The organism is Ruminobacter sp. RM87 (assembly GCF_000701925.1).
In the GTDB taxonomy this organism is placed as follows: Bacteria; Pseudomonadota; Gammaproteobacteria; order Enterobacterales; family Succinivibrionaceae; genus Ruminobacter; species Ruminobacter amylophilus.
Genome location: NZ_JNKD01000017.1, coordinates 1 through 53,292, shown reverse-complemented (window position 1 = coordinate 53,292; position 53,292 = coordinate 1). Strand labels below are relative to the sequence as shown.

At 41.4% G+C, this 53,292-nt stretch carries 34 protein-coding genes; 25 read left to right on the top strand and 9 right to left on the bottom strand.

Annotation, left to right across the window (positions count from 1 at the left end):
• Positions 1-331 precede the first annotated feature (331 nt).
• Both gluQRS and dksA read right to left on the bottom strand, forming a co-directional pair.
• Positions 332-1,198 carry a tRNA glutamyl-Q(34) synthetase GluQRS gene (gene gluQRS, locus T489_RS0105505; protein ID WP_031579052.1) on the bottom strand — a complete coding sequence of 289 codons (867 nt, stop codon included), beginning with the start codon at positions 1,196-1,198 and terminating at the stop codon, positions 332-334.
• A 3-nt stretch (positions 1,199-1,201) separates the two neighbouring features.
• Complete coding sequence (gene dksA, locus T489_RS0105500) at positions 1,202-1,564, bottom strand: RNA polymerase-binding protein DksA (protein WP_342741904.1); 363 nt, start codon at positions 1,562-1,564, stop codon at positions 1,202-1,204.
• 933 nt (positions 1,565-2,497) lie between these two features.
• Here dksA and mrcB point away from each other — a divergent pair.
• The 4 genes from mrcB to T489_RS0105470 all read left to right on the top strand — a co-directional run bounded on the left by mrcB (position 2,498) and on the right by T489_RS0105470 (position 9,524).
• On the top strand, positions 2,498-4,801 hold the full coding sequence (gene mrcB, locus T489_RS0105490; RefSeq protein WP_051621815.1) for a penicillin-binding protein 1B: 2,304 nt from the start codon (positions 2,498-2,500) through the stop codon (positions 4,799-4,801).
• A gap of 315 nt (positions 4,802-5,116) precedes the next feature.
• On the top strand, positions 5,117-8,464 hold the full coding sequence (locus T489_RS0105480) for a flagellar hook-length control protein FliK (RefSeq protein ID WP_031579047.1): 3,348 nt from the start codon (positions 5,117-5,119) through the stop codon (positions 8,462-8,464).
• 64 nt (positions 8,465-8,528) lie between these two features.
• Positions 8,529-8,759 carry a hypothetical protein gene (locus T489_RS0105475; RefSeq protein ID WP_031579046.1) on the top strand — a complete coding sequence of 77 codons (231 nt, stop codon included), beginning with the start codon at positions 8,529-8,531 and terminating at the stop codon, positions 8,757-8,759.
• Positions 8,760-8,882: 123 nt separating this feature from the next.
• Positions 8,883-9,524 carry a GyrI-like domain-containing protein gene (locus T489_RS0105470; protein WP_031579044.1) on the top strand — a complete coding sequence of 214 codons (642 nt, stop codon included), beginning with the start codon at positions 8,883-8,885 and terminating at the stop codon, positions 9,522-9,524.
• A 60-nt stretch (positions 9,525-9,584) separates the two neighbouring features.
• Here the strand turns inward: T489_RS0105470 and T489_RS0105465 are convergent, their stop codons facing one another.
• Entirely contained in the window at positions 9,585-10,274 is a 690-nt protein-coding gene (locus tag T489_RS0105465) for a hypothetical protein (protein WP_031579043.1), read from the bottom strand.
• 523 nt (positions 10,275-10,797) lie between these two features.
• Between T489_RS0105465 and T489_RS0105455 the strand changes: the two genes are divergently transcribed.
• From T489_RS0105455 to T489_RS0105445, 3 genes are all read left to right on the top strand, one after another.
• Complete coding sequence (locus T489_RS0105455; protein WP_051621814.1) at positions 10,798-11,628, top strand: MlaA family lipoprotein; 831 nt, start codon at positions 10,798-10,800, stop codon at positions 11,626-11,628.
• A 6-nt stretch (positions 11,629-11,634) separates the two neighbouring features.
• Entirely contained in the window at positions 11,635-12,759 is a 1,125-nt protein-coding gene (tyrA, locus tag T489_RS0105450; RefSeq protein ID WP_031579041.1) for a bifunctional chorismate mutase/prephenate dehydrogenase, read from the top strand.
• Between the two features lie 420 nt (positions 12,760-13,179).
• Complete coding sequence (locus T489_RS0105445) at positions 13,180-14,556, top strand: hypothetical protein (protein ID WP_157608066.1); 1,377 nt, start codon at positions 13,180-13,182, stop codon at positions 14,554-14,556.
• A gap of 209 nt (positions 14,557-14,765) precedes the next feature.
• Here T489_RS0105445 and T489_RS0105440 read toward each other — a convergent pair whose 3' ends face one another.
• Genes T489_RS0105440 through T489_RS0105430 form a run of 3 tightly spaced genes read right to left on the bottom strand, consistent with a single transcriptional unit; the run spans position 14,766 to position 16,691 of the window.
• A complete protein-coding gene (locus T489_RS0105440) occupies positions 14,766-15,098 on the bottom strand; it encodes a hypothetical protein (RefSeq protein ID WP_031579037.1) in 333 nt (110 codons plus the stop codon).
• Positions 15,099-15,144: 46 nt separating this feature from the next.
• Complete coding sequence (locus tag T489_RS0105435) at positions 15,145-15,792, bottom strand: flavin reductase (protein ID WP_031579035.1); 648 nt, start codon at positions 15,790-15,792, stop codon at positions 15,145-15,147.
• 20 nt (positions 15,793-15,812) lie between these two features.
• Positions 15,813-16,691: a hypothetical protein gene (locus T489_RS0105430; RefSeq protein WP_031579033.1), complete on the bottom strand. Its 879-nt coding sequence runs from the start codon at positions 16,689-16,691 to the stop codon at positions 15,813-15,815.
• A 296-nt stretch (positions 16,692-16,987) separates the two neighbouring features.
• Between T489_RS0105430 and bioD the strand changes: the two genes are divergently transcribed.
• The 4 genes from bioD to T489_RS0105410 all read left to right on the top strand — a co-directional run bounded on the left by bioD (position 16,988) and on the right by T489_RS0105410 (position 21,975).
• The gene (gene bioD / locus T489_RS0105425) at positions 16,988-17,677 is read left to right on the top strand and encodes a dethiobiotin synthase (RefSeq protein ID WP_031579032.1); all 690 of its coding nucleotides are present in this window, start codon (positions 16,988-16,990) and stop codon (positions 17,675-17,677) included.
• Positions 17,678-17,775: 98 nt separating this feature from the next.
• The gene (htpX, locus tag T489_RS0105420; protein ID WP_031579031.1) at positions 17,776-18,672 is read left to right on the top strand and encodes a protease HtpX; all 897 of its coding nucleotides are present in this window, start codon (positions 17,776-17,778) and stop codon (positions 18,670-18,672) included.
• Positions 18,673-18,834: 162 nt separating this feature from the next.
• Positions 18,835-19,902, top strand: a complete 1,068-nt coding sequence (locus T489_RS0105415) for an FAD-binding protein (protein ID WP_031579030.1) — start codon at positions 18,835-18,837, stop codon at positions 19,900-19,902.
• 240 nt (positions 19,903-20,142) lie between these two features.
• Positions 20,143-21,975 carry a vWA domain-containing protein gene (locus T489_RS0105410; RefSeq protein WP_031579028.1) on the top strand — a complete coding sequence of 611 codons (1,833 nt, stop codon included), beginning with the start codon at positions 20,143-20,145 and terminating at the stop codon, positions 21,973-21,975.
• A gap of 575 nt (positions 21,976-22,550) precedes the next feature.
• Here the strand turns inward: T489_RS0105410 and gap are convergent.
• Entirely contained in the window at positions 22,551-23,564 is a 1,014-nt protein-coding gene (gap, locus tag T489_RS0105405) for a type I glyceraldehyde-3-phosphate dehydrogenase (RefSeq protein WP_031579027.1), read from the bottom strand.
• A 1,365-nt stretch (positions 23,565-24,929) separates the two neighbouring features.
• Between gap and malQ the strand changes: the two genes are divergently transcribed.
• The 3 genes from malQ to glgX all read left to right on the top strand — a co-directional run bounded on the left by malQ (position 24,930) and on the right by glgX (position 31,995).
• Positions 24,930-27,128 (top strand): 4-alpha-glucanotransferase, encoded by a 2,199-nt coding sequence (gene malQ / locus T489_RS0105400; protein ID WP_031579026.1) that lies wholly within the window; start codon positions 24,930-24,932, stop codon positions 27,126-27,128.
• Between the two features lie 377 nt (positions 27,129-27,505).
• Positions 27,506-29,692 (top strand): 1,4-alpha-glucan branching protein GlgB, encoded by a 2,187-nt coding sequence (gene glgB / locus T489_RS0105395; protein ID WP_031579025.1) that lies wholly within the window; start codon positions 27,506-27,508, stop codon positions 29,690-29,692.
• 8 nt (positions 29,693-29,700) lie between these two features.
• Complete coding sequence (gene glgX, locus T489_RS0105390; protein ID WP_084155417.1) at positions 29,701-31,995, top strand: glycogen debranching protein GlgX; 2,295 nt, start codon at positions 29,701-29,703, stop codon at positions 31,993-31,995.
• 110 nt (positions 31,996-32,105) lie between these two features.
• Here the strand turns inward: glgX and sppA are convergent, their stop codons facing one another.
• Positions 32,106-33,965, bottom strand: a complete 1,860-nt coding sequence (gene sppA, locus T489_RS0105385) for a signal peptide peptidase SppA (protein WP_031579023.1) — start codon at positions 33,963-33,965, stop codon at positions 32,106-32,108.
• Between the two features lie 248 nt (positions 33,966-34,213).
• Positions 34,214-34,483, bottom strand: a complete 270-nt coding sequence (locus T489_RS0105380) for a hypothetical protein (protein WP_051621813.1) — start codon at positions 34,481-34,483, stop codon at positions 34,214-34,216.
• A 502-nt stretch (positions 34,484-34,985) separates the two neighbouring features.
• Here T489_RS0105380 and guaB point away from each other — a divergent pair.
• From guaB to T489_RS0105325, 11 genes are all read left to right on the top strand, one after another.
• Positions 34,986-36,446 (top strand): IMP dehydrogenase, encoded by a 1,461-nt coding sequence (gene guaB, locus T489_RS0105375; RefSeq protein ID WP_031579021.1) that lies wholly within the window; start codon positions 34,986-34,988, stop codon positions 36,444-36,446.
• Between the two features lie 66 nt (positions 36,447-36,512).
• Positions 36,513-38,090, top strand: a complete 1,578-nt coding sequence (guaA, locus tag T489_RS0105370) for a glutamine-hydrolyzing GMP synthase (protein ID WP_031579020.1) — start codon at positions 36,513-36,515, stop codon at positions 38,088-38,090.
• Between the two features lie 454 nt (positions 38,091-38,544).
• Positions 38,545-40,650 (top strand): hypothetical protein, encoded by a 2,106-nt coding sequence (locus tag T489_RS0105365; RefSeq protein WP_031579019.1) that lies wholly within the window; start codon positions 38,545-38,547, stop codon positions 40,648-40,650.
• A gap of 46 nt (positions 40,651-40,696) precedes the next feature.
• Positions 40,697-43,702: a virulence factor SrfB gene (locus T489_RS0105360; RefSeq protein WP_031579018.1), complete on the top strand. Its 3,006-nt coding sequence runs from the start codon at positions 40,697-40,699 to the stop codon at positions 43,700-43,702.
• Positions 43,695-46,316 carry a virulence factor SrfC family protein gene (locus T489_RS0105355; RefSeq protein ID WP_031579017.1) on the top strand — a complete coding sequence of 874 codons (2,622 nt, stop codon included), beginning with the start codon at positions 43,695-43,697 and terminating at the stop codon, positions 46,314-46,316. Before T489_RS0105360 ends, T489_RS0105355 begins: the two co-directional genes overlap by 8 nt.
• Positions 46,306-47,088 carry a hypothetical protein gene (locus T489_RS0105350; RefSeq protein WP_031579015.1) on the top strand — a complete coding sequence of 261 codons (783 nt, stop codon included), beginning with the start codon at positions 46,306-46,308 and terminating at the stop codon, positions 47,086-47,088. The genes T489_RS0105355 and T489_RS0105350 overlap by 11 nt, the downstream gene beginning before the upstream one ends.
• Positions 47,022-48,647: an anti-phage ZorAB system protein ZorA gene (zorA, locus tag T489_RS0105345; RefSeq protein WP_157608063.1), complete on the top strand. Its 1,626-nt coding sequence runs from the start codon at positions 47,022-47,024 to the stop codon at positions 48,645-48,647. Before T489_RS0105350 ends, zorA begins: the two co-directional genes overlap by 67 nt.
• Before the next feature lie 7 nt (positions 48,648-48,654).
• Positions 48,655-50,304, top strand: a complete 1,650-nt coding sequence (locus T489_RS0105340; protein WP_031579013.1) for a hypothetical protein — start codon at positions 48,655-48,657, stop codon at positions 50,302-50,304.
• A complete protein-coding gene (locus tag T489_RS0105335; protein WP_031579012.1) occupies positions 50,297-51,709 on the top strand; it encodes a hypothetical protein in 1,413 nt (470 codons plus the stop codon). The genes T489_RS0105340 and T489_RS0105335 overlap by 8 nt, the downstream gene beginning before the upstream one ends.
• On the top strand, positions 51,710-52,252 hold the full coding sequence (locus T489_RS0105330) for a hypothetical protein (protein ID WP_031579011.1): 543 nt from the start codon (positions 51,710-51,712) through the stop codon (positions 52,250-52,252).
• 46 nt (positions 52,253-52,298) lie between these two features.
• Positions 52,299-52,994: a hypothetical protein gene (locus T489_RS0105325; protein ID WP_031579010.1), complete on the top strand. Its 696-nt coding sequence runs from the start codon at positions 52,299-52,301 to the stop codon at positions 52,992-52,994.
• Positions 52,995-53,292: the final 298 nt, after the last annotated feature.

Here is a 53,292-nt window from a genome sequence, read left to right as displayed (position 1 = left end):
ACCGGTTAGGTTACCGCCAATAATCTTACCAACGGTAACGGTTTTGCCCTTGACTCTGACAGACATGTGACGTACAGGATCCCATGCGTTCTCATAAGAACAGACATAAGTATATTTACCATTTCTATTGAAAAGCAGAGGAGGAAGTTCGGGAGTATCAACAACCATAATTGTACCTATATAGTTACACGTTAGTATGTAACTATAATAACATAAAAAATAAAGGAAGTCTCTTATTTTTTGGACTTCCTAATAAATTATTTTTGATAATGTAACTAGATATTCAAAGAATGGGTGTAATGGAACTGATTACTGACGGTTAGAGGACTGTTCAGACTATTCGGCTGTCCGGAGAGATTTTTTCAAGAGAGAAGGTGCTTACGGCATATTTTAAAATGTCGGCCGGTTTTTCATGCACAAATTCATCAGGAATGTCCTGTCCTAAGAATTTTACGGCCTTTACCAGAAGCTCTGACGCATGTGCCATGTCAATCGGAGCGGCATGATTCTGTTTGGAGTATTTGTGTTCAGGATCTTCCATGGCCAGAGGAAGATGCGCGTATGCAGGCACATTTCCCTTCAGCTCCTTTATGAAGGATATCTGGGCGAAGGTGTCATAGAGCAGATCCGAGCCTCTGACCACTTCCGTTATGCCGGTATCAAGATCATCAAGTATGCAGACAAGATTGTAGGCATAGAGACCGTCACGGCGGCGGAGAACAATGTCGGGAATGTCTGATGTCGGATTTTTTACCGTTCCCCGGATTTCATCACGGTATTCGGAAACATAGGTGGTGTTTTTGAGACGCACGCTGTGGTTCACGGCATCGGGAAGGTTCAGATTTCTGCAGTGACCGTTGTAGACTCCTCCCATTCTGCGGATGTCGGCTCTGGTGCAGTTGCAGTAATAGGTCTGATGATTTTCCGTGAGCCTGTCGAGACATTCCCTGTAAAAATCAAGTCTTTCGGTCTGATACAGTACTGGACCGTCATGTTCAAAGCCCAGGAGTTCAAGATCCCTTAGGATGCTGTCACTGTGTTCCTGTCTGCATCTGGTGGTGTCGATGTCTTCAATACGAAGATGCCAGAAGCCGTTAAGGCTTCTGGCACGAAGATAACTACCGGTGGCGGCAACCAGTGAACCAAAGTGCAGCCTGCCACTCGGTGAAGGAGCAAAACGCCCGTGATAAGGGGACATATATTATTTTGCGCCCTGCTTTTCCTTGATTTCAGCGATGTGCTTGCAGTTGATGCAGAGATCGGCGGTAGGGCGTGCTTCAAGACGCTTAATGCCGATTTCTTCGCCACAGTCGTCGCAGTAACCGTAATCGTCAGAGTCAAGCTTACGGATAGTCTTTTCAATCTTCTTGATAAGCTTTCTTTCTCTGTCTCTGATTCTTAATTCAAGAGAGAATTCTTCTTCCTGAGCAGCACGGTCGATATCGTCAGGGAAGTTGGTGGTTTCATCGTTCATGTGATCAACGGTGTTTGAAACCTCATTCATCAACTGATCGCGCCAGCTTTCCAGAATCTTGCGGAAATGAGCTTTTTGCTTATCGTTCATATATTCTTCGCCGGGCTGCACTTCATAAGGCTTTAAGCCGGCAATGGCCAGAGGACTCAGCTCAATTAAATCATTCTTGTTGTCGCTCATAGTCTTTCTCCTAAAATGTATATACCTTTGCACCAGGCACAAGGCAAATGTATCAGTGCTGAATTGTCCGTCTTTTTAATTAACCGTATGGAAAACAGCACGGATATAAATGTACCCAAGTCATACCAACATAAATTCTTTAGAATATACATTACTCGTCGGATATATTCAAAGATTTATGTCAATTTATTTTCCATAAATATGATACAGGCGTTTTTTCAGTCACTTAAAGCAACATAAACGTAATTTTCAAATCCCGTATTATAGGAAAAGCAGGGAACCATTACTTTATTTTTTTTCATTTTGATGCATATCTGAATGTTTTTTTATAAAAAAATAGATCTTTGTCAAATGTTGCATAAACAGATGTTTATTACTTGAACGCAGGTTATGTTTTAGAAAAATTTTTATCTGCCGGATATTGTCATTCTGCATCGTCTTTCGACAGTGATTCATCATTTATGACGGTTCGAGGACGACCGGAGGCGAGCCTGTTAATTTTGTAAACAAATTTTACATAAATGATATAATGTGACCTGATTTTTTGTCCCCGGCGGAGTTCGGTTCCGCCGGGGAGACCTGTAAGGATTTTTCGGGTAATGATTAAGGATTGATTTTTACCCGGTTCAGCACTGCAGTCACTGTGTCCGGACTGCAGATATTCGGAAGGTTCCCGGACGCGTGCGGCGGGATAGCCTTCTGCTGAAGCAAAGCATTTACATGGAAGTATGATTTTACGAAACAGAACTTCTGAAATCTGACAACGGATGGAACGGTCGGGTTTCAGCAGCAATTTCGGAACGGTGCGGATGGCACTTTCCCGAAACAGTGGTGTAAGGAAACATGAGTAAATCATTTATCGGTAAACTGATAGCTCTGGGTTTTAAGCTCGGACTTGTACTTGCTGTAATTTTCGCAATTCTCTGTGCATACTATTATGTCGTGATTTCAAGCAGCAGTCTGGATGCGGAACAGAAATGGAAAACTCCCGCAGTGGTATACAGCAGACCGCTGGAGCTCACTGTGGAGCAGAAGATTACCTTCGATCAGCTTGAACACGAACTTACCCTTTTGAAATACCGCAAGGTGAGCAATCCTGCAAATCCGGGGGAATACGGAACCAGCAGAAACAAGGATCATATGGTCATTATCAGAAGACCGTTCAATTTCTCCTACGGACCGGAAGAATCCCGTCCCATTCACATAGTTTTCAAAAACAGCAGAATCAGTTCCATTTCCGATGCGGCAACAGGTGAGAACATTGATATCATTCAGCTGGATCCGGTGCTTCTGGAACGTCTTTCCTCAAGCGGAGAGGAAGATCGTCTGCTGATAAGCATCGATGACGTGCCGCAGAAACTCATTGATACTCTTATATACGTGGAAGACCGGGATTTCTACAGTCACCACGGCATCAGCATCAAGGGGATTCTCAGAGCGATATTCGTGAACATCAGGGCCGGTCGCAAGGTTCAGGGCGGCAGTACCATCTCACAGCAGCTGGTTAAGAATTACTTTTTAAGCAGCAACAAGACTCTTGACCGAAAGGTAAGAGAGCTTTTCATGTCCATTATCGTTGATGCCAGATATGAAAAATCCCAGATTCTGGAAATGTATCTGAATGAAATCTATCTCGGGCATTCCAATAAGGACATCTACGGCTTCGGTCTGGCCTCATACTTCTATTTCGGGATTCCCGTAAGCGAACTGGACTGGCATCAGGTAGCTCTGCTTGTAGGCATGGTTAAAGGTCCTTCCCAGTATGATCCGCGCAGACATCCTGAAGCCGCACTCAAAAGAAGAAATCTGGTGCTCAGCCTGATGAAGCAGGCTGGAAAGCTTACTGACAAACAGTATGAGTACTACGTCGCCAAACCGCTGGGAATTGTTGACAAGGACAAGAATTTTTCCATCATCAAGGTACCCGGATACATCAGTATTCTTAAGGATGAGCTGAAGAAAAAGCTCGGTGATGACTATCTCGACAGCAACGGACTGGTGATTTTTACCAGTCTTGATCCACAGGTGCAGCTTGCCGCCAACACCGCTGTTAAGGAAGAACTTGGCAGACTCAATGCCAAGAGAACCAAAAAGCTTGAAAGTGCGGTAGTGGTTTCCAACTGGAGAACCGGTGACATTCTTGCCGTGGTAGGCAGCAGTGATCCGCAGTTCCAGGGGATGAACCGTGTAACCAAGGCCCGCCGTCAGGTCGGTTCCCTGGTCAAGCCCGCCGCCTATCTGACGGCGTTCAGTAACGGCTGGCATCTCGGCAGTATGGTTCATGATGCTCCGGTAACCGTAAAAATGCGCAACGGTCAGAACTGGAGCCCGAAGAACTTCAGCGGTACCTACAGCGGGTGGATTCCTCTTTATCAGGGCTTCGCCAAGTCGCTTAACGTGCCAATGGTAAGAGTGGGTATGAATGTCGGAGTGCAGAAGGTTGTCGATACCATTCACAGGCTGGGAATCGAACAGGAAATAGATGCCGTTCCGAGTACTCTGCTGGGCAGTTTCGCCCTGACTCCGATAGAGGTGAACCAGATGTACGCCACCATTGCGACCGAAGGTGCCTACAGACAGCTGTCGGCGATCAGAGTGGTTCGTCGTGGCAGTGACATCATATACGACCGCGAGAGTCAGGCCGACAAGGTTCAGGTGCTGGATCCCCGCGACGCTTATCTGACCATCTACGGTATGACCAATGTAACCTCATTCGGTACCGCCAGATCCCTGAAAAAGTACAATGCGGTTATAGCAGGGAAGACAGGTACCTCAAATGACGGCATCGATTCATGGTTCAGCGGTTTTGATAATGATGAGCTGGTAACCGTATGGGTAGGTAATGATGACAACACCAAAACCAATCTTACGGGAGCCACAGGTGCTCTTCCGGTTTATGACAGATTCTTAAGCATCAGAGGAGTTCATTCTCTGGTAACTGCCATTCCTGAAGGCATTGCAGACGCGTACTTCAGTCTGGAGGGAGCCGACAGCTACATAATGGATCCTGAAACCTGCACCGACGTTTCCAGATTCGTACTGCTTCCTGTAAGAGAGGATATGATAAACGAAGAGGAAGTAAGATACTGCAACACTGAAAAGGAAAGCGATGACAGAATGGGGGATTTCATCAGGTCTCTCTTCTAGGAATGATTGATGAGAGTGTGCGGTCAGTCTTAAATTACCTCACAATAAACATTTAAAAAGATGTTTGTTTTCAGAGTGATGTTAAAATCTGAGCAGCCGATTGTGTGTCCGGGACGGTAAAACGGTGCGGCCTCCGACACGGTCCGCAGACAAATGCGGAAATACGGTACAGTATTTTTCGGCAGTCTGTTTTTTCCACAGCGGACTGCCTGCCATGTAAAGATAATAAAATAAGCCATAAAACCAGAATATGAATCCGTGACCTGCTGGTCATGAGTGTGTTATGGAAATAATATAAATTCGTAACGGCCGGTTATGTTGAGAGAAGATTTAAAAAAGAACAGTACAGAAATTACGGAGGACAGGGCGGAAACAGCTACCGGTTCCGGTGATTCCGGGCAGGGAAGTCTCAGCGAAAAAGAGGTATACGACGTTCTGTCTGAAAACAGCAGAAAGGTGATTAACGTAAGCGCCTCTTATGCTTTTTTAAGTTCGCTTACCAAGGATTATCCACTGCTTCCTGCAGAACTTGCTGCATCTCAGGAAAGCGTTCAGCGTTATGTTGCCGCTCTGGCTGCAGATCCTGTTTCGGCTCTTGCTGCCGCGGCGGGAACGGATGATTTTACCTATATTACCCTGATAAAGGATCTGATAGGCACTGATTCTGAACTGGTGGAGCTCCTTTCAAATACCCTGACCAGCCGTTTTCATGTGGTTAAAAGCTACGCGGCAACTGATGAGTTTTTCAGCCTGTGCACCACACTGCCAAGAGTTTTTAGGGAAAACAATGCTCCCGGCATGGCTCTGATGCATTATCTCTGTGAACTCGTAGCCAATATTCTTACTGCTGACAACATAACCCCGGCTCTGGTCAAGAGACTGGAAAAACTTCATATCTCCGTTCCTCATGATTCTCTCACCGTGAAGGGAAAGGTGATATTCAGCAGACTGTTCATAGCGGTTATTGAATTCATCATGGCACATCAGCCCAATGTTCTCTATCTTATTTCACATAACAGAGCCGCTCTTTATCAGGCTGCAAGAGAACAGGAACTCCGTAATTTCATTCGTGATGCCGTGGATGAAATACCTGAAGATACCGGAAAGCTAGGTCTTTTTGCGTCAGAGGAAAAATATCAGGATGAGGAAAGCGAGGCCATAGCCAGAAGAGTGGATAATCTTATCCGCAGGGCCGCCTCCATCGCTCAGTCGGCCAATCTGATAAACGGTGAAGGTAACGGGGAAATAGTTGATGCCGATCTTCCCGGAAAGGATGACACTTTTGATGCCGACAGACTGACGGAAGATGAAATAAGAAAATTCTTCCGCGAGAATTCACATACAGGCATGTCCGGTCTGTACGATGAAGAACTCCTGTCAAGATACGATTTTTCAAGAAGCATGGCGGATGATGTTTCCAGAAAGGTTCTGTTTCCCGGAAGCGGTGAAGCTTCACAGGCCGGGGATGGCACCGATGCGCAGCGTCCGCAGATGAATATCGATCTCATCGGAGAATTCAATTCATTCAGGGCTCAGTGCGAAAAGCTGAGCGGTAACGAGAAAGACAGATCACAGGATACACCTCAGAATGCAAGTCTCAGCCGCAGGGTTAACGAGCTGATTCAGAAGGTGGCAAATGACGTTGAATACATAAATTCCGAAAATACGGCTTCTCAGACGACTGCAGGTTCAGAACCAGGTGACTCATTAGAAAATCCTGAACGTCACCTGACCGACAACCCGGTATCCGACGGCGAGTCAGGACTTGATTTAACCGGTACCGGCATAACTACGGACGAAATGAGAATTTTTTCTGACGAGAATTCATTAAGTGAAGCCATCGCCAGGGAGAATACCGAAAATGAAAATTCTGAAGATAAGGAATCCGCAGCCTGTGATGAACCGGTTCAGAAGGCCGAAGAGGCGGGGAATGATTCTGCAGGAGTAACAGAAACGTCTGAAGAGTCTGTCGTTAAGGAAAACACTGACGGTATTACATCTCCGGTTTCTGCTGTTTTTCAGGATGAAAACGATGAAGCGGATGAATATCTTGATGAGCTTAACAGGGAACAGCAGGTTCTTATAAGAATGGCTGAGTCCGTCCGTCAGGATAATATAACAGTTTATCCTGATCCGGAGACAGGTGCGGGTGAACAGGAAAAGCCTGCTGAAGAACCTGAGTCAGGTTTCAGTATTCCTGAAGAAACCGATGCTTCTGATGCATCGGACAGCCATGTGAGTGAAGCCGGTAATGATCGTGATGAAGCAACGGTAACCGCAGAGGAGCAGTCTCATGACTGGGCTGATTTCATCCGGAACGATAACAGCGGTAATGAAATGTCTTCCGGAGAGGAATTTAAGGTTGCTGAAACCGTTGCGGAAGACAGGTACGGTGCAGCTGAAACTGACGGCCTGATGACTGCGGCCGGACAGGAAAGAATCGAGCCGGAAAGAAACGACGGCAGAAGGAACGACGTAAGCGGCAGCTGGGGAACCGGCGGGACTGGCGGTTATTCCTGGGTAAAGAATAACAGGGAACCTGTTGAAGCTGAGAAGGTTACCGACAGAATTGAGATCGTGGATGCCGGTGCTGATGATTTCATGCCTGAATATGAACATGTTACCTCAAATCAGATTGAGGAAGCAGTGCATGAGGAAACTGTCTCAGCCGATGTGACGACGGATTATGTTTCCGATAATAAAGATTCAGAGACATCAGACAGTGTTTCATTCTCAGATGCCGGAGCGACGGCGTCATCATCTTTCGAGCAGAATGATGGATATACCCTGAGTGAATCAGATGAATATTCTGAGCATGATGCGAAAGAGAGTGAAAAACCTGCAGGGAAGTCATTCTTTGCCAGAATCAGAAATCTTTTTGCTTCAGGCCGGAAGGTTAAAAACAGATCCCGCAGAAAAGAGACTCCGGATTTTAATGAAATCAATCATCGCAGCGTGCCTATGGCCAGACTGGTAAGTTCCCTCAATGCGGTTCTTGACAACAAAATGGTTTCTCCGGAAATTCACAACATGACCAGGGCAATGAGTCAGACCATTACCGAGCCACTGCGTGACGTCAATGACGTGATGGAATGGCTGGGATTTGTAGGCAATCCTCTGACCACGGAAGGCCGCAGAGGCCGGATTATTCAGCAGTGGGCGGCAATGATTCTTTCCATAAGATTCAGAATGCTGGGCAGGGACGTGTCTCAGTTTAAATCAACGGAACCTTATGCAGATCTTGATTTCAGCGGCGACTGCGACTGGATTGAGGAAAATCTGTTCCTGACTCTGCAGCAGATAGAAAGGATGCAGCTTCTCAGCGGTTTCAGCAATGAACTCGGACTTCCCGCATTCATACCTCTGCCGCCACTGTACAGGTCAGGCAGGGAAGGCGGCATGAATGTTTCTCATTTCAGCGGAGAATCAGGAGTAACCTGGAAAATCAACTTCTTTTTCGAGCTGGAAAAACTCGGCGCCGTTCAGATTCTCATCGAACTGTATGACAGGGATGTAAGAGTCAATCTTGTTTCAGAAAAGTTTGAAACTCTGCAGCTGATAAACAGTACCAGTCAGCAGCTGAAGGATGGTATTGAAAAACACGGACTGAATGTTAGTTCCGTAAACAGCCGAATGGGAACGGTGTATCCGCCGTCAGTCTAGGTCCGTGTATCATGGAAGATATGCACGGTTTTTTCAGGATATTTGTAATACACAGGAGTGGTTTATGGCAGATGATTATGAAAATGGTTCAGGTAATACTGAAAACAGTTTAGCCGATGATATCGTGTCCATGTCATCAGAACTCGGTTACATTATGCACCCGAATACTGATCTGCCCATAAACAGAGCCGAGGAAAAGCAGAAGCGCAGCAGGGAGCATGCCGTATACAGCATTATTGCCGAAACCATTGCCTATGCCATAAAGCTTTCCGAAGAAGGTAACAGAAAATCCTGACGGCAGGTGTTTTTTCCGATATTTACAGCTCCCGCATTTTCTGAACTTTAATGTTCATGTCATTACCGGACAGACGGTGCCGGGTTCGGGTTTACCTGTTTTTTCATTGTTAAAGGTGTAGTTATGGTTTTTGATTTCAGAAAGGAATATAAAGAGTTCTACAATCCCGGTAAAAAACCTCAGATTGTTAATGTGCCTGAGGCAAATTACATTGCTGTCAGAGGAAAAGGCGATCCGAATGAGAAAGACGGAGCATATCAGCAGGCGATAGGTGTTCTGTATGCCGTAGCCTATACTCTGAGAATGAGCTGCAAAACAGACTATAGAATCAACGGTTTTTTTGAATATACGGTTCCGCCACTTGAAGGCTTCTGGTATCAGGATAATAAAGCCGCTGTCGATCTTACCGACAAATCATCGTTCAACTGGATTTCCGTTATCAGACTTCCTGATTTTGTTTCAGAAAAGGATTTTGAATGGGCTGTTCGGACAGCTTCAGAAAGGAAAAAGACTGACTGTTCCGCAGCTGAATTTATAACGATAAGCGAAGGACTGTGCGTGCAGATGATGCATCTCGGACCTTTTGACGATGAACCTGCCACCATTGCCCTGATGGATGAATATCTGGCTCAGAACGGATATGTGAATGATATGACGGATACGAGACTGCATCATGAGATTTATCTGTCGGATCCGAGAAAAACAGCTCCGGAAAAATGGAAAACAGTCATCAGACATCCTGTCAGAAAGATACAGACAGTCTGAAAACTGTGATGCCGTAACTTTCAGATCTGCCGCAGGATACTTCAGACTGTAGGTGAAAAATTATTTTTTGGATTCGGACTGTCCGACTTTTTTCCCGTATTTGTCGCGATAGATCGTCTTTCCGTTTTTATCAGTTGTTGATGTTCCGATCTTGTTGCCGTACCTGTCTCTTATTACGGTCTGACCGGTGGAGTTTTTGGAGGAGGAACCTATCTTTTTCCCGTATCTGTCCCTGATAATGGTCTGTCCGCTGGAGTTTACGGTTGAAGTTGCGACTTTCTTTCCGTATTTGTCTCTGTATGTTGTTTTTCCTGATTTGTCGGTGGTTGAAGTACCGATCTTCTGTCCATAGCGGTTTCTGATGACTGTTTTGCCTGTTTTTCCATCGGTACTGGAACTTGCAACACGGCTTCCGTAGCGATCCCTGTAAACAGTGGAGGATCGTGAATCGGATGAATTCCGGTCATCTTCCGTCAGGTAATGATTGAATGCCAGCTTATCGGAGTCTTTGTCCGGCTGAGTAAAGGTTAAGGTTCCGTCTTCGTTCGGTACCGCCGTTGAGATTTCCCGACCGAGATTATCCTTGTAGACCGTGGATCCGTCATTGTTTGTCTGGTATGAACCAATGGCGTTTCCGAAACGATCAGTAATGATCCTGCTTCCTTCATCGGCTATGCCTACTGAGGAAGAGGCCAGAAAAAAGGCGCACCCTACGGCAACGTCCTTTAGTATGTACAACACCCTCTTCATAAACTTAATCCTTAAAAATATGAAGACAAAACATCATATGCACCGGTGTAATCTGAATTATTTTCCTTTTTTTTCGGAAATACACTGAGACACTGTTTCTTTCCTTAATCCCGGAATTCAGCGGTCTGATATCCTTTCTGACCGTGAAGTGTCTGTAATGCAAAATCTTAAATAATCGTGAACTGACACAAAAGAGATGCATGTGCTGTTGCGTCATGTCACAAAAATCATATTCATAATTTTAAAATATTATAGCTAAAAGGTAAAGAGGGATTGGTTGTTTTTTAGACAAATTATAAGACTGATGAGTGGGAGTTTACGGTGTTCGGAAAAAGACGGTTCACTTATCCGGTCCCGGCCGTAATTCTGACTGACAGACCGTTTGTGACAAAGTACGGATATGAGGTGCCAACTGTAGCTGCGGTATCATATTTTTTAACGGCAGCCGGACGTTCATGCGACTAAACAGCAAAAAAATAAAGTATAATAGCAGATGTGTTGTTAATAAAGCAGAGGCCTTATTATGAGGTTTTTAAAGAATTCATTTATAGCTTTAGCGGGAGTGGCCGCATGTTTTATTTCAGGCAGTGCCCAGGCTGCAAGATCATCCGTCGGCATTATGACTCCGCGCAATATAGTAAAGATTGATAAAGACTATACATACGGTTACACGTATCTTCCGGGGGATGCCCTCGATGTATATGAGACTCCCAACCGTAAAATCGGCTGGACAGTGAATTATGATTTTCTGGATAAGAATCTCTTAAGACCGGTCTCCGTCGCATATGTGGATTATGTTCCCGAGGTGGTGCGAGTCTGTCTCTCAAACGCATATCAGAATTTAAGAGAGGTTAACAATACAGTAAACAATCTGCTCGTTGCCAGACCGCTCGACAGCGGTACAAGCGCGGTACGTTTCGGTATAAACTCCACTATCGGCCTGTTCGGCTGTATTGACGTGGCGAAATACATGGGACTTGAAAGAAAACGTATGACCATGGATACCGTTCTCGGTAAATGGGGAGTGGACTCCGGTGCCTATGTTGTAATACCGGGGCTCGGAATAGGAACATACAGAAGCTATGTGGGCAGTGCCATAGATACCCTGTACTTCCCGTTTACCTATTTCCCATGGTGGGTTGACGGCGTGCTCTGGGGCTTCAATGCCGTGGACGAACGTGCGACAACTCTGAATCAGGATGAGGTTTTAAGAAACTCACTGGATCCGTACAGTCAGGCAAGAGATTTTTATTTAATGTATCATGAAGGACTTGTTTCAGGTACCGACTCAACTTCTACCATAGAAGAAAACGATGATCAACTTGAACAGTACATGGATGAAATAGACGAATAATTGGATATGAATTTAACTTTAGATCAGGTAAGAACTCAGATTGATGAGAATGACAGCGAATTATTAAAGGTTTTACGCAGACGTCTTGAACTGGTGAAGCAGGTCGGGCTTATTAAAAGCAAAGAGGGAACTCCGGTATACGTTCCTGAAAGAGAACGCAGTCTTATTGACAAGCGCCGTGCTCAGGCTTCCGAACTCGGGTTGAATCCGGATCTTGCTGAAGACGTTTTAAGACGCGTGATGAGAGAATCCTACGGTGCCGAAAACGATGTGGGGTTCAAGTGTCTTAATGAATCCGTTAAAAAAATTGTCATTATCGGCGGTCGCGGAGGTATAGGCAGTATTTTTACCCGTCTGTTCCGCAGTTCAGGTTATACCGTTGAAGTAATGGGACACAGAGACTGGGACAGGGCAGGTGAAATTTTTGCCGGAGCAGGCTTGGTAGTTGTGTGTGTGCCTATTGATCGTACTGAAGAGGTTATCGGTAAACTTCAGGGACTTCTGAGTCCTGAATGTGTTCTGGCTGATTTTACTTCAATCAAGACAAATCCGGTGAAATCAATGATGGCCGTGCACCAGGGGCCTGTCATGGGACTTCATCCTATGTTCGGTCCTGATATTTCCAATATGGCCAAGCAGGTGATTATTTCAGTGGAAGGCCGTTATCCTGAAAAGTGCGGATGGGTACTTGATCAGATGACTCTGTGGGGAGCCCGCATCAAGAAGTTCTCTGCAGCGGAACATGATGATGCCATGAGTTATATTCAGGCTTTAAGACATTTCACCACATTCAGCTATGGTGTGTTCCTTGCCAAGGAAAATCCGGATCTTGACGTTCTTATGGAACTCAGTTCTCCAATTTACAGAATGGAACTTATGATGGTGGGCAGACTGTTTGCCCAGGATCCTGTGCTTTATGCCGACATCATTCTGTCAAACAAGAGAAATCTGGATATCATAGAAAGATACAGCAGTGAGATTTCACGAGCCATTGAACTTCTTAAGAAGGGGGATCGTGAAGCTTTTATTGAAGAGTTCAGAATGACCAAGGATTTCTTCGGTCCACTGGCAGATTACTTCATGTCGGAAAGCAAGAGTCTTATTGCAAAAATGCATGACGCTAAGGTTTAATCCATGCATTAGCACATGAAAAGTACGGAACCGCATTGGAAACTGATTCAATGCGGTTTTATTTTTTGTAAAGGATTTTTACCGGGAATTCGGATTTAATGATTACGGGGAAAGACCTGTAGAATTATCGTCGGATGTGAAATTTTATAAAAGTCCCATAATATCTGATTATTATCGTTATTAAGCTACAAATATTATATATAAGTTTGTAATTGTGTTAACAATATGGTTATGATTTGTTTATGAAATATTTTTAAAAGAAGCAGTTTTATGCTAATATCTGATAGCTGTTGGGGGGGGATCCGGCTGTACGGAATACCGGAGCGCTGAAGTGGTCAGGACGACTTGAAATCTTCAGACGCAAAACTGATACAGAAATCTGTATCCCTGAAAAATAACAATAAAAACAAGGGTAAATCAATGAAAGTTGTTTCTAAAATTGCAATCGTTGCAGCTGCGGCCGTAGGTACTGCCGCTGTAGGTTCCTATGTGGGAGCCAGAATTATCGGTCACAGTGTCTTTGAAAAGAAGATTGAACAGCTGACCGCAAAAAATTCAAATGTTACTCACGAGAATCTTGAGAAAACCTTCAGTACCCGTAAAGATAAGATTACGGTAAAGAAGAATAATCCAGACGTACCTATTCCAGAATATGAGATTGTCATGGAGACCAGGTTTGATTTATCAGGTTTCCATTCAGATTTTACCGTAAATTATGAACCCGGTTCTTTCAATGTGCTTGATACCGCGTTTAAGATTACCAAAACTCCGGAGAACAAGGGAACCGTTGATTTTGCCTATTCCTCCGAGACCGGCATCGTGACCTTTGAAAATTCACCGTTCCAGCTGACAAGTGATGACAATGAGCTTGTCTGCGATATCGGTAAGGTAAATTCTTCAATGCAGTTCTCCAATGCCCAGATTTCACGCGAAAAGGCCAAGCTTATGGATTATCTGCTTGATAAAGAAGAGCCTATCGTACAGAAATCAAATGTTGATTCCGTTAACTGTACCAGCGGCGGCAAGCAGTTCTTCAGGATTGGCGGATTTGAATTTGAAAATTCGCAGACTGTATTCTCAATTCCTACCGAGCTGAATTTCAGATTTAATAAGGTGGATGTTAATCTGGATGATTACATTGTTATAAATGCAGACAATGCGGAAATCGGTTTTTCACTGAAGAATTCCGGCAAGGGAGAGGATGACAATTCTTTTGCTTTAGGCTATAAAGTTAATAATATGGACTTTGAAATGGCCGAGCCTGCCTCAGGAAATTTAAGTGAGGAAACTGAAACAGACGGATCAGGCGAAAAAGCAGATTCCGCTGCTGCCGATGATACTGCTTTAAAGGATGAAGCCGGTCAGAAGAAACCTGTTCGTGACAAGATACAGGTTAAGAGTACTGATGTTGTTTTGACTTTTTCTGATTTGAAGAAGCAGAATCTGGATAAGCTTTTCGGTGAAGGCGGAAATCAGCTGGATTCAGCCCTGAAGGATCAGTTCATCAATGCAAATATTAAGTACAATATCTTAACAGAGATGGGCGATTCCGTTCTTAATGCGGATCTGAAGACTTCTAATCTTGATATGGTAATGTATAAGCACGATATCGTAATCAATTATTCAGTAAGCCAGAAATTACTCAAGAGTGTTAAGAATGATGAGCTGTCTCCTTATTTTGATAAGTGGGTTGAAGACGGTTATATGACGTTAAAGGACGGTATATATTCAACCACTCTTACCTCAAAAGACAGTTTTGATGTATTTGCCAACGGCAAGAAGGTTGAATTTTATTAACCATACCTGAAATCAGATTTATTTGTCTGATTTCTGATTAGGCTCAGAATGCCATGATGCTGATGTATCATGGCATTTTTTATGGAGAACGGTTAAGTACATCAGGACATAATAAGAAATCGATGTACGTGTGAAATCACAGCCTGTCCGTAAAAGGATACAGTTGCAGATTCCTGCGGAAGATATCAAACTTACAGGATTTAAATGTTCTAGAGGTGAAGAAATTCGATTAAGGAGGTCACACTGATGTTTTCGAAAAAACTGTTTCTGACTGCTTCCATAACGATTGACAGAATCATGCCTGCTGTGTTGCATATTATTGACGCGATACCGAGTGTGCCGGCCCTGTCTCTGGCGAAGCCGATAACTGACATGAACAGTGCGGCACCGGCCAGAATAACGGCATAACAGGTAAAAATGCCGGATATCATTGAAGCGATTCCCTCGGATAAACCGAATACAGTCCATCCACTTGTTTCTTTCGGTTCAGGCAGGGGAGTTTCTGTCAGGAAAGTGATTGAGTAATAAAAAAATAACTCCATAAGGTATGGAGTTATTTAATGAAAAGATTATCCGGAATGAATGTTATCAGTCCTTAACAAAGCATTCCTTGCTCATGCCGCACTGAGGACATACCCAGTCGTCAGGAAGTTCTTCGAAAGGAGTGTCTCCGTCATAGTGGTATCCGCATACACCGCAGGTATAGCTGTCTCCGGAAGCGGACATGCTTTGTCCTGAGAGACCTGAGGCGAAGGCTTTCTGTGTGGCTTCGACCAAATCCGTCTGGTAGTACCTGTAGGTCATAGGTTCTTCATTTCCGGTACCTTCGCAGGTATCCACCACCTCACAGCTCCATAGAATGTGGGTTGAAAGTTCAAGTTCGTGGAACACTTTTACCTTAAAGGAGCCGAGAGAGTGTTTTACCACCGGAATACCGTCAATCAGGTCATGTTCAACATTTTCCCATTTGTCTGCCGCAGCGGCACTCTGGTAACCGAAATTGGCAATGAGAGCAGGAGCTGCATGCTTTGGCAGAATGGATACGGTAAATTCTCTGGCATTGCGGATGCATCTGGTGGTGTATGATTTCTTGTTGGTACAGACTTCAACGCCGAGAGGAGTTACGGTAACCTGCATTAGTGCATCGACTATGCAGCCGCATTTCCTTCCGTTTTCGTCAATTACCCCGATAACGTATACCCCGTGGCTGATGTTTTTAAGAATATTGGCGTTCATTGATTTCCTCGTGTGTATGTTTAGTTATGTTTAATCCTAAAATAACAGCATGATTTATTGGGATTTACGTTGTAATAGAATACCACCAGTCCCATTTCAACCAGCATTATAAAAATAAGAGTGAGATATGATTCGTAAATGTCATCGAACTCAAAGGCAACACTTGCCAGAACAGGGAGCAGCAGAAGCATGACAACGGAAAATATGGTTCTCTGAAGAATGCGTCTTGCTATGTTTGGTGAAAATTTTCTGATTTTTTCTTTTGGAATGCAGATACGTTCTTTTTCCACTATCTTGGTCTTTTCCGGATGAGATGCATCAGGTGTTTCCGGCATCTCTGCCTTAATACCTGCAGAAACAGTCTTAGGATTCCTGGTTGATCTGGCCTGATTTTCCTGTTCTATATATTTGTTGAGATCCACCTTCGTTCCGATGGCAGGTATGCCTCTGATGATGAAGATAATACTGTTGTTGAATTTCGGTATGTGTGTACTAACCCTGATATCAGTCAGGGCTGTACAGCCTGCTTTTACGGCGGTATCAATCATCATGTCAAGAGCGTGTTCCTTGTTGGTGCTTTCTCCCACCAGTACGTAACTTTTTGAAAGTTCCGTGATTTTTAATTTCTGAATATCAGAAGATTTGCTGAGATAAAATCCGTTACGCTCGGTTGGAATCTGATTTCTGACAATACTGTCAACGTGTGCGTATTTTTTGAATAATCCCCGTTCACTGTTTGTATCGTCTTCACAGGGAGTGAAATCAACATCGTCGGATACCGAAAGCTTAAGACGCGGGTCGTAATCTTCCACTGTGAAGTAATATCGCTTGTCATCGTAACTGATGATCATTCCTTCCTTTTTTTTATCATTTGGAATTTTTACTATTATGCCAAGCATATAACGACCGCCTATTCAAAGTACCTTTGAGTATTTCCGGATGAATCTGTAAAACGGAAACCTCACTTTATCTATAATAAGAGATAATGAGACAAAACATAAAATAAAAGCAGAATTATTGTGTTTTGTTGTGATCTGTATGAGTAATAACCGAATTTTATTACCTGTTAATGTTGTATAAAAAAGATACAGTTATATTTTTACGCAATATTGAAAGCTGATTATGCTTTAAAAAAAGCAGATTCAGAATTATTATAGGCAGAATTTTAAAAAACAACCTTCAGGAAAATTAAAATATGGTCAAACAGCTTTTTATTACCGGTACCGATACTGATGCGGGAAAAACATTCTGTGCCTGCGTGCTTGCTAAAAAATTCAGGGAAGCAGGATTGCAGGTAAGACCTTATAAACCGATAGTGGCAGGTTTTGAAAATGGTCATAACGCTGATCTTGACAGTCATATCAGAGCATGTGGTTTGCCTCTCAAACCTCATGATATTACAACCTTTGCTTATCAGGAGGCTATAGCTCCGCATATCGCTGCAGAACATGAAAACAAACCTATAGATTTCAAGCAGCTCGACCTTGATCTGCACAAGGCTGTCAATTCCGGCGCTGATGTGGTGATTACGGAAGGAGCCGGTGGCTGGTTCCTTCCTGTGAGTAGCACTGCTGTTCTTCCTCAGTGGGATGCTCTTAAAAAAATGGAAATCATCATTGTGGTGGGGATGAAGCTGGGCTGCCTGAATCATGCTCTGATGACTGCAACTCTTCTTGATAATGAAGGTTTCAGGGTTGTTGGTTTCATAGCCAATACCACCGGACCGGAAAAGATGCCGTTTTATCAGGAAAATCTTGAAACACTTAAACAGATTATGCCTTGTCCGTTTATAGGCGAGGTGTTCTACAATGAGGAGCATGATTTCAGCAAAGCGTCTGAGACCATCGACCTCTCTGTTATAAATGCAGACTATGTCTGCTATTGATATCAGAAATGAAGATTGTGTAATCAAACATCTGGATAAATTTTGTATAATTTGAAAGTGATGTTTGATTCTGTTGATTTATAGTTATCGGAGGAAAAATGGGAGTCAGATTGTTTTTTTATTTTCTGACGGTCATTGCGATACTGATTGTCGGGGCTATAACCATCAGCATTATATGCAGTGCACTCGGTTATCCTTTAAACACTCAGGATCTGATGGTATGCATCGGATCAATGGCTGTCTACGGTATAGGCGGTTCTCTTGTAAGTCTTTTTGCTTCAAAAAGTTCGGTAATGCGCAGTATGAGAGTGCAACTTATTACCCAGCCTGAGAATGAAGGCGAAAAGTGGCTTGTGGATACCATTCGCAAGATTGCTGACAAGAAAGGATTGAAAATGCCGGACGTCGGTATTTATGATGCTCCTGAAATGAATGCTTTTGCCACCGGATGGAACAGGGATTCAGCTCTTGTTGCCGTTTCCACAGGACTTTTGAAAGCCATGAATCCGAAACAGGTTGAGGCAGTACTGGGTCATGAGCTGTCTCATGTTGACAATGGTGATATGGTAACACTTACTCTTGTTCAGGGTGTGGTAAACACTTTTGTACTTACTTTTTCAAGTATTGCAGCCTCAATTATTACAGCCGTAATGAATCAGGGAAAAAGTCAGAGCAGAGGTTCCGTAAGTTCAGGTATGGCCAATAATACACTGTTCTATGTTATGCAGACTCTCTTCGGATTCCTGGGTACTGCAGTGGTTATGTGGTTCTCCAGATACAGAGAATACAGAGCTGATGCCGGTTCTGCAGACGTCCTGGGGAAGGACAGCATGATTTCAGCACTGGAGGCACTTAAAGGTGATTCCAGTCCGGTTGTTAAAAAGAGCCGTGTAGTTAAAGCCCTCTGCATTAATTCACGTGATTTCGGTGAGCTGTTTATGACTCATCCTCCGTTGGATAAGAGAATCAAGGCACTGCAGGAAAGACCTAATTAGACTGCAGTTCTGTTCTGATATGGAAAGGGTGCTCCGTAAATTCGGAGCACCTTTTTTGTTGCCCTCTGTAAAGATCGTTACGTTTTAGGTACAGACTGTGACGTATCAGTATTATGACGTTTCTGTCTGGTTTATCATACGCGTGTTTAACGGAGGAAAATAATGGACAGTATGGTTTATGATGTTGCTATAGTAGGGCTGGGGCCTGCGGGATCTACTCTGGCCAGAATGCTTAACAAGGATGTAAAAGTCATTGCTTTTGATAAAAAGAATGACAGAGATGACAGCTTTAAAAAACCATGCGGAGGACTGCTGGCTCCTGATGCTCAGAAGAATTTTGCCATGTTCGGAATGACTCTTCCAAAGGATATACTTGTCGATCCTCAGATTTTCTCCGTAAAAACCATAGACCTTAAAACAGGTATTCTGAGGCATTACCAGAGGCCATACGTCAATATGGATCGTCATCGTTTTGATTTGTGGCTGAAATCCCTGATTCCTGAAAATGTTGAAGTTCATGATTCAGTTACCTGTTCCTCTGTTGTAAAAGCAGGTAATGTTTATGAAATTACCGTCACCGAAAACAAAGTGAAAAACATTTACAGAGCGAAATACATAGTGGGTGCTGACGGTGCAAACTCTCTGGTAAGAAGGAGCCTGTTTCCTAATCATAAAATAGATACCTATACTTCTGTACAGCAGTGGTTTCACGACAGACACAGCCGACCCTTTTATGCGTGTATCTTTGATGAAGAACTTACTGACTGCTATGCATGGGGATTATCCAAGAATGAGTACTTTATTTTCGGAGGTGCCTATCCGGTCAGGAATTCACGCGAGCGTTTTGAAAAAATGAAGGAAAAGCTTCGTGATTACGGATTCATTCTGGATAATCCGGTTAAAACTGAAGCATGCATGGTTTTGTCTCCGTCTTCTCCCCGGCAGCTGTGTCCTGGAGACGGACACTGCATGATGATAGGTGAGGCGGCGGGATTCATAAGTCCGTCTTCTCTTGAAGGATTGAGCTATGCTTTTGAAAGTGCATACAAGTTAAGCAGGCTGTTTAACGAAAGAAAGGAATTCACGGCGAGAGATTACCGTAAGTCGGTAAGGACACTGCGGTTCAGATTAACTCTTAAAATGATTAAACAGCATTTTATTATGGGAGCGTTTTTAAGAAAGATGGTAATGAAGTCCGGTATCAGTTCATTTGAAGTAATAGATGATTAAAAGGAATAATAAATTTTTCACTATACATGATCTTTTTTAATCAAAAAATTTTAAATTGTCTAATTACTGTACAAACAGTGTAAAAACTATAATTAAGATATTGTATATCTAAAAAATAGATGTATTATATCTTTCGTGACCTGACATGTTCAGGTTACAAAATACCTGGAATATAATCCGGTGACATGTAATTTAGAAAGAAGTGTTTGATAGGCAGTAATTTAGTAGAAAGGTAACATCATGAAGGTGAATAAAGGTGCACTCCCTCTGATTATGGGAAATTATGCAAGTAACTTCGGAATCAATCTATATATGTACGGTTCTTCCGCATACACTGACGGAAAGAACATTACCATTCCAAGACTTAACCTTGACGATGCCGATGAGATGGATATGGCATTCGGTTATGTTGCACATGAATGCGGTCACGTAAGATACAGTGATTTTAATGTTATTCATTCAGCATATGACAGGTCTACCGCTCTGGCTCTTCTGTTTAATGCACTTGAGGATTCCAGAATTGAGGCTCTGCAGATGAAAAACTGGCCGGGACTTCAGAAAACTTTCAATCATATCATTTCCAAACTGGACAGTACTCTCTGCAGTTATCTTAAAAGATGCAGAAATAAGGTGAGTCTGATTACCACATTCTTTGACTGTTCAAACAGATTTCACTGTCTGCATCAGCCTTCCGGAAACAGTCTCAAAGCCGCCAGAATGAAGCTGAAAAAAATACTTCCGGAAGCTCTTATTACCGCACTGGAGGAAAAGGCCTGGTCATCCGTTAACTGCAGAAATTCCGAGGAAGTATTCAGTTTAAGCAGGGACATCATGAGTGTTCTTATCAAGAGTTTTGAGCTTCTCAATAAGGAATATGAACGTAAATCCGAGGAAAAGAAATTTGCCGGCAGTGATGACCTTGCTGATGATATGGATGCTGATAAATTCCTTAGGGGAGACCGTCAGGAGGATTCACTTGATCTGATGATTTCAGGACTCAGAAGAATTTCCGTAAACGAGCTTGTTGCAGGCAGTGTACCCAACGATGAGGATATCAGTGCGGCCGGTATGAACGAATACGAGAAGATTATCAGCAGCATCAATGGTGAAAACGGCAGACAGTTGTCAGGCAAAACAAGGCTGAAGGCACAGAAGGACATGGTGAAGATAATCTCCAAAATGAAGGAGCCCGTTACCATAAATGAATATTCGAGAGCTGACAGCAGACAGCCGTCTCTGGCATCAGTAATCGAGGATTGTTCTGCGGGTTCAAAATCTGCCGTGGATATAGGTTCACTGGTTTCACGCAATTCAGAGCCTGCAAAAACTCTTTCGCTGTATAAGAAGGTGCTTTCCGACAATTCTCTGCGTTCAAACATATCTCAGCTTGTGAAAGGGTATGAGGACTGGCATTTCGGTGCAACATCAAGCGGTAAGACGCTTGATATAAGACGTTATCAGTACACTTCAGGAGGAAAACTAAGTGACAATGTCTTTAAAAAGAAGATGCCTAAAAAAGCCTTAAACACCAGCGTACATCTGCTGGTGGATATTTCAGGCTCTATGAACCGTCCCTGTCAGGAGGGGAGTTCAACAACCCGTTCTCAGGTTGCAAATCATCTGGCTCTGTCTATGGCAATGTCTCTTGAAAGCGTGCGTAATGTTGATAACAGGGTGATTTATTTCCCGGGTAACTATTGTGAATATGAAGAAGTTTATCACAGCGGACAGCCTCTGGTGGAAAGGGCAACATACTTCGATCTCGCACCGAGAGGATGTACTCCGCTGGCTCAGGCTCTGATGTATTCCATGAGCCAGATGCCTAGTGTGGATAAATATCATCGTAACATCATAATAGTTATTACGGACGGTGAGCCTGATAACTTCAGTTTCGCAAGACAGATGCTGGAGAAGGCTAAGGAACAGAGTATAGAGGTATATGCTCTGAGAGTGTCCCCTCAGCGTGAAAAGTTAAGAGATCTGTTTGAAGAAAGCGTGGACATTCAGGAAGCGTCTGAGCTCCCGACGGCTCTGACAACTCTTCTGGCTGACAAGGTATTTAACTATAACTGATAGTATCAGCTATCCTTAAAAGTCTTCACCTGTATATCTGACCCAAGTATTCCATTGTTGTAATGTTGAAACAATCATGAGTCAGCGAGAATGCAGGTGAACGCTTTTTTGTTTTAATGAATAATAAACTCAGACTTAGCATAAAGCATATACAATATACGGCATTTATGATTTTCAGGTAAATCAACATTCTTCAGACTGGATGATAAACGGTTAAAACCATAATGGAGCGGTCACTATCTGTTGTGCGCAGCCTGATATTTCAATACAGTGAACCTCTCATCAAATCAATAGTTATATAAAAGACTTATTTAAATACACGTAGTGCTGGTCAGCCATGACCATAACCTTTTCTAATATATGCATGACAGTACAGAGCTCAATTGCGGAGCTTAAGGTGTTCGGCATGATTCATTACGAGGTTACAGAATGTGGTGAAAGCAGGCAGGGCTGGTACCATTTATCCTGTTTCATTTTGAACAGCAGGGGAGGAATAAGAATAATCGGGACAAAAAAAGGGAGTTTAAAAAACTCCCTTTTCATAATGAATTTTAGTTACTAACTAAAAGTTCAAATTAACCGTTAACCTTCTTCATGTGAGCGATTAATTCGAGAACCTTGTTAGAGTAACCGATTTCGTTATCGTACCAAGATACAACCTTAACGAAAGTATCAGTTAAAGCGATACCAGCCTTAGCGTCGAAAATAGAGGTACGGGTGTCGCCTAAGAAGTCTGAAGATACAACAGCTTCATCAGTGAAACCTAAAACGCCCTTTAATTCGCCTTCAGAAGCAGCCTTCATAGCAGCAACGATTTCGTCGTACTTAGCTGGCTTAGCGAGGTTAACAGTTAAGTCAACTACAGAAACGTCAAGGGTAGGAACACGCATTGACATACCGGTTAACTTACCGTTGAGTTCAGGGATAACCTTACCTACAGCCTTAGCAGCACCGGTAGATGAAGGGATGATGTTACCAGCAGCAGCACGACCACCTCTCCAGTCCTTTAATGATGGACCGTCAACAGTCTTCTGAGTAGCAGTGGTAGAGTGAACGGTGGTCATTAAACCATCCTTGATGCCCCACTTGTCGTTTAAAACCTTAGCGATAGGAGCTAAACAGTTAGTAGTACATGAAGCGTTAGATACGAACTGAGTACCCTTTACGTACTTGTCGAAGTTTACGCCACATACGAACATTGGGGTGTCGTCCTTTGAAGGAGCAGACATAACTACGTACTTAGCACCAGCGTTGATGTGAGCCTGAGCCTTTTCCTTAGTTAAGAAGATACCAGTTGATTCAACAACGTATTCAGCACCAACTTCGTCCCACTTTAAGTTGTTAGGGTCCTTTTCAGCAGTAACGCGAACCTTCTTACCGTTAACGATAAGGAGATTGTTTTCTACGTCAGCTTCGATAGTACCATTGAAAGCACCGTGCATGGTGTCGTACTTTAACATGTAAGCTAAGTAGTCAACTGGGCAAAGATCGTTGATTGCAACAATTTCGATGTCATCACGAGTCTGAGCAGCGCGGAAAACGAAACGACCGATACGGCCAAAACCGTTAATACCAACTTTGATAGTCATATTATTTAATACCTAAAATGTGTTTAATGAAATAATCCTGATAACGTCATACGTTAAGAAGCACGTAAACATTATCAAAGACTGAAAAAAAGCTTACCGCTTAAGTTGTCAGTATTATAGATTAATTCTTAATTTTAGACAACATTTTTCAAACTTTTGCAATGTATGTGAGTATTGTCTAATAATAAAGGTTTGATATTTAAATTATCGTACGTTTTTGTACAAATAGTTGAAGAGTCTAATGGTTAAAAATTAATCAAATGATTCTGCTCATACCGGAAAATAAAAAATATTATCAATTTTCAGAATATTTGCACGGTTGAGAATTGTTTTTGCTGTTTTAATCTTCCGGAAATCTGATTCCTATATTAATGTACAGATTCATCCATTTCTGTCGTGTCTGTGAAGCAGTCATAACCCAGGCGTCATATTCCTGACAGGAAGATTGTTTTGTTCTAACTGGATTCTCATTTTGGAGACGAGGACATAATTAAAATGAGGAAGTTTTTGTTTTACTAAAGAATAATGAAGAGAGGTGTGGAATTTATTATTCAATAATGATGTCTGAACTTTCTGACACTGAATGACTGGCAGGTACGTCAATAATTAATGAAAATACAATTTTATAAATAAAAACATTCTAACGAAAAAAGTTTGTTATTGTTGGATGACATAATCGGTTGAACCTCTTTTTCACAAACGAAAAATAAGACCTGTTTACCGGAAACGAGACAGGAAAACGATTTTCATAATTGAGGACTCAGCCTGAATTTGATTTTAATTTCTTTATATACCTATGTAGTTTGATGTTGTAAAGAAATACAAGATAATCATCTGAAATGTCAGATATTATAATATAAAAGACTATATTTTATATTGATTGTTTTTATTCTTTGATTTTTACTGAAATTGATAAAATTTATTCATTTCCGGTGTCTTACGTTCAAATTTTTACCGGATTAAACCGGTGGTTTTTGGTCGAATTTTCATCAAAAACGTTAAAAACGTGACTGTATTCAAAAAGTTTGAAAAATAATTTAGGAAAAATTCAGAATTTTTGAAAATTCATAACTTCGTGGTTTTGAAGGATTTTCATATTTTTTATTGTATTAAATTCTTATTCAAAAAGATGTTTTGTATCTAAATAAATATTAATTAACTTTACCTGGTAACGGTTTCTTAAAAAATAAAAATTTCAAATTACATAGTATAGTATATATATCAGTAATAATTATATTGTATTTATTTATGAATTTTTGCTAAAAAAATGAAAGTAAATATTAAAATTTAACTAACAATTTTTCTCTTTTCTGATAAAATATTACCCATTAACAAATGATAACCTATTTTAGTTGGGAATATTATATGGCTAATCTAATTGAACAAATTGCTTATGCTCGCGGTATCGCCAGTGAATACATTGACGCAAGCGGTCAGAAAGTAATTATCTCTGATGAGTGCAAACTTCAGTGTCTCAAGGCTCTCGGTTACAATGTTGATGACCAGGAAGCTCTTGCTGAACAGTACAATGCAGAACAGGATGCTTTATTCGTAAGCGGTACTGAACCTGTATTCGTTACTACTGAAAACAAAGCAATTGAAATCACTGTAAGACTTACAGATAATGAATCAAACAATGAGATTGAGTATCTTGTTGTTCAGGAAGATGGCGTTAAGTGTCAGGGTAAATTCTACATTGATAAGGGTACCCGTGCGTATTCTCGCACTGTTAACGGTGTTGAGTACGTTGAATATAAGACTAACTTAATCGTTGCTTTACCATTAGGTTATCATGATGTAACTTTCAAGACCTGCGAAAGAACATTTGAACCAATGCGTCTTATTATTTGCCCCCGTTCATGCTACAAGCCGGAAGAAATTCTTGCAGGTAACAAGGTATGGGGTCCAAGTGTACAGTTATATGCATTAAGATCTGAAAAGAACTGGGGTATCGGTGACTTCGGTGACCTCAAGGATCTCATTATTAATCTTGCTGAAAACGGTGCTGGTTTCGTAGGCGTTAACCCAATTCATGCTGCTTATCCGTCTAATCCGGAATCAGCAAGCCCATACAGCCCTTCATCACGCAGATGGCTCAACGTAATCTACATCAATCCTGAAAATACCTTCGAATTCAAGAACAACGAATCTGCTCAGAAGCTTGTTCATTCTTCAGAATTCCAGAAGAAGCTCAGTGAATTACGTAAGGTAGACTACGTTAACTATACTGAAGTTATGAAGCTTAAGCTTGAAGTTCTGCGTAAGCTCTTTGAAGAACAGAAGGCTCTGTTCGACAACCGTACCATCAGAGGTAAGGCTTATGCCAAGTTCAAGGAAAATGGCGGTGAATCATTAAGAGCTATGGCTCTCTACGATGCAATCATGGCTCACTTCTACTCTAACGGCGAGAACGCTTGGGGATGGCCGGTATGGAGAGACGGATTCAGAAGATACAGTGATCCAATCGCTCAGGAATGGGCAAACTTACATGACGTAGACCTGGAATTCTACATTTACCTCCAGTTCCTTGCTGACGAACAGCTCGAAGCTGCTCATCAGGCTGCAAAGGACAGCAACATGGCAGTAGGTATCTATCGTGACCTCGCTGTAGGTGTTTCTGAAGGTTCAGAAGAAATCTGGGCTAACGGTAATCTTTACTGCGTGAAGGCTTCTGTTGGTGCTCCACCTGATCCTTTAGGACCTTTAGGACAGAACTGGGGTTTACCTCCAATGGATCCTAAGAAGCTGGTTGAAAACCGCTACCAGCCAATCATTGATCTGTTCAGATCAAACATGCAGCACTGCGGTTCATTACGTATTGACCATGCCATGTCATTACTCCGCCTCTGGTGGGTACCGCCTGCAGCATCAGCCAAGCAGGGTGTTTACGTGTACTATCGCGTACATGATCTCGTTGGTATTCTTGCTCTTGAATCTCAGCGTAACAAGTGTCTCATCATTGGTGAAGACTTAGGTACCGTACCATACGAAATGAAAGCTATTCTCCGTGATGCAGGTATTCACTCATACAAGATCTTCTTCTGGGAAAAGAGTGAAACCGACGGCGGCTTCATTTCTCCAAAGGATTACGTTGAACAGGCTATGAGTGCTCTGTCTACCCATGATATGCCAACCATTGAAGGCTGGTGGAGTCACAGTGACCTTACTCTCGGCAAGCAGCTCGGTCTTTATGACGATGCCGCTGTTCAGGCTATCGGTAATGCACGTACTGAAGACCAGCAGCGTATTCTTGACAGTCTGCACTGGCATGGTGTTATCTCTGACAAGGTTTCAAGAGATGCTCACAACTGCCCGATGACTAAGGAATTACGTGACGGCATGCAGGTTCACATGTGTCTCGGCAACTGCGCACTGTTCAGTACTCAGATTGAAGACTGGTTAGGCATGGACAAGCCTGTAAATGTTCCTGGAACTTCTAACGAATATCCAAACTGGAGACGTAAGATTTCCAAGAACATCAGCGACGTGTTCAACAACCGTGAAATCAAGTCTCTCCTGAAGAAGATGACTGAAGCAAGACTCAAGGCAAGCAACAGAATGTAATTCTGTCTGAAGTCTGAATGAAAATAAACGGGAGTGTAAAAGCATTCCCGTTTTTTTTATGTAAAAATCGTATTTTTAATCGAGTCCGGATATGTTGCATTAAATGCGATTAACTGAAAATCGTTTTCATTAAAAAATGTTCAAATTATTATTGTAAATTAAATGATCTATCCGACATTATTAGATAATTTACAACATAATTTTTTTTAAAAATGTAATAATCAGAAAAAGGTTATTAATACTATAAATACTGATTTTTATAATACGACGGCAGGTCTTTCGGTTTTTACTGGAAAACCGCTCTGGTATTATGCAGGGTTTTTGATATCTGATTTTAAAACTATAAAGCAATATTGCTAAGAAACTAAGGAACACTAATGCTTATTGATGATTTGAATAATGCCAGCTTGGCAAGACCTTTTGAAACTTTTGGTTTACAAAAGAATCCTGAAGGTCAGAATGGCTTCTTTCTTCGCACCTGGCTTCCAGGTGCCATCAGCGTAGACGTTAAGTCAATCGATGGCAAGAAGAAACTTGGTACTATGGCCAGAGTGGAAGAAGACGGTCTTTTTGAGCTGAACTTCCCTAACGCAGACAAGGAATTCAATTATTTGTTTGATGTTCAGTATCAGGATTCAAAGATTCAGGTAATTGATCCGTATCAGTTCCGTAACGAAGCCTACGCAGGTCTTTCTACCATGCGCAATGAAGCTGCGAACCTGTATCGTACAATGGGTGCACAGCTGGTTGAAATCGAAGTTGAAGGCGTAAAGATCAAGGGTGTTCGTTTCGCTGTTTATGCACCTTCTGCAAGTAACGTCAGCGTAATCGGTGACTTTAACTTCTGGGATGGCCGTCGTCATCCTATGCAAAGAAGCTTAATGGGTGAATGGGTTCTGTTCGTTCCAGGTCTCGGTGAAGGCGAACGTTATAAGTATGAACTCAAGGATCCGTTCGGTAATCGCCTGCCTCACAAGGCTGACCCTGTTGGTTTCTATGCTGAACAGTATCCTTCATTTGCATCTGTTGTTTATGATCAGACCCGTTACAAGTGGAATGACGCAGCATGGGTTGAAAGTCAGAAGAATGACAAGCTCAAGCAGGCTATCAGTATTTATGAACTTCATTTTGCATCATGGAAGCGTCACGAAAACGGTGACAGCTTAAGCTATCGTGAAATGGCTGATGAACTGATTCCATATGTTAAGGAAATGGGGTATACCCACATCGAACTGCTTCCTATCATGGAACATCCGTTCTCAGGTTCATGGGGGTATCAGCCTGTAGGTCTGTTCTCTCCAACCAGCAGATTCGGTACTGCTGATGATTTCAAGTACTTTGTTGATCAGTGTCACCAGAACGGCATCGGTGTTATTCTTGACTGGGTTCCTGCTCACTTCCCTTCAGATTCACACGGTCTTGCACGTTTCGACGGTACTCCGTTATATGAATACGAAGATCCTCGCCGCGGCTGGCATCCTGACTGGAACTCATACATTTATGACTTCGGTCGTGACACCGTTCGTCAGTTCCTTGTAGCAAGTGCTCTCGTATGGCTTGATTACTACCATGTAGATGGTTTACGCGTTGACGCAGTAGCTTCAATGCTTTACTGGGACTACTCACGTAAGGCAGGCGAATGGGTTCCTAACGTAGACGGCGGTAACCACAACTATGAAGCAATAAGCCTGTTAAGATGGTTCAACGAAGAAGTTTACAAGAACTATCCTCAGTGCATGACCATCGCTGAAGAATCTACCGCATTCGCTGGTGTTTCACGTCCAACCTATACCGGAGGTCTCGGTTTCGGCTTCAAGTGGAACATGGGCTGGATGCACGATACCATTGAATACATGAAGAAGGATCCTATCTATCGTAAGTATCATCACAGCGAAATGACCTTCTCCATGATTTATGCTTATGATGAAAACTTCATCCTTTCAATTTCTCATGATGAAGTTGTACACGGTAAGCTTTCTATGCTCTACAAGATGCCTGGTGATGAATGGCAGCAGGCAGCCAACTTAAGAGCTTATATGGGCTATATGTATGCTCACCCTGGTAAGAAGCTTAACTTCATGGGTACAGAATTTGCACAGACAGCAGAATGGAACCATGACAGCCAGCTGCAGTGGTGGTTACTCCAGTTCGATAAGCATAAGGGCCAGAAGAAGCTTATCCAGGACTTAAACGCTATGTATAAGTCTGAACCAGCTCTGTATAACGCTGATTATGACAAGAGTGGTTTCATGTGGCTGGATCACAGCGATTACCAGAACAGTATTTTCGCTTTAATGCGCAGAGATGCCAACGGTGAAAATCCTATTATTGTTGTAAGTAATTTCACTCCTACAACTCATGAACAGTATCGTCTGGGTGTTCCAACTACCGGTAAATATAAGGTTATCTTAAATACAGACAGTAAGTACTACTGGGGTAGTGATTACGATCTCGGCGGCCTTGAATTTGAAGCATCTGATGTTTCATGGCATGGTCAGTATCACTCAATCGTCTTAAATCTCCCTCCACTTGCTACTGTCTTTATTAAGCGTATAGGAGATTAATTTATCTTATGAGTAATGAGCATTTTGTGCTCATGTCCGGAAATGAGGCCCCATTAGGGGCCTTTGTCCGTGATGGGGGCTGTAATTTTAGTGTATGGGCACCAGAAGCAACCAAGGTTACGCTTATTCTGTACACCGATAATGAACAGGAAATTGTTCGTTATGAACTTCCTGAAAAACATGATGGTCTCTGGTTTGGTTTTGTAAAAAACGTCAGACCGGGACAGTTATACGCCTATAGTGTTGACGGTGTTAATGATCCTAAGAACGGTTTGTCTTTTGATGCCTCAAAAATTCTGATCGATCCGTATGCAAAGAAGCTTAACAGACCTGTTGACTGGAACTACGATCTGTATCTTAATGATTCAGGTCGCTTTATCAGCAAGTCCGTTGTTGTTGACGACAATGCGTTTGACTGGCAGGGAGTAAAGAAGCCCGGCCTGACCAAGGACCGTACCATTCTTTACGAAACTCACGTTAAAGGCTTTACCAAGTTACGTGATGATATTCCTGAAGAATACCGCGGAACATATCTGGGACTTAGTCATCCGAATGTTATCAAGTATCTCAAGGATCTGGGAATAACAGCTGTTCAGGTTATGCCTGTATTTGCAAAGATGAGTGAGTCTCGTCTCGTTGACATGGGGCTTTCCAACTACTGGGGGTACAACCCTATAAGCTTCATGGCTCCTGAACCAAGCTATGCTCTTCATGATGCCGTAACCGAATTCAAGACCATGGTAAGAGAACTCCACCGTGCAGGCATCGGAGTGATTATGGATGTTGTATACAATCACACTGCTGAAGGCGGTCACGGAGGTCCTAATGTTTCTTTCAGAGGTTTTGACTGCCGTAACTATTACGTGTATGAACTGAATCAGGACAAGAGCGTAAATTATCTTGCCACAACCAACGTAACTGGATGCGGCAACAGCTTTAATGCATCAAGTGAACCCGGTTTACGCATAATTCTTGATTCTATGCGTTACTGGCTTACAGAAATGCAGGTCGACGGTTTCAGATTTGACCTTGCGGTTACCGTCGCCAGAGAAACCACTCCGTATGTATTCAATTCATTTGAAACCCACGGTACTTTCTTCAAAGCCTGTCATGCCGACCCGGTAATCAACAAGTGTATTCTTATCGGTGAACCGTGGGATATCGGCGGATTCGGTTATCGTGTAGGTCAGTTCCCTTCTCAGTGGAGTGAACAGAACGACAGGTACAGAGATACCGTAAGATCGTTCTGGCGCGGTGATCAGGGAAAGATGGGGGACTTCGCAACAAGACTTCTCGGCTCAAGGGATCTGTATCCTAAGAATATTCGTTCCATCAATTCCTCAGTAAATTTTGTCAGCTATCATGACGGGTTTACTCTTGAAGATGTGGTTTCATACAATGATCGTCATAATGAAGCCAACGGGGAACACAATCGAGACGGTACGAGTAACAATATTTCCTATAACTGGGGTGAAGAAGGTCCTACCAAGAATCCTTCCATCTTAAGAAAGCGTGCACAGGTTAAGCGTAACATGCTGGCCTCACTGATGCTTTCTCAGGGTATTCCTCATTTTGTCGCAGGTGATGAAATCGGAAGAACTCAGAACGGTAACAATAACGCCTACTGTCAGGATAATGAGATCAGCTACGTACACTGGGATCTTAATCAGTCTCAGAAGAATCTTCGTGATTTCGTAAGTCTGCTGACCAGAATCCGTACAGGATCCAAGGTATTCACCGATCTGCAGCTCAAGGGAGATAATTTCAGACATCAGGCTGGTGTTCAGCATGATGTGGACTGGTATCATCCGAACGGTTCTCTTCTTGAAGACGGAGACTGGGCATCTCCGGTTTCTCAGGCTTTCATGCTGGATATAGGTGAACACAGAGAAAACGGTGAAAGATACATTATCCTGTTCAATGCCAGCCGTTATGATATCTGTTTCCATCTTCCTGATGCTGATGAAGACATGGCCTGGAGTGTAATCATGGATACATCTGAAGAAAACGGTATTCCTGATCGTTACGGCGATGAGAAGGGGCTTATTCCTGTATGCTGTTCTCTCTGCATGAAGCTGCTCAAGCAGGTTGACAAGAAACTTGTGAAGTATTCATACAAGCAGTTATCACCTGCTGTTCGCGTTAATGATGAAAGTGAATTACCAGGTTCACTCGGTGTTTCCGTAAATACCCGCATGATTGAATGCGTGGCACGTACCGTGGCGGATCACCAGAAGGAAATCGGTATTGTTCTTCCTAAGGGGATACTCTCCTCACTGTCCAGAACAAACAAGAAAAAGTAATCTGATACGAATACAGCCGGATTATTCCGTTCGGCTGTTTCATTTGGATTCATCCATAATTAAAGAGGCAACCATAAGGTTGCCTCTTCTGTTTCAGTTACGTCTGTTTATCAGTAACTGATGGTGTACGGCTGAATCATAATCTGTGATTCTCTGCTTACAGCAGCCTTGACGACAGGATGTTCTCTGACGAAATCATCAACAAGCCTGAGAGCCATAGGTCTGTCATAGCGGGCAACAGCCTTTACGATAACGTTTGATACGGCGTTGACCCTGTTATCATCTTTAGGCAGAAGCAGAACCACGCGGGCATTCTTGCTTTCGGCTAGTTTTCTGGCTTCATCAAGTGCAGTGTCAAAAGAACCTATCTTATCAACGAGATTGATTTCAAGAGCCTGATTACCGGTGTATATACGGCCTTGAGCAAGTTCTTCAACTTTGGTTCTTTCCAGTTTTCTGCTGTCTGAAACCAGTCTGATGAAGTTGGCGTAGGTTTTGTTTATTTCCAGCTGAATGAGCTTTTTCTGATTTTCGGTAATAGGAGCGGTAAAGCTCAGATTGGCGTCAGGATTTGTTCCGATACCGTCTTCGTGTATACCGATTTTTTCAGTTAATTCAGAGCCGTTGAAGAGCATGCCGAATACACCGATTGAACCGGTGATGGTGGAAGGCTGGGCAACGATTGTATCAGCAACCGTGGAAATCCAGTAACCGCCTGAAGCAGCCATTCCGGACATGTAAACCACAATCTTACCATTAGTCTTGTTCTTATAGTTTACCAGTGCGCTGCGGATATCTTCAGATGCAGTGACACTGCCGCCAGGAGTATTAAGATAGAGAATCAGAGCCTTGTAGTCATCCTTTGTGGCTTTCTGAATCAGCGGAAGAATATGTTCCGGAGTAAAGGTGGTAAGATTGGAATCGTTAGGATCCTGATAGCCTATTTCCCCGAGACCGTAAATAACGCCGATCTTATCTAAACCTTTCCCTAAACTCCTTTCATTATTGACAATGCTGTTGAAATACTGTTCCGCATCGGTACTGTCGAAATCATAACCGTTCTTGTCTGAACTGTATTTGAAGTTCACCTTGTACATTTTGGAAATATGTTCATAGAAATCATTTTTACTCATGATTTTATCTACGGCACCTGATTCTTGATAGATATTCTTGTCGAAAGGTGTCTTTTCCTCAAGAGCGATAAGATTATCGGAACCGAATAGCAGATTTTCAAGCCTGAGGTCCGGTCTGTTTTTTCTGATGACGTCGGCGTAAAGGTTCCAGAGATCAGAGGTGATAATTCCCATTTCTTCCTTTACCTGAGGGCTCATGTCGTTGCGGTTGAACGGTTCAACGGCACTCTTGTGTGTTCCTGCCTTCGGTGTGAATACAGTCAGCTCGACATTATCCAGAAAATCCTTGAAGTAAAGGTTTCTGGCATTTACGCCGACGATGGAAACCTCACCGAGTTTTGGCAGATAGATTTCATCGGCATAGCTTGCCAGAGCATAGGTTGACTGGCTGTATGAGTCAGCGTAAACGTATATTCTCTTACCTGCCTTCTGGAATTTTTCAATCGCAGGTTCGAGTGATTTGATTACGTCAAGTCTTACTGATTCTGTGTGGGACAGATCCATAACCACTGCTTCCACTTCATCGTCAGTGCTTGCATAATCAAAAATTCTTTTAAGCTGTTCAGTGTAAATATGTTCTTCATGTATTCCGTTTATGGTATTTAAAAGAACCTCTATTCTTGATTCCATTCTCGGAGCATCATAAATGGTTGAATGAACATCCACGAATACAATCTTGTTGGTTTCCGGAACGGAGTCATCTGATGTGGTTGCCAGTCCGGCCATAATGATTATGAAAAATAAAAAAATAAACAGCAGAAAAAACGCATTTATTACGAAATTGCGGACATACGTGATTATGCCCCCAATTAAATCCAGAAATTTCCAAAAACTCATTTTGTTACCATCTATTTAAACAGTTCAGATTATTCAGAGCCGGTGATGTTTTTAGAAAAATTATATAAAAAACATATACAACCGGTTACCTTCTCTGAATGAAACGCAGATATTTTATCATATCTGACATAGGTTTAATTTGCATTATGGATTTTGTATGAGAGCTGATTATTAATTTTTTACAGATCGGGATATAAAATGAAAACAGGAAAGTTTCTGACTTTCCTGTTTTCTGAAATATTTTAAAATTACTGCTGGTTCTGGGTGTTTGTCACTTCAGTTGCCTTTGAATTGGCAATCTTTGCAATGTTTTCGCGGATATCAATCAGCAGGTAAACGAAATATGCTGATATTATAGTACTGATTGAACCGATTAAAAATGTTGCAAAGCCAACGATAAATCCGCTTTTGACCATGGATACCAGAGAAGCCACGATTACGAGTACTTCTAATAAGATAACTGCTATATCTACAATAACGGTGCCTGAGCTAATAATAAAATTCTTAATGAATGACATTGTATTGAATCCTTTTTTAATCAGTTTCTGAAAATCCCTGCCACCTGCCGATAATCACGGCAGGCGGTGTACACGGGATAACTATAGTATCTTTATCTGTACAGTCAAGATTTGTTTGTTATAAATATGTTAATTTTTGAGAAAAGCAATAAAAAGAATGTATTTATAATAATATTGGGAGTGTTTTTTATGATAAAAAGACAAATCTTAAGATATATTACGTAAGAGAAATATGATTAAACTGTTTTAGTAACCATGGAAAATAAATAATTCAGCTGCTTTTCAGGTATTTGGAACGGGGGACTGTCGGTGCGGTATCAGACAAATAGTTCTGATATTAGGGGATGATTAGGATTCAACGACAGGTAAAAATTCCGCTTTGTTATGTTTTTTGTAATAAAAATGTGATTTATGATAAATTTTTCTTTACCTTTAATACCTAAATGCCTATAATATCAACGCAAAATTACCCATTAATTTAATTGATGTGAGGTTTTGCCACATGCTTAGAATCGTAGAAGAAGCATTAACATTCGATGATGTTCTCTTAGTTCCATCTCATTCAACCGTCCTGCCTAATACTGCAGACTTACGTACCAAGTTAACCGCCAATATCACTCTCAACATTCCTATGGTTTCCGCAGCAATGGATACCGTTACCGAGTCAAATCTCGCTATTGCTCTTGCTCAGGAAGGCGGTCTCGGTTTCATTCATAAGAACATGTCTATTGAAAAGCAGGCTGATGAAGTTCGCCGTGTAAAGAAGTTTGAAAGCGGTGTGGTTGTTGATCCTATCACAGTTCATCCTGAAACCACTCTGGCTGAAATCGTGGCATTAACCCATAAGAACGGTTTTGCAGGCTATCCTGTTGTTGACGACGAAGGCGACCTTTTAGGTCTCATCACCGGTCGTGACGTAAGATTCGTAACCGACCTCAGCAAGAAGGTTTACGAAATCATGACCCCAAAGGATCGTCTTGTTACCTGTCATGAAAACGAATCAAGAGAAGTTGTTCAGTCTTTAATGCAGAAGAACCGCATTGAAAAGGTTCTGGTAACCGATGCAAACTTCAAGTTAAAGGGCATGATTACCGTTAAGGACTTCCAGAAGGCTGAAAGCAAGCCTAACGCATGTAAGGATTCATTAGGCCGTTTACGCTGCGGTGCTGCCGTAGGTGCAGGTGCAGGTAACGAAGAACGTGTTAAGGCTCTGGTTGAAGCCGGTGTTGACGTTCTGTTGATTGATTCATCACACGGTCATTCTCAGGGCGTTCTTGATCGTATCAAGGCTACCCGTGAAGCTTATCCTCATATTGATATTGTTGCCGGTAACGTGGCTACCGCTGAAGGTGCCTTAGCCGTTGCTGAAGCCGGTGCAAGCACTGTTAAGGTTGGTATCGGTCCTGGTTCTATCTGTACCACCCGTATCGTAACCGGTTGCGGTGTACCTCAGATTACCGCTGTTTCAAATGCTGTTGAAGCATTAAAGGGCACCGACATCAAGGTTATCGCCGACGGCGGTATCAGATTCTCAGGTGATATTGCCAAGGCAATCGCCGCAGGTGCAAACCTCGTAATGGTAGGCTCAATGTTTGCAGGTACCGAAGAAGCTCCGGGCGAAGTTGAACTCTTCGGCGGCAGATCATTCAAGTCATACCGTGGCATGGGCTCTCTCGGTGCAATGTCAAAGGGCAGTGCCGACAGATACTTCCAGTCTGACAATGCTGCAGACAAGCTTGTTCCTGAAGGAATTGAAGCCCGTGTACCATACAAGGGACTTTTAAAGCACATCATTCATCAGCAGATGGGCGGTCTCCGTTCAGCAATGGGTCTTACCGGCTGCGCAACCATCGATGATATGCGTACCAAGGCCAAGTTCGTACGTATTACCGGTGCAGGCATCAAGGAATCTCATGTTCATGATGTTACCATCACCAAGGAAGCACCTAACTACAGAATTTAATTTGTAACAACGTAAGGCCGGACCGGACTGCTCAGTCCGGCTTTTTATTTAGGAAATTTATTTATTATGGAAAAAAATATCCACAATGAAAAAATCCTGATTTTGGATTTTGGTTCCCAGGTTACTCAGCTGATTGCCCGTCGTGTACGTGAAATCGGTGTTTACTGTGAGTTATGGGCTAACGATGTTACCGCGGAACAGATTAAGGAATTCAATCCTAACGGTATCATTCTTTCAGGCGGTCCATGCTCAGTTAACGATGAAGGTTCTCCAAGAGCTCCTGAATACGTATTCGAAGCCGGTGTTCCTGTTCTCGGTATCTGCTATGGTCTTCAGACCATGTCAGCTCAGCTCGGCGGCAGCGTAAAGTGTTCAAATCTTCGTGAATACGGTTATGCGGCAGTTGATCTCTTAAATGACAACAATCCTCTGTTTGACGGTATCTGCGACAAGACTGAAAACGGCAGAAAGCAGCTTGAAGTATGGATGAGCCATGGTGACAAGGTTGACTCAATTCCAGCCGGTTTTGAAGTTTCAGCTTCAACTCCAAGCTGTCCTTATGCAGCCATCTATGATCCAAAGCGTAATTTCTACGGCGTTCAGTTCCATCCTGAAGTTACCCATACCAAGAGCGGTGCCGTAATGCTGGAAAATTTTGTTAAGAAGATCTGTAAGCTTAACTGTTTATGGTCTCCTGAAGCAATTATCGAAGATGCCATCGCCAGAATCAGAGCCACAGTCGGTGACAACAAGGTTATGCTCGGCCTTTCCGGCGGTGTAGACTCTTCCGTAACCGCACTTCTTCTGCATCGCGCCATCGGTGACAAGCTTACCTGCGTATTTGTTGACAATGGTCTGTTACGTCTCAACGAAGGTGCTCAGGTTAAGGAAATGTTCGGCGATAAGTTCGGTCTCAACATCGTTTATGTTGATGCGGAAGACCGCTTCCTTTCCGTACTTAAGGGCGTAAGTGATCCTGAAGCCAAGCGTAAGGCCATCGGCAAGGCATTTATCGACGTATTCGCTGATGAAGCAAGAAAGCTTACTGACGTAACCTTCCTTGCTCAGGGTACAATCTATCCTGACGTAATCGAATCAGCAGCAGCCAAGACCGGTAAGGCTCAGGTAATCAAGTCTCACCACAACGTTGGCGGTCTGCCACCTGATCTCAAGTTCAGTCTGGTTGAACCTTTAAGAGAACTGTTCAAGGATGAAGTAAGAAAGATTGGTCTTGCTTTAGGTCTTCCTTATGAAATGCTCTACCGTCATCCGTTCCCGGGCCCTGGTCTCGGTGTTCGCGTACTGGGTGAAGTTAAGAAGGAATACTGTGATCTTTTACGTCGTGCCGATGCAATCTTTATCGAAGAACTCTACAAGGCTGAATGGTATCACAAGGTATCTCAGGCATTCGTAGTGTTCCTCCCTGTGAAGTCAGTAGGTGTTATGGGTGACGGTCGTCGTTATGATTACGTGGTGTCTCTGCGTGCCGTACAGACCATCGACTTCATGACTGCTCACTGGGCAGAACTTCCGTATGATCTGTTAGGTCGCGTATCAAATCGTATCATCAACGAAATCAACGGTATCAGCCGTGTGGTTTATGACGTGTCAGGTAAGCCTCCTGCAACTATTGAATGGGAATAATTCTATCGCGCTGAAGGATAATCCGGCTTTGTTCTCATTTTCCTGAAGCACTGTAAAGAGATATTCTTAAATCTTATGCAAACAGCCTGAAGGTTATAGTCCTTCAGGCTTTTTTTATTCCTATGCTTATCTTTTACTCTTTTTTTTGTATCTGTGACAGAAAATACATTTTTTATATAGATAATTGACATGTTTAAAAAAATTAATATTTACTGTTTCTTCATATGAGCAATATCTATTTTATTATGTATTTTAAATTATTATCTGTATTCAATTTAATATAAATCTAATATACCTTCAAAAACAATCATGAAATGTCTGAAAAAGTATTCAATAAAGCATTAAATAATGTGATAGTTAATGGTAGTTTTTTTTTATACGTTTTGATAGTCTGTACTATCAATCATAAAAAATAGTGGTTTATGTCATCATTAAATAATTAAAGAGACTATGTATGGCGGACAGTTATAAAATTACAGACTATGAGCGTAAAAATTATGAACCCCGTGGCGAACATGGTCGTTCTGTCGATATGGTTAAAGACCATCTTGATCATTTTATAAAAAAACATATTTTTAAAGGTGAGAGTTTTTCTCAATCCACGAAAAACTGCATTCTTGCTCTGTTCTCTGATGTTGTTATCGGTGAAGACAGACTTGAGGTTTTTGTTCCTGGTGTTTTTCGCAAGGTGAAATCTATAAGAAAATATTCGCAGCTTACTGAAGATCAGAAAAAATATGTAAATGTGAAGATTGGCAAATATTTTTCTTTTATCAGAGATAAAAGCAAAAAGATTTACGAAAGTAGCACCAGCAGTGAAATAAGAGATTTGGCAAGATATTTCTATAATGAAGACAATCCTAAATCCTGCGGGGTGGTTCTGGATTTTCCAAGCAATGACTGTATTTTCGTAGTAAATACAACTCCGGTAATCAGTTTAATAGGCTGGAGACTTTCAAATTCATCAGAGCCAAACAATGATTACCTGAGTTTTGTATGTGATAAATGTGACGGTTCCGATCTGGTGGACTTTGAATCCACTCCTGCGGAAAAATACTATAGTCAGTTTAATTATTTTTCATCTAAAAACGATGAATCAGATTTTGCTGAGCAGGATGACATCGATGCGGCACAGGATTTTAAGAACATCTGGCCTGACATCGATTCATGGAAGGATGATTCAGATGATGAAAAAACAGATGCAGACAGTATAAAAGATATGGCCGATTCTCTTTCTGAGGGGGCAGACAAGGAGGAACCTTCAGTTTCTTTCCATTATGATGCGAATAAAGATGAATCTTCTTGTTTCAATGCATCAGGATCAGATAATCATTTTAAAAACGATGTATTTGACGACGGTACTTCAGTTAATTTAGCTGACCTGAATCTGTCAGATTCCCAGGTAAATCCCCAGTATAATTCAAACGGTGGTCAGGGAGCTGACGAAAATAATCAGGACAATTTCAATTATGACAGTCAAGCGTCATCCGGTTTGAATAATGAGGCAGAGGGCCAGGTTGATTCTGATGATAAAAAGTCCGGGAAAAAATCTTATGGTTTCTGGATATTCATTATAGTTCTTCTGCTACTGTTTCTATGTCTTCTTTTCTGGCTGATATATCCGGAAGATGACAATCCGGAAGGTTCTGAACCTGTAAACGAGCAGGAAAACGAACAGGAAAATACGGAACAGGCTGATGAAGACAGTCATGATGACAGTAAGAATGCCTCAAATAAGGATGCCGGCGATCAGTTCGTACTTGTGGTAAACGGAGACTCTTTATCAGGCTCTTCAGAAAATGCCGGTTCCGGCACGGGGGATGGAGGAGCTGGTATGCCGAATGGCGGCGATTCCGGTGCCGCCGGCTTACCGGAACAGAATTCCAGTGCTTTTAGTGACGTTTCTTCTGGTGAATATTCTTCAAGCGAGGTTGTGGAATCAGGTAATGATAACAGCGTAGGTGTTAGTTCGGAAACGTCAGCCTACGATACATCAGATATCGTTGAGACCGGCAGTTATGATTCCGGTGAGGTTTCAGAGGAGACATACGAAGATACATCTGCTGTCAGTGATTCATCAGAGTCTTCAGGTTCATCTTCTGATATTGAGGATAACTCATCTTCATCCATGCCTGCTGCTGACACTGAAGCTCAATCCGGCATAGCGGAGAATGGTTCAGTTCCTGAAACGGTATCTCAGGAAGATTCCACGGTTCAGGGTACTGATGCTGAAAAATCAAAGAAATCAGATTCCGCAAATGCTGTCGGTGAACATGTGGTTCAGGCTAAAATCTCAGTTTCCTACAGATTGTTAAAAAATAATTCAGCCAGGGTAAGAATGTGGGATGGCGAGAGTGAACTCTGTACGCTGAACACAAAATATTCTAAAGTGGACAGCGGGCTATCTTTTGCCATAAATCAGCAGGATGCCATTAAAAACTGCGGCGTTGAATTTTCAAAAATCCAGTGTAGCGAGGTTTTTGATAATTGTTTCCTGCTACTTGATTCAAAAGGCTGGAAAATATCTGTGCATTCATTGGGAACAGAAGCAGTTAGATAAAGAATTTGAACTTAGGTAACTGAAATTGTTACAGGGGATATCAAAAATGGTAAATAAGTTTATTGAATCTCAGGATGATATGATTTTAATTGAACACAGCGGGGTTCAATTTACTGATTTTAAAATTGATTTATCTGCATTGGATGAGGATCACTACGAACGTTTTGTTATTAACTCTGATGCAGAGTGTCTGGAAAAAGTAAAAAAGATTGAGAAGAAATATGTAAACCTTGTAAATAACGAGGAATATAATTCAGATACGAAAACGATTCGCTATGAACTCAAAGAAGCACTGGAAGCTTATGAACAAAAGTGGTTTCCTATTCCTTTTTTGAAAAAACTTGATGACAGAGACGGTTTTGCCAACGGACCTTCCTGCTGGGCAAGAGCTTTTTTTAAAAAGATTGCCGGCGAAGAGAAAAAGTATCATCTGGTGATAGCTTTTGATACCTCTGTTAATAATAATGACAGGGATAAATTAAAAGGATTATTTCCTTTGAGTGAGGATATACGTTCTGGTGCTAAATTTGCGCTGTGTTCCAATTTTTTAAATATTAATTCATTTATAAAAGATAATTTTTTTGTTTCTACATGGATAAATAACATCTGGGAAGAGTACAGTGTCCGAAAGGAATACACAGAATCAGAGAAGCAAAAAAATACAATTAATCATCAGGGTACAGCCTTTTATCAGACCATTATCAGTCTGCTGTTAAATCAGGACTGTGTAAAAATTCCTAGAGTTAAGATTATTAAGTACCAGAAATTCGAAGATGGTGCAGTACCCGTAGATCTGGTTTTAGATGTCGGTAATTCAAGAACCTGTGCACTGTTTGTGGAAAGACATCCTAATGAAAAAGGTTTTTCATCTAACTATCAGATGGGAATGAGAGATCTTACAGATCCGACCATAATCTACAATGATGCATTTCCGAGCAGAGTGGAATTTGCAATTCCTTCATTCAATAATAATAAATACTGTGTTTCACCAAACGGAGCAACACCTTTTGTCTGGGCCTCAATGGTCAGAACAGGTTATGAAGCTCAAAAACTTACATGGAATCTGGAAGGCAATGAAGGTTTAACAGGATTATCCAGTCCTAAAAGATATCTGTGGGATGATGAGGAACAGAAGAGTATCTGGTACGTGAATCCTTCATGTACCAACAACGAATCCAAAAGTGCAAATATAGCCCCGATTCAGACTTATATAAATCAGGCCGGTTTCGCAACCTATGAAAATGAGGATTATGAAGCTGTATTTGAGCCGAAATATTCACGTATGTCTTTAATGACTTTCCTTCTTAATGAGATTTTAGCTCAGTCTTACTGTCTTATTAACAGTGTTTATCAGAGATCGTCAATGAAATCAAAGGATTCTCCGCGATATCTGAAATCTATTATTCTGACAATTCCGCCAGGAATGCCGAGAGAGGAGATTGAAGCATACGAACAGTGCATGAAGAGAGCACTGGGGATTTTCTGGAAGGCAATGAAGTGGGACACCACTGAAGATGACGTGAACATCTTTAATATGTCTCAGGATGATTCGAAAGTCAAAAATATGTGGCCGGAGATACCTGAAGTACAGATTAAATGGGATGAGGCAATCTGCGGTCAGGTGGTGTTTATCTATAACGAAATGGTGAAGAATTTCAGTAACAACTATGATAATTTTTTCAGAAGTTATTCCCGTCGCAGAAATTCCCAGAAACTCGTTATGGCAACTGTTGATATCGGTGGCGGTACCTCAGATATAGTCATAAATCAGTTCTCTCTCAATTCAAACGGAGATGCCATAGCACCGACTCAGTTTTTCAGGGAAAGCTTTAAGGTTGCCGGCGATGACATCATGCTGAACGTGATTAAACGTTATGTTGTTTCCTCCATAAAAGCCTACATGAAAGGCAGGGGGGCTTACGATGATGACATTTCAGAAATTTTAAGCCGCAAGATAGGTGGTACGTCAGAAGGTTCTGCTCAGGAAAAGAATTTAAAGAAGATTCTGACACTGCAGCTTTTTGAACCTCTGGCACTTAAGATCCTGAGTGCTTATGAAAAGTATGGTGCAAGGGATTTTGACAAATACGATGTGGATAATCGTACATTCAGGGATATTCTGGAGTCATCCCCGGTAAATCAGAATGTTATAGATTATATCAGCAGGGATTTTGCCGCTCTGATAAAAGATGATTCCTTCTCAATAATGGATGTGATTCTGCGCGTTAATTTCAAGGAATTTGACAACAACTTTTCTACCTGTCAGTCACTGGATATCTGTGAAAAGGTCTTTTCCTACATGGCAGAGGTTATTCACTACTACAATTGTGATGTAGTTCTGCTGACAGGGCGTCCATCCAATCTGCCAGGAATTCTCTCATGTTTCAGAAACAGGGTTGATATTCCTCCGAAGAGAGTTATATCAATGCATTCTTACAAGATTGCAGACTGGTATCCGATGAGGAAAAACGGTTTTATTGATGATCCCAAGACCACTGCGGCTGTGGGGGCATTAATCTGTCATTCAAGTGCTAATGGCGCCTTAACCGAATTCAACTTCAAGTCTCTGTCCATAAAGATTAAATCGTGTGTCAGATACCTCGGACGTCTTGATGCGGCATGTGAAAGACTGTATGACAAGAATATCTACTACAGGGATGTCAATTTTGATGATCCAAAGTATAAATTTGACGGCAGCTTCAGAGTTTCCGGTCCGATTGTATTGGGTTACAGATCCATGCAGTACGAAAGGTGGCCTGCTTCCATACTGTATAAGCTCGTCCTCAGTGAAAAACTGGCAAGACAGCTTAATGCCGATGCAGATGCTTGTATTGAAGTGACTTTGGAAAGAAACATTGATTTTTCAGATGAAAATGATGATAAAAACAAACAGCCTTCATCCAAACTTTCAGTAAGGAAGAGTCAGTCATCAAACAGAAACATTGACTGCTTTGACGAGGATGTGAAGATTAAACTCTGTACCCTTCCGGACAGAGGACTGTCAGATAATGCTTACTGGCTTGATAGTGGGAGTATTTTAATAAATGAATAACGAATTTTTAAATCTTAAAGAAGAGTGGGACACTGTCGAGGCCAATTCCGAAAGTTCAATTAAATGGGTGGAAAAGGTATCAGGCAAGGTTAAAGTTATCAAAAAGGAAGCTGATAATACCTGTTATCATCTCGGCAAAACAGCTGCTAAAGCCAGACTGTTAAGTAAAGTATGCGGTAAAAAAACCGGTATCGGTCTGTTCGGCGAATCTCAGGTAGGCAAGTCTTATCTGGTTTCCACACTGGCATCTGACAAAGATGGAAAACTGATAACTTACCTTGGAAACAACAAGGAATATAACTTTATTGATGATATCAATCCTTCCGGCGGGGGTAAGGAATCAACCGGACTGGTTACCAGATTTACCACTGATGCAAGTGAGTGTATTGATACCAGGTATCCTTTACTACTGCAGATGCTTAAGGAAAATGAGATTATTAAAATAATTGTAAATACCTATTACAATGATTTTAAGAACAGGGAACCATACGACAACAGTAGTGCCAATATTGCTGACGCCGTGAAGAAAGCCAACTGTATACAGAAAAAGGAAAAGGTAAATATGGCTCTTGATGAGATCTTTTCCCTGGAAGATTATATCAAGGACAATTTTCCTCAGCTGGAAAACCTTGGTGAAACCTATTGGAAAGCGGCTCGTACCAAAATTATTTACGGAGATCTTAACCAGAGAGCTGATTTTTTTTCCGTTTTATGGAACGGAAAAAAACAGCACGAGCTGACCCGTCTTTACAAAAAATTGGCCAAAACATTGAGTGAACTCTGTAATTCGGAAATCGTTTATGCTCAGGAAGAGGCTCTTGTACCGCATGACAATAACAATAATCTTTCCATAATCAATGTTAATGCTCTGTACAGACTAGGAAGCGAGGAGTCTGAATACAAGACCCGCGTGATGACTAAAGATAAGGTAGAGGTTGACATTCCTTTAAGTGAACTTGCCGCCTTAACTGCCGAACTGTCACTTTGTATTCGCAGTCCTAAGCTTGATATTATCAAAAAGATGGACCTGCTGGATTTTCCCGGATACAGAGGTCGTATGGCTGTATCGTCTGTGAATGAGCAGGATTCCGATAATACTCGGGGACAGACGTTATTATCCCGTTTGTTTTTAAGAGGCAAGGTGGCTTATCTTTTTGAAAGATATACCGATAACTTGGAAATAAACAGTCTGATTGTTTGTACCTCCGCCGACAGTCAGATCAATACAAAAATGGAGGATGTTATTCGCAGATGGATTGAGAAAACGCAGGGTGAAACTCCGGAAAAGAGAAACAGTCATCAGACAGGTCTGTTATGGGCAATAACCAAATTTGATTCAAGGATATCTTCGGATCTGGATAAGACCAGATATGAATATGGAGATAAAGGTCTTCTCTGGCAGGCTGTTAAGGAAAAATTCGGAAATGAAGAATGGTTTACGAACTGGAATGGAACCGATAAGAATCCGCAACCTTTTAATAATATATTTCTGGTAAGAAAACCAGGACTGCAGTCGTGTCCTTTCATAAAAGTATATGAAGGATTGGAAGAGGAATTAAATTCTGATTTCAGTCAGAGAATAGATGACATGAAAGAATGTTTTATAAATGACGATGATATAAAAACCTATATTGCCGATCCTGAGGAAGCATGGGATGCCGTGCTGAAACTTAATGACGGAGGCATGGAGAGAATCTGTAATTACATTAATGCCATAGATGCCGATAAAATCAGAAAATTTTCCATTGAGAATACACTTAAGGATTGCTGCAATACAGCCATAAATCTCCTTGATAAATGGTACACCAGCAAAAATAATGACGAAGTCAAAAATCGTAAAAAGTTCAATCTGAAAAAGACTCTAACCGAGTATAAAAGCAATCCCAATATGTCGATTCGCTGGGCTGATATTCTTTCTCTGTTTGATTTACGCGAAGGAACCATAAAGGATATTTATCAGCATTCAGATTATCTGGATGATGACGAAGAACCTGAGACTGAGAAAAAGAATAATCGGAGCAGTGAGCCTGATGATTTATCAGATATTGATGATCTTCTGAATTCACTTGGTGACGATACAGATGCTGCTGAGGATAATTCTCATAAAATTCTGTCTTTCGGTGAAAAGATCTACAACAGATGGATTGATCACATGAGAAATCTGTCAACTGAACCGGCCAACACCAGATTGATCAGTAAGTCCTGTCTGGAATTCATATCCTCTGAAATTGTTAACTATGCGGAGAAAAATAATCTGAAGGAAAAACTCTGCACAGAAACCGAGGAAATTTCCAAGACTAAAAATAACAAGGACGAATTATGGCCGGTAATGGTTCAGATTGTAAAAATGATAATTTCAGACTGTATTTATTCTATAAATAATCTGGCGCTTACAGATATTCCTGAGGTTGATGCGGAAAAGATTCCTGTCCTTAATGAGAAAGAGGCTGACAATCATGGTCGTGCGTATTCTAAAAAATGGATGCAAAATTTTGGGGGATATGTAAAAGATAATCTCGGTGTTACAAATCCAATAGGTCTTGACGAACAGGAAAATGATGAACTGGGGAGATACATAAATACTTATAAAGAGATAAGCAAAGATGCGTATTAAAATTCGCAAAAACGGAGAGTTTGATTATTTTTTTGAAAAAGAAGTAAGGTCGCTTTCATTCTGTATAGAAAGAAAAGAACCTGATTCATATCTGGGAGAGAAGGGAGAGTGGGGGCCTAACAGGTTTGTGTTCAGGATTAAACCGCGATACCCTTCCAGACCAATAAAAGGAAAAGTGCGTATATCCATTAATAAGGGAATTCAGAGCTCGATCGTTAATTTGGGAAATCACGGAGCATGCAGGTTTATACTCCTGGCTGACGATGTTGAGCGTGATAATTGCATTCTTTCACCGGGAAAATTTGAACTGGACGGAATCTATGATACAGACTTTACTCTCGATGATGGAGGATGGGTACTTTCTGAATGCATAGAACAATCTTCTTATGTGCAGGAGACTCTCCGTGAGAAACCTGAAGTTTATGAAGAGTTTACTCCCGTTTCAGAGGTTAAGTCTGAAAAACATTCATCATCCGGTGATGATACTCTTCCTGATTTGCCTGATGAAATATTGGTACCTGAAAAAGACATTGACAGGGAGGAGAGGGACGGAGCAGGAGAAGAAATGTTTATCCCGGGTATGAATTATGAATCAGTGCCGCGGGGAATAAAAAAAAGTGTAAATGAGAACATGGACATAAGGTTTGTGTCATCTCATGAAGAATTTGAGAATATGCGTATTTCCAGAGTGCCATTACTGGTTAAATGGGTACTTTGGGTGATAGCTGTAGTCGGTTTGGTGTATTTGTTTATCAGGTTTTTATGTTATTGAATGCTATAAAGGGCTTTATACCTGCGTTAAGTGATGGAACCTCTTGGTTTTTTTGCATTGTCATAGTGATACTGTTTTTAATTTTTATTTTTTCTGAATTCCTAAAGCAAAATGAGTCTAGAAAGCTTATCGATCAGCTTATGCAGAAAATGGAGCAGTATAAGTGTAAAAACGGTGACAAGGATAATGCCGACAGGATGTTTTTTGATATAGAACATCAGAAAGGCAAATTAAAACATCTTGTAAAACCGTTCAGAAATTCGCTTCTCGAATACGTTGACGGAATGCAGGCTAAGTACTGCAATTCAAAATGTGCTGATGATTTTTTCAATGAACATACCATTGCTCCGGGAATATGCGAGGTGAGATCCCTGTTCCCTTCACTTCTTACCGGTCTGGGGGTTCTTGGTACGTTCGTGGGGCTTCTTTTGGCTTTGGGCGGATTTAACAATCTTGATACATTTCAGGGGGCTACCCAGATCCAGAATGAACAGCTGATATCACTGCTCAAAAATGCCAAGGTGGCATTCATAACTTCCGTATGGGGGGTTTCTGCAAGTCTTATCTGTTCGGTCATAAGATGTGTTGTTTCTTTTTATGTCATGAAGTCAATTACGAAACTGCAACACGTGATAGATGAATCATTTGTTCCTAATATAAGCAATGATAATTCTCTTAGAAAAATGGGGGTTAGAACAAATTCAGTTCAGGATTGTATTATTGACTTAAAGAATACTCTTGTAACTACTCTCAATACCAATTCAAGAGAGTCTGCAGAGTATCTTGCCAAATCCATTACGCAGTACATTGCTGACGTTAACGAAGAAGCCATAAAAAAGGCTATCGACAACATGAGTGGAGTCTTTGACAGAATATTCAGCAAATACACTGAGGCGCTGGAATCCGCCGGCAGAAATTTTATAGATTCCACCAATAAAGCCACCACGACTGTCACCATCAGGTATACCGAATGGTCTGATAAATTTAAGACTCTGACCAGTGATGCCATGAACAATATCCAGCATATAAGTGATGACATTGAAAAGTGGGGAAAATTGGCAGGTGAACTTGGAGCAAGGGGCGAAGCTATCTGCGGCAATATTGAAGCTCTTGTGGGCAAAACATCAGATTCCGTAGTTAAATGTTCTGATCTGACTGAAAAGATTGAAAACCTTCAGCAAAACATTATGGATCAGGTCAACAGGTTGGATCCTGAAAGTGAGGATTCCCTCAGCAGACTGAAAAAAATTAACGAGGTGTCTAATAACGTATCAGAAATTTTAAAGGATATGGAAAAGATGGAAAGAGATCTGGCCTCAGGTATCAGGGAAATACAGGACATTAAGCCTGTTATGGACAGTACTCTGAAAAATAATATCCAGGATTATTCAGAGAACGTTAAACAGATTACCAAAGAACTCACGGATCACTGGGCTCAGGCTTACAGGGAAAGAGCCGATCATTATGAAAAGGTGGCTTCAACCAGCATGAATGCCGTTCTGAAGGCATTTACAAAAATTGCGGATAATCAGTATTCTGCCAACAGTCAGGAGAAATGATTTATAAATGTCCGAGCAGCTGGAATATTTGAATTTTAGTGATTTGTGGAATGAAGAGCTGATTAAAATCAGAAGGGGGGATGATGACCTCTCTGATTTTGACAGAGCCATGGCTTCCACATGCAATAAAATTCTGGAAATCGCTCACAGATATGATCCGGCCTACAAGGCTCTGAGCCTGCTGGATAACTATTTGAACGGTACAAGTTATTTCAATAGAGGAAAGGACAGATTTTTCGATCTGATCTTCGGAGTGTTTTTGCGTTACATAAAAGATGAAATCAAATTCACTCCCGAAAGACGTCGCAAATTTATTCTTTTTTATCTGAAATTTTATGACAGGTGCCATAAGGCTGTAAAAGAACTTCCGGCACTGTCTGAACCTGTACTGATAAGAAATCTGGCTCGGGGAGATACATCCGGAAAAATTTATTCTGATGATGATGATCCCGGTTTTATTTTTAACGCCGATACCATAGAGGCATTCACCTCGGGAGAACTCCACGTTTTTCTGATGTGGCTCGCACGAGAGAACTATCAGAGCCAGAAAAGCAGTGAACAGATGCCGCTGCTCTTTTTCACAGACTGTTTTAAGTATCTTGCAGACGGGAAATATTACAGAAGACTTCTCAGTAAAGACAGAAATTTGCTTAAATGTTTCAGCAGACGTTCAGCGGTTGACGATCTTTATGAAAACATGATTATTGATTACGTAAATTTTCTCTGGAAGAAGAACGGTCCGGTTAAAAATCTTTCCATTCCCTTTATGGAAAAATTGTTTTTCTATTATGTGTTTGTGTACTGCTGCAGAACCAGACAGAATAACAAGACTCTACGTGATAAAGGTGTTGATGTTTCCGTATTCGGAAGCGGTTCCTCTGATTTTGAGAGTGTCTGTACCGGATTCGGCGTATCTTTATATGATGTGTTTGTTTTTTATAGAGAAGAAAAAAACAGATTTAACCTGAAAGAAATAAATCAGATTCAGAGTTCATGGGGGAAGTTTGTCACGTCCTTTCTGACACTGGTCAGTATGTTAAGAAACAATCTGGTAGATATTCCGCCAATGGCAGATCTGCTTTACGGAATAGCTGATTACAACGGCGGAAAACCATCAGGGCAGGATCTGATTCTCTACAGAAACAGAATTCACTATGAAATTTTTAGAACGCTGATGCCTGAAAAACTTGCAGGTATAACCGATGACTTTTTGAAAGAAAATTATATTTTGAAAAACCTGACCTTTATCAGACTGTACGTGCCGGAAAAATGTCTGGGTAAAATCAGAACACCTGAGAATTATGTGGCGGTATTTTCTGTCGGCAGGTCAATGGATTCAAGCTGCTACTGTGTAGTCAGGGCTCTGGATAATGTTTATATATTCATGTATTCTCCAGAAGAGAGTGAAGTGAGCGTATATAAACTGAAAAACGGAAATGTTTCGACAGGTGCCACACATGGAGAAGATTCTTCCGCTGACAGTGACTTCAATAAGCTTAAAAGAACCTACGGCGGCAGGGATTACGATGAAATCAAAAATGAAGAAGACAAAAGAATCCCATGGCTCTCTGATGAAAGCAATATCTATTTCTCAATCGATGAAATTGCCGGAAATATCGAACTGAAGCTATATGAGTGCGGGGCTGAAAATGGATAATAGTCTGCAGAATTACTATTTTTGTCTGAAAACCAGGCAGATCATCGTAAAACCGAGTACTTTAAGAAATTTTAGACAGAGTCTGTATTTTTTGGTTGATTCAGAGGATTCTGTCAGCAGAATTGAGAAAATTCTTGGGGAATCAACTCTTGGCGTATTATCCGACGCCGTACTTATGGATGAATTGTCAAATCTGTCCAGACTTTCTTTTTATTATCGTTTTATGACAGAATCAGAAGCCTCGGTCTGTGACAGCGATTTAATCCTGGATTACGTGAGGGTGATGAGTAATGTTGAACTTGTAGAAAGCAGAATCATCGATAAATTATTTAAGAAAGATAAAAAACCGAAGGGATATCAGGAATTCATAAGTTCAGATGTTCACATAAACGCTGTTTCCGCTTTATTTCGCCAGCTTTATAAGAGAAATGGAGAAGAATGGGACAGAAAATTAGCGTATTTAAAGAATAACTGTCTGATTTCAGAAAGACTGCTTGAAAACATTAAAAAGAGCTCAGGATTTGAGCCGGCAGCCAAAAAGTTACCGATAAGCAAAAATTACATAAAGGACAGGATTGAGCTGTTTTTTAACGGACTGCAGTCTGTTCTTACCGATGAAGCCCGCAGCGGAAAAATGTGGTTTTACTTTAAGGTAAGAAAGATAAGATCAGAAATGCTGAATATTGAGAAAAATATAAGGGATGTTATTGGCAGACTTGAAGATTATCCTCTGATAAGAAATTATTTCCTGACCGGTTTTTTTGAGAATCTGAAGGATTATTATTATTCGCTGTGGAACATCAGACAGAGGGTATTTTTTTACTATATCGTCTGGGATCTTCTTAAAACATTTAAACCAAATATTGATTTAAAGTCCGGTTTTAACGGAGTCGGGGAGCGACAGTTCATTGAAGGTTTTATGGAATTGAAGGAACTGCTGTTTGTCGAAGGTCTCATACAAAACCGTAAATATGCGGAAATTATTCCTGATGATAAAGATGTTCTGCGTTATCTCTATTCCGAAAATAACGTTCTTGATTTTGAATGCATGTCGGTGGATCGCTGGACCGGAGCCAGCAGTCCACATCTTTGGCATATTGACGCTGATGCTTCATGCAGCAGATGCATTGTCACGGTTTTTGCGAAGCAGTCGTCATCATTGGGAACATCAGAATCGAATTACTCGATACTGGCAAAATATGATTTTAAGAAGACAGATTCCATTCTTAAGATAAACAGTCATCGTTTTCACTTCTCTCCGACGGTGTTTTATGAGAATTTTATGGATTTTATCATCAATGTGATGGCTGTTATGGATAACGTGAATATTGACAGTTATCCGATAAAAGAAGCAGACAGCAGGGCAATATACAGAATCATTACGGAAGAGTTCGAGCTTTATTAAATGTTGAATACATATACATCGTTAATTGAACACACTTCAGATACAAACAGTGAAGATTATCTTCCTGAAAAATCAGACAGGATTTTTCGTGTTCTGTTCTGTATGCGCAGTTGTCTGTGCTCTGCAGATCATTTTTCGGAACATGAAATACGCAAATATTTATCCGCGGTAATGAATTTCGTGGAAAAGGAAAATCCTGATTATGAAGCAGAGATGCTGATAAAAAAGTATATCGTGGAAATTCAGAAGAAGTACGGTGAATATGACCTGATTCAGGAAGATGAATTTTTCAGAATAAAAGCTACATTTAAAGTTGATGACTCACATAAAGAAAATCAGAAAATGTTCGATGACATCGATGAGGTTCTGAATAAGAATGATCTGGAAAAATATAAGATCGCTGATATCGGTTATGGTGGCAATTCCAAATATCACATTATTAAGACAGGTGCTGTCAGACGTATTCTTATTGTAAGGCTGTGCTGGTGGTTTTTACGAATAATAACAAGACCGTTCAGAAAAAAAAGAAAATCATTCAGGTAGGAAGAAATTTCTCCGGGAAATTAGATGATGGCGTGGTGGTAGTTGAATGTTGGAATATTTCTTGAAAAACAATCCCTACAGAATTTTGGGACTGACGATTGATGCGGGAGAAAAGCTTATAGAAAGAAAACTGAGGCAGTATGAGTACAGTCTCGGTTATCACGGTCAGTTCTTCGGATATACGGTTGAGGGGATTGAAGACAATAAGTATGAATCTGTCGAAGGAAATTCAGTCAGGAACTCCATGCAGGATATTTTCAGTAAGCTCAGATACGCACAGTACTGGTTTACCGATCCGTACGGCATGATAAAGGGACGGAGTATAGATGCAGAGTCTCTGTACAAGAGTTATGATCAGGACTCAGTATTTTTTCAGCAGAACAGACTTGTTTATCGGCTTATGTTCAGAAAATACGACAATATTCTGCAGCTGTGCAGCAGCCTGTATGACGAAAAGAATCTTTCACTGCTTTTTGCAGGCATCACAACAAACCGAAAACTGATAAATCCTGTTTGTTTTGAAGAGAATATTCAGCTGAACCTTGTAGATGATGAGTCATTTAACACAAAATACATTCCTGATGACGGACTTTCCGAAAGCTGGCGTTTTTATAAGGATAATCTCAGTCATATACTGGAAGTGAAAGACATTAAAAACAGACTTTCGACAGGAGAGGTTTCGGGGAAAAATGTCAGAAAACACATCAATTTGGAATTTAACCTCAAATTAAACCAGCTATAATTTTTTTCCTTTACCACTTCTAACCAAAATACATTACCAAAAATTTTTTTGTAATTTCTGTTTTCGTCAGCCAAATTTTTTATCAACTTCAGAAATTTTTTGGGGATAAGACGAGTTTCCATCATAAATATTTTTTCTGTTATGTTTTATTTCAAACTTTTTACCTGAAAAATCTGTATATTTTTCATTCAATTATGTGGCGTGCTTAAAAGACATCAGGAACTGATTTTTTAGAAAATATTTAAATATGAATTTGTTTGACAACTGTTTGTTTTCTTTGAAAATTAGAAAGCCATAG

Bases quoted from the DNA above. Each gene is read 5' to 3' on its own strand.
- T489_RS0105350 (WP_031579015.1), top strand. From the start codon at position 46,306: ATGCGTATTAAAATTCGCAAAAACGGAGAGTTTGATTATTTTTTTGAA.
- T489_RS0105330 (WP_031579011.1), top strand. From the start codon at position 51,710: ATGTTGAATACATATACATCGTTAATTGAACACACTTCAGATACAAAC.
- T489_RS0105355 (WP_031579017.1), top strand. From the start codon at position 43,695: ATGAATAACGAATTTTTAAATCTTAAAGAAGAGTGGGACACTGTCGAG.
- T489_RS0105475 (WP_031579046.1), top strand. From the start codon at position 8,529: ATGGCAGATGATTATGAAAATGGTTCAGGTAATACTGAAAACAGTTTA.
- glgX (WP_084155417.1), top strand. From the start codon at position 29,701: ATGAGTAATGAGCATTTTGTGCTCATGTCCGGAAATGAGGCCCCATTA.
- T489_RS0105430 (WP_031579033.1), bottom strand. From the start codon at position 16,691: ATGCTTGGCATAATAGTAAAAATTCCAAATGATAAAAAAAAGGAAGGA.
- guaB (WP_031579021.1), top strand. From the start codon at position 34,986: ATGCTTAGAATCGTAGAAGAAGCATTAACATTCGATGATGTTCTCTTA.
- T489_RS0105470 (WP_031579044.1), top strand. From the start codon at position 8,883: ATGGTTTTTGATTTCAGAAAGGAATATAAAGAGTTCTACAATCCCGGT.
- gap (WP_031579027.1), bottom strand. From the start codon at position 23,564: ATGACTATCAAAGTTGGTATTAACGGTTTTGGCCGTATCGGTCGTTTC.
- sppA (WP_031579023.1), bottom strand. From the start codon at position 33,965: ATGAGTTTTTGGAAATTTCTGGATTTAATTGGGGGCATAATCACGTAT.
- T489_RS0105360 (WP_031579018.1), top strand. From the start codon at position 40,697: ATGGTAAATAAGTTTATTGAATCTCAGGATGATATGATTTTAATTGAA.
- T489_RS0105340 (WP_031579013.1), top strand. From the start codon at position 48,655: ATGTCCGAGCAGCTGGAATATTTGAATTTTAGTGATTTGTGGAATGAA.
- tyrA (WP_031579041.1), top strand. From the start codon at position 11,635: ATGAATTTAACTTTAGATCAGGTAAGAACTCAGATTGATGAGAATGAC.
- guaA (WP_031579020.1), top strand. From the start codon at position 36,513: ATGGAAAAAAATATCCACAATGAAAAAATCCTGATTTTGGATTTTGGT.
- T489_RS0105410 (WP_031579028.1), top strand. From the start codon at position 20,143: ATGAAGGTGAATAAAGGTGCACTCCCTCTGATTATGGGAAATTATGCA.
- T489_RS0105365 (WP_031579019.1), top strand. From the start codon at position 38,545: ATGGCGGACAGTTATAAAATTACAGACTATGAGCGTAAAAATTATGAA.
- T489_RS0105480 (WP_031579047.1), top strand. From the start codon at position 5,117: ATGTTGAGAGAAGATTTAAAAAAGAACAGTACAGAAATTACGGAGGAC.
- T489_RS0105440 (WP_031579037.1), bottom strand. From the start codon at position 15,098: ATGGAGTTATTTTTTTATTACTCAATCACTTTCCTGACAGAAACTCCC.
- htpX (WP_031579031.1), top strand. From the start codon at position 17,776: ATGGGAGTCAGATTGTTTTTTTATTTTCTGACGGTCATTGCGATACTG.
- gluQRS (WP_031579052.1), bottom strand. From the start codon at position 1,198: ATGTCCCCTTATCACGGGCGTTTTGCTCCTTCACCGAGTGGCAGGCTG.
- T489_RS0105380 (WP_051621813.1), bottom strand. From the start codon at position 34,483: ATGTCATTCATTAAGAATTTTATTATTAGCTCAGGCACCGTTATTGTA.
- glgB (WP_031579025.1), top strand. From the start codon at position 27,506: ATGCTTATTGATGATTTGAATAATGCCAGCTTGGCAAGACCTTTTGAA.
- bioD (WP_031579032.1), top strand. From the start codon at position 16,988: ATGGTCAAACAGCTTTTTATTACCGGTACCGATACTGATGCGGGAAAA.
- T489_RS0105435 (WP_031579035.1), bottom strand. From the start codon at position 15,792: ATGAACGCCAATATTCTTAAAAACATCAGCCACGGGGTATACGTTATC.
- T489_RS0105335 (WP_031579012.1), top strand. From the start codon at position 50,297: ATGGATAATAGTCTGCAGAATTACTATTTTTGTCTGAAAACCAGGCAG.
- T489_RS0105445 (WP_157608066.1), top strand. From the start codon at position 13,180: ATGAAAGTTGTTTCTAAAATTGCAATCGTTGCAGCTGCGGCCGTAGGT.
- T489_RS0105455 (WP_051621814.1), top strand. From the start codon at position 10,798: ATGAGGTTTTTAAAGAATTCATTTATAGCTTTAGCGGGAGTGGCCGCA.
- malQ (WP_031579026.1), top strand. From the start codon at position 24,930: ATGGCTAATCTAATTGAACAAATTGCTTATGCTCGCGGTATCGCCAGT.
- T489_RS0105465 (WP_031579043.1), bottom strand. From the start codon at position 10,274: ATGAAGAGGGTGTTGTACATACTAAAGGACGTTGCCGTAGGGTGCGCC.
- mrcB (WP_051621815.1), top strand. From the start codon at position 2,498: ATGAGTAAATCATTTATCGGTAAACTGATAGCTCTGGGTTTTAAGCTC.
- dksA (WP_342741904.1), bottom strand. From the start codon at position 1,564: ATGAACGATAAGCAAAAAGCTCATTTCCGCAAGATTCTGGAAAGCTGG.
- T489_RS0105415 (WP_031579030.1), top strand. From the start codon at position 18,835: ATGGACAGTATGGTTTATGATGTTGCTATAGTAGGGCTGGGGCCTGCG.
- T489_RS0105325 (WP_031579010.1), top strand. From the start codon at position 52,299: ATGTTGGAATATTTCTTGAAAAACAATCCCTACAGAATTTTGGGACTG.
- zorA (WP_157608063.1), top strand. From the start codon at position 47,022: ATGGGTACTTTGGGTGATAGCTGTAGTCGGTTTGGTGTATTTGTTTAT.